Source organism: Polaromonas sp. (assembly GCF_012927415.1).
Taxonomy (GTDB): Bacteria; Pseudomonadota; Gammaproteobacteria; order Burkholderiales; family Burkholderiaceae_C; genus Polaromonas.
In genome coordinates this window covers 1-48712 of record NZ_JABBPF010000030.1, presented here as the reverse complement: position 1 = coordinate 48712, position 48712 = coordinate 1, and the positions used below count along the sequence as shown (strand labels likewise).

At 58.4% G+C, this 48712-nt stretch carries 42 protein-coding genes and 1 tRNA gene; 19 read left to right on the top strand and 24 right to left on the bottom strand.

The annotated features are described in order from the left end of the window. Positions 1 to 95: 95 nt before the first annotated feature. Entirely contained in the window at positions 96 to 1565 is a 1470-nt protein-coding gene (gene guaB / locus HHJ19_RS03325) for an IMP dehydrogenase (protein WP_296904027.1), read from the bottom strand. 146 nt (positions 1566 to 1711) lie between these two features. On the opposite strand from guaB, the gene HHJ19_RS03320 reads away from it, so the two are divergent. Then, positions 1712 to 2248 carry a DUF4124 domain-containing protein gene (locus HHJ19_RS03320; RefSeq protein WP_296904025.1) on the top strand — a complete coding sequence of 179 codons (537 nt, stop codon included), beginning with the start codon at positions 1712 to 1714 and terminating at the stop codon, positions 2246 to 2248. 39 nt (positions 2249 to 2287) lie between these two features. Here the strand turns inward: HHJ19_RS03320 and HHJ19_RS03315 are convergent, their stop codons facing one another. Beyond that, positions 2288 to 2653 (bottom strand): RnfH family protein, encoded by a 366-nt coding sequence (locus HHJ19_RS03315; RefSeq protein WP_296904036.1) that lies wholly within the window; start codon positions 2651 to 2653, stop codon positions 2288 to 2290. Beyond that, the gene (locus HHJ19_RS03310; RefSeq protein ID WP_296904024.1) at positions 2640 to 3086 is read right to left on the bottom strand and encodes a type II toxin-antitoxin system RatA family toxin; all 447 of its coding nucleotides are present in this window, start codon (positions 3084 to 3086) and stop codon (positions 2640 to 2642) included. The genes HHJ19_RS03315 and HHJ19_RS03310 overlap by 14 nt, the downstream gene beginning before the upstream one ends. A gap of 55 nt (positions 3087 to 3141) precedes the next feature. On the opposite strand from HHJ19_RS03310, the gene smpB reads away from it, so the two are divergent. The 5 genes from smpB (at position 3142) to HHJ19_RS03285 (ending at position 6038) form a co-directional block, all read left to right on the top strand. Continuing rightward, positions 3142 to 3699, top strand: a complete 558-nt coding sequence (smpB, locus tag HHJ19_RS03305; protein WP_296904022.1) for an SsrA-binding protein SmpB — start codon at positions 3142 to 3144, stop codon at positions 3697 to 3699. Positions 3700 to 3851: 152 nt separating this feature from the next. Further along, a complete protein-coding gene (locus HHJ19_RS03300; RefSeq protein ID WP_296904021.1) occupies positions 3852 to 4214 on the top strand; it encodes a hypothetical protein in 363 nt (120 codons plus the stop codon). Between the two features lie 11 nt (positions 4215 to 4225). Beyond that, positions 4226 to 4597 (top strand): hypothetical protein, encoded by a 372-nt coding sequence (locus tag HHJ19_RS03295; protein ID WP_296904019.1) that lies wholly within the window; start codon positions 4226 to 4228, stop codon positions 4595 to 4597. Positions 4598 to 4621: 24 nt separating this feature from the next. Next, a complete protein-coding gene (locus HHJ19_RS03290) occupies positions 4622 to 5173 on the top strand; it encodes a sigma-70 family RNA polymerase sigma factor (protein WP_296904018.1) in 552 nt (183 codons plus the stop codon). A gap of 13 nt (positions 5174 to 5186) precedes the next feature. Next, a complete protein-coding gene (locus HHJ19_RS03285) occupies positions 5187 to 6038 on the top strand; it encodes an anti-sigma factor (protein WP_296904016.1) in 852 nt (283 codons plus the stop codon). 5 nt (positions 6039 to 6043) lie between these two features. Here HHJ19_RS03285 and HHJ19_RS03280 read toward each other — a convergent pair whose 3' ends face one another. The 12 genes from HHJ19_RS03280 to HHJ19_RS03225 form a co-directional block, all read right to left on the bottom strand. Further along, positions 6044 to 7201 (bottom strand): enoyl-CoA hydratase/isomerase family protein, encoded by a 1158-nt coding sequence (locus tag HHJ19_RS03280; protein ID WP_296904034.1) that lies wholly within the window; start codon positions 7199 to 7201, stop codon positions 6044 to 6046. A gap of 14 nt (positions 7202 to 7215) precedes the next feature. Further along, positions 7216 to 8091 carry a DMT family transporter gene (locus tag HHJ19_RS03275; protein ID WP_296904014.1) on the bottom strand — a complete coding sequence of 292 codons (876 nt, stop codon included), beginning with the start codon at positions 8089 to 8091 and terminating at the stop codon, positions 7216 to 7218. Between the two features lie 195 nt (positions 8092 to 8286). Beyond that, the gene (gene typA, locus HHJ19_RS03270; protein WP_296904013.1) at positions 8287 to 10110 is read right to left on the bottom strand and encodes a translational GTPase TypA; all 1824 of its coding nucleotides are present in this window, start codon (positions 10108 to 10110) and stop codon (positions 8287 to 8289) included. A gap of 35 nt (positions 10111 to 10145) precedes the next feature. Further along, positions 10146 to 11180 (bottom strand): tRNA pseudouridine(55) synthase TruB, encoded by a 1035-nt coding sequence (gene truB / locus HHJ19_RS03265; RefSeq protein ID WP_296904011.1) that lies wholly within the window; start codon positions 11178 to 11180, stop codon positions 10146 to 10148. Positions 11181 to 11267: 87 nt separating this feature from the next. Further along, positions 11268 to 11636 (bottom strand): 30S ribosome-binding factor RbfA, encoded by a 369-nt coding sequence (gene rbfA / locus HHJ19_RS03260; RefSeq protein ID WP_296904010.1) that lies wholly within the window; start codon positions 11634 to 11636, stop codon positions 11268 to 11270. An 83-nt stretch (positions 11637 to 11719) separates the two neighbouring features. Further along, complete coding sequence (gene infB, locus HHJ19_RS03255) at positions 11720 to 14665, bottom strand: translation initiation factor IF-2 (protein ID WP_296904008.1); 2946 nt, start codon at positions 14663 to 14665, stop codon at positions 11720 to 11722. 28 nt (positions 14666 to 14693) lie between these two features. Next, positions 14694 to 16214 carry a transcription termination factor NusA gene (nusA, locus tag HHJ19_RS03250; RefSeq protein WP_296904006.1) on the bottom strand — a complete coding sequence of 507 codons (1521 nt, stop codon included), beginning with the start codon at positions 16212 to 16214 and terminating at the stop codon, positions 14694 to 14696. Positions 16215 to 16236: 22 nt separating this feature from the next. Continuing rightward, complete coding sequence (gene rimP, locus HHJ19_RS03245) at positions 16237 to 16854, bottom strand: ribosome maturation factor RimP (RefSeq protein ID WP_296904005.1); 618 nt, start codon at positions 16852 to 16854, stop codon at positions 16237 to 16239. A gap of 185 nt (positions 16855 to 17039) precedes the next feature. Further along, positions 17040 to 18728, bottom strand: coding sequence for an ABC transporter ATP-binding protein (locus HHJ19_RS03240; protein WP_296904003.1), 1689 nt, complete (start codon positions 18726 to 18728; stop codon positions 17040 to 17042). Positions 18729 to 18810: 82 nt separating this feature from the next. Continuing rightward, positions 18811 to 19884 carry an ABC transporter permease gene (locus HHJ19_RS03235; RefSeq protein ID WP_296904033.1) on the bottom strand — a complete coding sequence of 358 codons (1074 nt, stop codon included), beginning with the start codon at positions 19882 to 19884 and terminating at the stop codon, positions 18811 to 18813. 76 nt (positions 19885 to 19960) lie between these two features. Continuing rightward, the gene (gene yejB / locus HHJ19_RS03230; RefSeq protein WP_296904001.1) at positions 19961 to 20995 is read right to left on the bottom strand and encodes a microcin C ABC transporter permease YejB; all 1035 of its coding nucleotides are present in this window, start codon (positions 20993 to 20995) and stop codon (positions 19961 to 19963) included. Between the two features lie 112 nt (positions 20996 to 21107). Next, positions 21108 to 22934 (bottom strand): extracellular solute-binding protein, encoded by a 1827-nt coding sequence (locus HHJ19_RS03225; RefSeq protein WP_296904000.1) that lies wholly within the window; start codon positions 22932 to 22934, stop codon positions 21108 to 21110. 109 nt (positions 22935 to 23043) lie between these two features. Here HHJ19_RS03225 and fabI point away from each other — a divergent pair, with 109 nt between their 5' ends. Together fabI and HHJ19_RS03215 are read left to right on the top strand one after the other, a co-directional pair. Then, entirely contained in the window at positions 23044 to 23841 is a 798-nt protein-coding gene (gene fabI, locus HHJ19_RS03220) for an enoyl-ACP reductase FabI (protein ID WP_296903998.1), read from the top strand. Between the two features lie 81 nt (positions 23842 to 23922). Beyond that, the gene (locus HHJ19_RS03215) at positions 23923 to 24801 is read left to right on the top strand and encodes a DNA ligase (RefSeq protein WP_296903997.1); all 879 of its coding nucleotides are present in this window, start codon (positions 23923 to 23925) and stop codon (positions 24799 to 24801) included. A gap of 37 nt (positions 24802 to 24838) precedes the next feature. On the opposite strand, the gene HHJ19_RS03210 is transcribed toward HHJ19_RS03215, so the two are convergent. Beyond that, positions 24839 to 27127 (bottom strand): arginine/lysine/ornithine decarboxylase, encoded by a 2289-nt coding sequence (locus HHJ19_RS03210; protein ID WP_296903995.1) that lies wholly within the window; start codon positions 27125 to 27127, stop codon positions 24839 to 24841. A 257-nt stretch (positions 27128 to 27384) separates the two neighbouring features. Between HHJ19_RS03210 and HHJ19_RS03205 the strand changes: the two genes are divergently transcribed. The 4 genes from HHJ19_RS03205 to HHJ19_RS03190 all read left to right on the top strand — a co-directional run bounded on the left by HHJ19_RS03205 (position 27385) and on the right by HHJ19_RS03190 (position 29370). Then, complete coding sequence (locus tag HHJ19_RS03205) at positions 27385 to 27813, top strand: NfeD family protein (protein ID WP_296903994.1); 429 nt, start codon at positions 27385 to 27387, stop codon at positions 27811 to 27813. Between the two features lie 80 nt (positions 27814 to 27893). Beyond that, positions 27894 to 28805, top strand: a complete 912-nt coding sequence (locus tag HHJ19_RS03200; protein ID WP_296903992.1) for a stomatin-like protein — start codon at positions 27894 to 27896, stop codon at positions 28803 to 28805. Positions 28806 to 28841: 36 nt separating this feature from the next. Beyond that, positions 28842 to 29216 (top strand): DUF2237 domain-containing protein, encoded by a 375-nt coding sequence (locus HHJ19_RS03195; protein ID WP_296904031.1) that lies wholly within the window; start codon positions 28842 to 28844, stop codon positions 29214 to 29216. A gap of 64 nt (positions 29217 to 29280) precedes the next feature. Then, positions 29281 to 29370: transfer RNA gene (locus HHJ19_RS03190), tRNA-Ser, on the top strand. 108 nt (positions 29371 to 29478) lie between these two features. Here HHJ19_RS03190 and HHJ19_RS03185 read toward each other — a convergent pair. The 4 genes from HHJ19_RS03185 to HHJ19_RS03170 all read right to left on the bottom strand — a co-directional run bounded on the left by HHJ19_RS03185 (position 29479) and on the right by HHJ19_RS03170 (position 33111). Continuing rightward, positions 29479 to 30609, bottom strand: a complete 1131-nt coding sequence (locus HHJ19_RS03185; protein WP_296903990.1) for a branched-chain amino acid ABC transporter substrate-binding protein — start codon at positions 30607 to 30609, stop codon at positions 29479 to 29481. Positions 30610 to 30842: 233 nt separating this feature from the next. Further along, entirely contained in the window at positions 30843 to 31157 is a 315-nt protein-coding gene (locus tag HHJ19_RS03180; protein WP_296903988.1) for a hypothetical protein, read from the bottom strand. Further along, positions 31154 to 31594, bottom strand: coding sequence for a DNA polymerase III subunit chi (locus HHJ19_RS03175; protein ID WP_296903987.1), 441 nt, complete (start codon positions 31592 to 31594; stop codon positions 31154 to 31156). Before HHJ19_RS03175 ends, HHJ19_RS03180 begins: the two co-directional genes overlap by 4 nt. Then, complete coding sequence (locus tag HHJ19_RS03170) at positions 31591 to 33111, bottom strand: leucyl aminopeptidase (protein WP_296903985.1); 1521 nt, start codon at positions 33109 to 33111, stop codon at positions 31591 to 31593. Before HHJ19_RS03170 ends, HHJ19_RS03175 begins: the two co-directional genes overlap by 4 nt. Before the next feature lie 67 nt (positions 33112 to 33178). Here HHJ19_RS03170 and lptF point away from each other — a divergent pair, with 67 nt between their 5' ends. The 6 genes from lptF to HHJ19_RS03140 all read left to right on the top strand — a co-directional run bounded on the left by lptF (position 33179) and on the right by HHJ19_RS03140 (position 38358). Then, positions 33179 to 34306 carry an LPS export ABC transporter permease LptF gene (gene lptF / locus HHJ19_RS03165; RefSeq protein ID WP_296904030.1) on the top strand — a complete coding sequence of 376 codons (1128 nt, stop codon included), beginning with the start codon at positions 33179 to 33181 and terminating at the stop codon, positions 34304 to 34306. Next, entirely contained in the window at positions 34303 to 35448 is a 1146-nt protein-coding gene (lptG, locus tag HHJ19_RS03160; protein ID WP_296903983.1) for an LPS export ABC transporter permease LptG, read from the top strand. The genes lptF and lptG overlap by 4 nt, the downstream gene beginning before the upstream one ends. A 39-nt stretch (positions 35449 to 35487) precedes the next feature. Beyond that, positions 35488 to 35865, top strand: coding sequence for a CbiX/SirB N-terminal domain-containing protein (locus tag HHJ19_RS03155; protein ID WP_296903981.1), 378 nt, complete (start codon positions 35488 to 35490; stop codon positions 35863 to 35865). A gap of 103 nt (positions 35866 to 35968) precedes the next feature. Continuing rightward, the gene (locus HHJ19_RS03150) at positions 35969 to 36913 is read left to right on the top strand and encodes a CysB family HTH-type transcriptional regulator (protein WP_296903979.1); all 945 of its coding nucleotides are present in this window, start codon (positions 35969 to 35971) and stop codon (positions 36911 to 36913) included. Positions 36914 to 36915: 2 nt separating this feature from the next. Further along, complete coding sequence (locus HHJ19_RS03145) at positions 36916 to 38109, top strand: pyridoxal phosphate-dependent aminotransferase (RefSeq protein ID WP_296903977.1); 1194 nt, start codon at positions 36916 to 36918, stop codon at positions 38107 to 38109. A 90-nt stretch (positions 38110 to 38199) separates the two neighbouring features. Then, positions 38200 to 38358 (top strand): DUF3309 family protein, encoded by a 159-nt coding sequence (locus HHJ19_RS03140; RefSeq protein WP_296903975.1) that lies wholly within the window; start codon positions 38200 to 38202, stop codon positions 38356 to 38358. 60 nt (positions 38359 to 38418) lie between these two features. Here HHJ19_RS03140 and hrpA read toward each other — a convergent pair whose 3' ends face one another. Then, on the bottom strand, positions 38419 to 42339 hold the full coding sequence (hrpA, locus tag HHJ19_RS03135; RefSeq protein WP_296903973.1) for an ATP-dependent RNA helicase HrpA: 3921 nt from the start codon (positions 42337 to 42339) through the stop codon (positions 38419 to 38421). Positions 42340 to 42390: 51 nt separating this feature from the next. Beyond that, positions 42391 to 43614, bottom strand: coding sequence for a GGDEF domain-containing protein (locus tag HHJ19_RS03130; protein ID WP_296903971.1), 1224 nt, complete (start codon positions 43612 to 43614; stop codon positions 42391 to 42393). 189 nt (positions 43615 to 43803) lie between these two features. On the opposite strand from HHJ19_RS03130, the gene argA reads away from it, so the two are divergent. Continuing rightward, positions 43804 to 45153: an amino-acid N-acetyltransferase gene (argA, locus tag HHJ19_RS03125; RefSeq protein ID WP_296903969.1), complete on the top strand. Its 1350-nt coding sequence runs from the start codon at positions 43804 to 43806 to the stop codon at positions 45151 to 45153. 56 nt (positions 45154 to 45209) lie between these two features. Here the strand turns inward: argA and HHJ19_RS03120 are convergent, their stop codons facing one another. Both HHJ19_RS03120 and HHJ19_RS03115 read right to left on the bottom strand, forming a co-directional pair. Then, the gene (locus HHJ19_RS03120) at positions 45210 to 46256 is read right to left on the bottom strand and encodes a cytochrome D1 domain-containing protein (protein ID WP_296903967.1); all 1047 of its coding nucleotides are present in this window, start codon (positions 46254 to 46256) and stop codon (positions 45210 to 45212) included. A gap of 151 nt (positions 46257 to 46407) precedes the next feature. Beyond that, positions 46408 to 48657 carry a heavy metal translocating P-type ATPase gene (locus HHJ19_RS03115; protein ID WP_296904028.1) on the bottom strand — a complete coding sequence of 750 codons (2250 nt, stop codon included), beginning with the start codon at positions 48655 to 48657 and terminating at the stop codon, positions 46408 to 46410. Positions 48658 to 48712: the final 55 nt, after the last annotated feature.

Sequence of the window (48712 nt, the reverse complement as noted above, 5' to 3'; positions counted from 1 at the left end):
AATTTTTTGGTGTTGCATGAAAATAGGGTTTCAGGCTGTATTCAGTCAAAAAAAGAAACGGCGTCCGTAGCCAGACGCCCGCACCCGCAGGACGCTCAGTCAGCGCGATAGTTCGGCGCTTCTTTGGTGATCTGTACGTCATGCACATGGCTCTCGCGGATGCCTGCTGAGGTAATCTCGACAAACTCGGCCTTGTTTTGCATGTCTTCAATCGTGCCGCAGCCGCAGTAACCCATGCTGGCGCGCAAGCCGCCAGCCATCTGGAAAACAATGCCAACCATGGAGCCCTTGTAAGGCACCCTGCCCTCTATGCCCTCGGGCACCAGCTTGTCGGCGTTCGGATTGCCGGTGCTCGACTCCTGGAAATAGCGGTCAGCACTGCCTTGCTGCATGGCACCGATGCTGCCCATACCGCGGTAGCTTTTGTAGCTGCGACCCTGAAACAGGATAACTTCACCGGGTGCTTCTTCAGTGCCGGCAAACATCCCGCCCATCATGACGGTGCTGGCGCCGGCCGCGATGGCCTTGGCGATGTCGCCGCTGTAACGAATGCCGCCGTCAGCAATCAGGGGAACGCCGCTGCCGCGCAAGGCGGTCGCCACGCTGTCGATGGCCATGACTTGCGGTACCCCGACACCCGCGACGATGCGGGTGGTGCAAATGCTGCCTGGGCCGATACCGACTTTCACGGCGTCGGCACCAGCTTCAACCAGCGCCAGCGCCGCTGCTCCAGTGGCAATGTTGCCGCCAATCACGTCGATATGGGGGTAATTCTTTTTGACCCAGCGGACCCGCTCGATCACACCATGGCTGTGGCCATGGGCCGTGTCGACCACTATGGCATCCACGCCGGCTTTGACCAATGCTTCAACCCGCTCTTCAGTACCTTCGCCGACACCGACCGCAGCACCGACCCGAAGGCGGCCCGCAGAATCGCGGGCGGCATTGGGGAAGTTGGTTTGCTTGGTGATGTCCTTGACCGTGATCAGCCCCTTGAGCTCAAAAGCATCGTTGACCACGAGCACGCGTTCAAGTTTGTGCTTGTTGAGCAAGGCCTTGGCTTCGGCGGCAGAGGTGCCCTCCCTGACGGTGATCAACTTTTCACGCGGAGTCATGATCTGGTGGGCCTTGACGTCGTAGCGGGTTTCAAAGCGCAGGTCACGACTGGTCACGATACCCACCACTTTGCCGCCGTCGCACACCGGAAATCCAGAGATGCCGAGCTGTTCGGACAATTCGAGGATCTGCAACACGGTGTGCTCGGGTGTGATAACCACCGGATCGCGCACCACCCCTGATTCGTAGCGCTTGACCTTGACCACATGCGCGGCCTGCTCCTGCGGCGTGAGGTTTTTGTGAACTATGCCAATGCCGCCCTCTTGCGCGATGGCGATCGCCAGCCGTGCTTCAGTAACGGTATCCATGGCCGCAGAGACAAGCGGCAGATTCAGTCGGATGTTTCGGGAAAACTGGGTGGAAAGAATCGCGTCCTTGGGCAGGACTTGGGAGAACGCTGGCACCAACAATACGTCGTCGAAGGTGAGCGCTTTGCCGAGTAGGCGCATATAGAGAGCTCCAAAAAGTCGATTGTACCCGCGTCGTTGAACCTGTCGGTACTAACCCTTGCATGCCGATTTGACTCTTCTCTGCAAATACGTCGCTTCTTGCCAAAGCATGTAAAAAAAACCATACACAAAGCTACACTCGTGAAATGGACTTAAAACTCGTTTCAAAAACCCTCATTCTGGCCATTGTCAGCAGCTCGTTTGCGCTCACAGCCCTGGCGCAATGGCAATGGATAGACAAGGACGGCCATAAAGTGTTTAGTGACCGGGCGCCACCGGGCGACGTTCAGGAAAAGAACATTCTGAAACGACCGGGTGGCTCGAACCAGCCCGCTGCCAAGTCGGTCAGTGAAACCGTGACAGCAGCTCCAGCGTTGGCCGCCTCATCAACCGCTGGCAAAGCCAGTGGCCCCCGGCTGTCGGGCAAGGACGCGCAACTTGAAGCCAAGAAAAAGCAGGCAGAGGAAGAGGAAGACGCCAAAAAGAAGATTGAAGAAGAAAAAGTGGCCAAAGCCAGAACCGACAATTGCGATCGTGCCAAAAGAGGTTTGGCGAACGTTCAGTCAGGCGTCAGGCTTTCTGTCATTAATGCCAAAGGAGAGCGCGAATTCATGGACGAAAACGCTCGTGTTGAAGAAACGAAACGCCTTCAGGGCTTCGTAGAAAGCGACTGCAAGAAATAAATCAGCACGGGCGCAAGGTTCAGCCGCTGGCGGCAGGCTTCAATACCCAGCCTTGGCCCCGGGACGGATTTTGGCGAACAGACCGGCACTTTTTGCACCTTGCCGGTCAAATCGTTCGCGGCGCGCCACTTTAGGGTCTACCCGCAGAGGCCGGTAAATTTCTATCCGGTCCTTGTCTTGAAGCAAATGACCCAAACCGGTTTTCCGGCCCCAGACGCCCATTCTCAGACGATCTGATTGAAGCTCTGGAAATTCTTGCAGAATGCTGCACGCCGAAAGCGCTTTTGCCACGGTCGCGCCAAAATCAAGTTCCATTTTCCACTCGCGCACCTGTCGGGGTGCAGGTGAGTAAACCAGGCAAATTTTCAAACTCGGAGCGCCTGTCACGCCGTCAGGATTCGCCATAGACCCGTGACGCTCTTTTAACAAAAGCATCGACCAGACTGCCCGCTATTTTGTCAAATACCGGGCCAACCAGCGTGGCTAGCGCGCCATTGTCGAAGTCGTAGCACAGTGTGAAGTCGATCTTGCAGGCGCGCTGGCTGCCATCGCCCAAAGGAAGAAAGCGCCAGTCACCTTCGAGGCGGGAAAAAGGGCCATCGACCAGCGTGAGGCTGACCCGCTTGTCTTTTTCATGCACGTTGCGCGTGGTGAAGCTTTGCGTCAGGCCCGCGATGGAAATGCCGATCCTGGCCGTCATGCCTTGCGAGTTTTCTTCGCGCACGGAAGCCTGGTTGCACCAGGGCAAAAACTGCGGGTAGCTTGGAACATCGGTGACTAATGCAAACATTTCAGCTGCGCTGTACCAGATAAGAACGGACTTGTGAACGGTTTTCATACAATCAAGGGCTGGGCATGATTGTATTAGTCGACGCTGTCCCTAACTTTTAAACATGGCAACCAAAGAAGCATCCTCCTCCAAAAAGCCCGCTGCGGCCTCTTCAGGCAAAGCAGCGGAAAAGTCCACCAGCAATTTGTCAGCCAAAGCCGCTGCCGCTGCGATACGCATTGCCGACAACAAAAAGGCTACCTTCAACTACCACATCGAGGAGCGATTTGAAGCCGGCATGGTGCTCGAAGGCTGGGAGGTCAAATCGCTTCGCGAAGGCAAGGTGCAACTCACCGATGGCTATGTGGTTATCCGCAATGGCGAGCTGTTCCTCATCGGTTGCCAGATCAATCCTCTGGGCACGGCATCGACCCATATCCGGCCCGACTCGGTGCGCACCAAGAAGCTGCTCATGCACAAGGAAGAGATCCGGCGGCTGATGGGCAAGGTAGAGCAAAAAGGCTTTACGCTGGTACCCCTAAATATTCACTGGAAAGCTGGCAAGGTGAAATGCGACATCGGTCTGGCCAAGGGCAAGGGCGAACATGACAAGCGCGACACCATCAAGGACCGCGAAGGCAAGCGCGAGGTGGAGCGGGCCATGAAGTCCCGAAACCGCTAAAGCCGCAGCCTGCCGCTTGCGGACTGGACAGCCGGGCGAGGCCGACGAAGCCAGCCGGACGAGTTCAAAAATATTTTTCCCCGATGGAATAAACCCGGTCATGCAAATGTTCACCCGGTTGTAGACATCATCTGCATCCATCGGAGAACACTGTGAAATTGTTAACCGTCGCTTTCCTTACTGCTGCCCCCGAGGAGGACGTGCGTCCCCCCCAGTGCTGCCCACGCCGCAACGATCGCCGACGGCACGCTGGCCGGCCCCAACGGCATGACAGGTATGTGTTTGGCAGTGACAAGGCCAGCAGCGGCAAATCTGCCTGTAATCGCCCCTGCGTCAGCAACTGGCCCCCGCTGATGGTTGCCGAAACCGACCAGCCCATGGGGGCCTGCATGAGCGTGACGCAAAATGAGGGTAAAAAACAGTGGGCCATCAACGGCAAACTGCTTTATTTCTGGTTCAAGGACAGCAAGGCGGGCGACGGCTTCACGAACGTCTGGCACGTCGCCAAACCCTGACGGCCATGCTGATGGACAAAGTTCGCCCAGCTTGCGGCAGCCGCTGGATGGCCAGCCTGCTGCTCGGGGCACCCCACCCTTCGGGCATTGCAACGCCTGATGATATTCGCCAGGCGATGCTGCAGGCGCTGGATTCCATCGTCGGGCCTGAAAGCGCTCGAGCGCCCGACGACCGGCGCATTGACCGGCGCATTGACCAGCGCATCCGTTATTGTCAGGACGCCAACACGCTCTGGCATTTGCGCAGCGAACTGATGCAGGTGCCTTCAGCGCATCATGGCGAACGCGAAGCGCGCTGCCAGCTGGACAGCATCAGCGCGCTGTTCGACGGATTGCTGCCCTTTGGCATGCATTCAAACCGAGCGAACCTGAGGCTACGATAGGGCACATACCCCCTTGGCAGACCCATGACCGACTTCCCGTTGACCGACCACATTCCCAGCCTTCGCCGTTATGCGCGCTTGCTCACCGGCGACGCCTGGATGGCCGACGACCTGGTACAGGACACGCTGGAGCGGGCCTGCTCCAAATGGCGTTTATGGACGGCAGGCAGCGACTTGCGCGCTTGGCTGTTCACGCTGATGCACAACATTTTCGTCAATCAGGTGCGCCGCTCCATCCGGCAGGCTGGCGCCGGAATCACGGTGAATGTGGAGGACGTCGAGCATGAACTGGTGGCGCCAGACGCTGGCAGTTCGCACTCGCTGGACCTGCAACGCTGCCTGCTGCGATTGCCCGAAGACCAGCGCGTGGTGCTGTTGCTGGTCACCTTGGAAGACCTGTCCTATGAAGAGGTAGCCAAAGTCACCGCTGTTCCTGTGGGCACCGTGATGTCGCGTCTGTCGCGCGGCCGAGCACGTCTACGAGAGCTGATGGACAGCGCCCTTCCTGCAGATCCTGCAGTCGCCAGTCAGGCCGCTCCCGCCGTATTCCTCGCCCCGCTCAGGCGACTGAAATAAGGCATAGAAGACCATGGAAAAAATAAACGACGAGCTCATGCAAGACAAGATCAACGCATTGGTCGATGGGCGTCTGCCCGCAGACCAGCAGGCCGATACCCAAGCGCGGCTGGCGCTCAACGCAGACGCACAGGAAACCCTGCATGCATGGCAGGCTCAACGAGAAGCCCTGCGTGCCTTGCATTGCTCATTGCTGGACGAAGCGATCCCTGAAACCCTGCTGGCTGCCGCGCGCCGCGGGCAAAAGAGCCGGCAACAGCTCGACCAGTGGTGGCGTTGGGGCGGCCTGGCTGCAGCGGTGGTGCTGGCTTTTGGCGTGGGCTGGCTGTCGCATGACGAGCTGGGCGGTGCGGCAACGCGAAAGATGGCAGCTGCGGGGCAGACCCGTTCGACCCAGGCATTTGTGCACCAGGCCTCATTGGCCTATGCGGTGTATTCCCCAGAAGTCCGGCACCCGGTTGAAGTGACTGCCGCCCAGCAGGACCACCTGGTGCAATGGCTGTCAAAACGTCTTGACAGACCTCTCAAGGTGCCGGTGCTGGCGACGCGAGGGTATGAACTGGTCGGGGGGCGCCTGCTGCCTGGCGAAGGCGGCGCCCGAGCGCAGTTCATGTTCCAGAACCTGGCTGGCGCGCGTGTCACGCTCTACCTTGGGAGGGTGGATGGCAGCGCACCAACCAACGGTTCGCCCGGGAACGACGCTGCACCCAAAATGTCCGGCACGGAAACCGCTTTCCGTTACAGCGGCGATGGTCCGGTGCCCTCGTTTTACTGGGTAGATCAGGGATTTGGCTATGCCCTGAGTGGCGCGCTGTCCCAGGCTGAGTTGATGCAGCTGGCCGAACTCGTGTACCGGCAGCTGTAAATCAGTCAATCACTCTGCAGCCCCACCATGGCTGCGGATTCCTGAAACTCGCGAAGCGGATGCGCCTGCGGCAGCCACGGGCTGGCAAAAAACGCTTCGGCCATCCCGGGCTTCACGTCCTCGATGCGTGCCGGGTTCCACTTCGGCTGGTAATCCTTGTCGACGGCCAGCGCGCGAATGCCTTCGACCGTCTCGCTCGCTGCACCCGGCCGCAGATGAAAGCAGTGGTGCACCATGTCACGCTCCATGCGCAGATCATCCGCCAGTGTCATGCTGCGGGCCCGGCGGATTTGCTCCAGCGTCACATGCAGCATCAGCGGTGAGCGCTTGCGCAAAGTGGCGGCCGTCTTGATGGCCCAGGAATCCGTCGAGGCCTCCAGTGCATCGACGATGTGTTTTACCCGCAATAACGAGAAATAGGCATCAATTTCGCTTGTCGTCCAGATAGTACGGTTACTGTCAGCTATTAATTCAGTAGCAATCCATTGCTCGACCTGTGCACTGGAGTCAAATGCCTGAGTGGCCAGGGACTCCCAGAGGCTTGGCAACCTGGCCGCGTCAAACTTGACGTCCGCCAGGCCGTAGCCAATCGCTGCATCCGCGCCAATCACGTCACCCGTCAAGGCCAGGTATTCACCGACATGGCCCGGGCAACGACTCAGAAAGTAGCCGCCCCCGACGTCTGGAAACAGGCCGATGTTGGTCTCGGGCATGGCTATTTTGGTGTGTTCGGTGACAATGCGGACGCTTGCACCCTGGCTGATTCCCATGCCGCCGCCCATCACCACGCCGTCCATGAACGCAATATAAGGTTTGGGATAGGTCTGGGCCAGCTGGTTGAGGGTGTATTCCTCGGTAAAAAAATCGTCCAGCGCTGAATCATTGGCCAAAGCCGCCTGATGGAAAAAGCGGATATCGCCACCGGCGCAAAAGCCGCCAAAGAAGCTTTCAGGCGTTCCTGGACGGCCAGTTTTGTTGGTGCCGCGAATAGCCACAGCAAGAACGGCCGGATCATCGCGCCATGCGCGCAGCGTGACCAGCAGCTCACGTACCATCGGCAATGACAGCGCGTTGAGCGCCTTGGGCCGGTTCAGGGTAATCAGCCCGACGTCGCCGCGACACTCCATCAGGATATCGCCGCTCTTCTTTTCAGTTGTAGCCATCGTCATTTCAGTTGTCATGCTCTTTGTTTCCATCCAATCAATTCGTTGACGACCAGCGCACCAATGACCAGCGCACCACCGGCCAGCACGCTGGCGCCAGGCACCTCATTTGCGCCAAACCATGCCAGCAGAATGCCAAAAATCACTTCAAGCAAGGCCAGAAGGGCCACCTCGGGTGCCTTGAGAACACCGGCGCAGCGTACCGCCAGCACACAGGGGATGGCCAGCTGAACCAGCCCGAGCAGGGCCAGCAGGCCCACGTCATGCGGCGTAGCCGAAAAAGGAAAAGCCAGCGGCAAGGTGGCGAGCGAGGAAATCACCGCACCAACCAGTACGGCGGGCACCAGGTCGATGCTTTTGCCATGGCTGCGGCTGTGTTGCACCACTGTCCAGTTGCAGGCGCCTGCGATCGGAACCATCAGCGCCACCAGCGTCCCTTCGAGCTGGCTGCCCAGCTCCATTTGCCCACCATACATCCAGGCGATACCGGCGCTGGCGACCGCAATGGCCAACCAGGTACGTGGCGGAATCCGGTGGCCAATAAAGACATGTGCCAGCAAGGCGGTGACGAAGGGTCCGATCGCCATCGTCACCAGGACATTTGCCACGGTCGTGAGGGTGAGCGCTACCATGAAGGCGGTAAACATCACACTCCAGCAAACGCCTGACAGCCAAAACACAAAGCCGCCTTTGCGAATACCCGAAAAAACCGCCCTGCCCTGAAAAAAAGGCAGGATGAACAACAGAGAAACGACGGTGAAAAAGCTTCTCCAGAACGTCACTTCAAAGCTGCGAGCCACCTCAAGCTGCCGGGTCACGACACCGGCGATCGACCACATCAGGGTAATGAGAACCATCAGTGCAACAGCACGGGAATGCGTGAGCTTCATGAAACCCCCTGTCAATTACAGGCATCTGCAAACGAGAAAAGGGCCACTGGGTTGCAGTGGCCCTTTGGAAAGCCTTTCGGCCTGACGCGCATGGCGTGGGGGCGAGGAAAGGCTACTGCGCCAAGCCACCCCAAGTCATGCCCGCCGCCCTTGGTAAGGCAGCGCAGTAAGCAAAGCGGCGGGCGTGGGGTCAAGTCAGCGGCCAGCGCGCTTGCGCTCGCTTTCCGTCAGGTGGCGCTTGCGCAGACGGATCGATTTAGGCGTGATTTCGACCAGCTCGTCGTCCTCGATGAATTCCACGCCGTATTCCAGCGTCAATTCGATCGGTGGGGTAATCTTGATCGCGTCTTCCTTGCCGCTGACGCGAAAGTTGGTCAGTTGCTTGGTGCGGGTGGCGTTGACCACCAGATCGTTGTCACGGCTGTGGATGCCGACAATCATGCCTTCGGACACCGGGTCGTTGGCCCTGACGAACATGCGGCCGCGGTCGTCCAGCTTGCCAAGCGCGTAGGTGAAAATTTCACCCGCGTCCATGGAAACCAGTACGCCGTTTTTACGGCCACCGATGTCGCCTTTGTGCGGCTCGTAACTGTCGAAGATGTTGGAGATCAGACCTGAACCGCGCGTCAGGTTCAGGAATTCATTGGTAAAACCGATCAGGCCACGCGCCGGGATGCGGTACTCCAGGCGCACGCGGCCGCGTCCGTCCGGGTCCATGCTGCTCAGGTCGCCCTTGCGTTCGCCCAAAGCCTGCATCACGCCGCCCTGGTGCTGTTCCTCGATATCGACGGTAACGAGTTCGATCGGTTCGTGACGCACGCCGTCTACATCTTTCATGACGACGCGTGGCTTGGACACTGCCAGTTCGTAGCCTTCGCGACGCATGTTTTCCAGCAAAATCGTCAGGTGCAGTTCGCCGCGGCCCATGACCTCGAAGATACCCTCTTCAGCGGTTTCCTTGACGCGCAGGGCCACGTTGTGTTGCAGTTCCTTTTGCAGGCGGTCCCAGATCTGGCGGCTGGTGACGTACTTGCCCTCACGGCCGGCCAGCGGGCTGGTGTTCACGCAGAAATTCATCGTCAGGGTCGGCTCATCGACTTTGAGCATGGGCAGCGGTGCCGGATTGACCGGGTCGGTGATCGTCACGCCAATGCCGATGTCAGTCAGGCCGTTGATCAGGACAATCTCGCCCGGACCCGCTTCCGTGGTCTGCACGCGTTCCAGTCCCTGGAAGGTCAACACCTGGTTGATACGCCCTTTGACGGCCTTGCCGTCGGGGCCCTCCATCACTACCACGTCCATCATCGGCCTGATGGTTCCGGCGCTGATGCGGCCGACGCCAATTTTCCCCACGAAGGTCGAAAAGTCCAGCGCCGAAATCTGCAGTTGCAGCGGCGCTGCCGGATCGCCCTTTTGGGCCGGCACATGCTGGAGCACGGTATTGAACAGGGCCGACATGTCGGGGCCCCACTGTTCATTCGGCGCGCCCTCTTCCATGGATGTCCAGCCGTTGATGCCGGAGGCGTAAACCACAGGAAAATCGAGCTGTTCATCAGTGGCGCCAAGCTTGTCGAACAGGTCGAAAGCCGCGTTGACCACCCAATCGGGCCGCGCACCGGGCTTGTCCACCTTGTTTACCACCAGGATCGGCTTGAGGCCCAGGGCCAGCGCCTTCTTGGTCACAAAGCGCGTCTGTGGCATGGGGCCTTCCTGCGCGTCGATCAGCAGCACCACGCCGTCGACCATGGACAGGGCGCGTTCCACTTCGCCACCGAAGTCGGCGTGGCCGGGCGTGTCAACGATGTTGATGTGCGTGCCTTCCCAGGTCACGGCGCAGTTCTTGGCCAGAATCGTAATGCCACGCTCTTTTTCAATGGCGTTGTTGTCCATCACCGTGTCGACAACTTTCTCGTGCTCGGCAAAGGTGCCGGACTGACGCAGCAATTGGTCGACCATGGTGGTCTTGCCATGATCGACGTGGGCGATGATGGCGATGTTACGGATCTGTTTTTGACTCATGGTTCGCTTTCTGGAGACTTGAAACGGGTACGGGGTTAGTGTTGAAAAGAGACAGCTCCGTTGCCCGATGGCATGACTGCGGAACTTGGCGTAGAAATCTGGGCCGCTTGCAGGATGTCCTGTATTTCAAGAGGACTGAGCAAGCGCTGGGGAATCAATTCGTCTGCAGTGACGTGGGCCGAGCCCAGGAACGCAACGGGTGCCGTGCCGTAAACCTGCACCATCGGCGCATCGGCGCCCCACTGGCCAGCATGGCCCCGACGTCGCAGACCGCTCAAAAAACGTCCTGCATTATCGGCGTCCAATGTGACAGAGGGACAGGCTGCCACCAGCGATTGCGGCGGTAGCAGGCAGGCTTCACGTTCGGCTTCGGTCATTGCCTCCAGCGCCGACAGCGTCACACATTGCGCAGCCACAAAACCGCCGGTTTCGATTCGGCGCAAAGAACCCAGGTGCGCACCGCAACCCAGGGCCTCGCCGATGTCTTCGCCCAACGTCCTGATGTAGGTGCCCTTGCTGCAGCTCACTATGATTTTAATAGCTGCCTGTGTCCGTGACACATGGACCAGAAGCATATCCAGCTTGAAAATGGTGATGCGGCGCGCTTCCCGCTCGACTTCCTGGCCCTTGCGCGCGTATTCGTAAAGCGCCTTACCATTTTTTTTAAGCGCCGAGTACATGGGCGGTATTTGCGCCAGCGGGCCGGTGAAGCGCAGCGTCATGGCCTGCAGGAGTTCGGGCGTGATTTCGGGCACGGGTCGCGTTTCGATCACCTCACCTTCAGCGTCAGCGGTCGTGGTTTTCTGGCCCAGCAGCAGCACCGCCTCATAGGTCTTGTCCGCTTCCAGCTGAAGCTGGCTGAATTTGGTTGCTGCGCCAAAGCACAGCGGCAAAATGCCAGTGGCCAGCGGGTCGAGCGTGCCGGTATGTCCGGCCTTGTCAGCGCGCAGCAGCCATTTGGCTTTTTGCAAGGCCTGATTACTCGACAGACCCAGCGGCTTGTCAAGCAGCAGCACGCCATGCACGGGACGTCGCTGAATCTTTTGGCGATGAAGAATTGGTTGCGTCATAAATTCCGACAGGCTCAGCGCGCGGGCTGGCCCGGCGCTTCGTTGGCACCGTTGTCCCTGAACCTGTCAAAGGGAAACGGTGCGAACTCAGTCGTCCTGCGCGCGCGAAGAAACCGCCTTGGCAATCAAGGCATTCAAATCAGCTGCGCGTTCGGTGGTGCGGTCGAAGTGAAAATGCAGTGTTGGCACGGTATGCGTCATCAGGCGCTTGAACAGGCCGTTGCGCAAAAAGCCGGCAGCCTGATTGAGCGCCTCTTCACACTCTTTCGGATCACCAACCAATACGCTGAAAAAAACCTTGGCATGCGCATAGTCAGGCGTGACTTCAACCGCCTGCACCGTCACCATGCCGACACGCGGGTCTTTCAGCTCGCGGGCAATCAGATCCGTCAGATCCCGCTGGATCTGGTCGGCAACCCGAAAGGCGCGATTGGGAGTGGATGATTTTTTACGCATGAAATAAAAGGGGCTGAAATGGCGGTCCGGCGTTGAAATGGGCAGTTTGCCAGGCTGAAGGGTCTGGCAAACCGCCGCTTTCTTTACAAGGTCCGTGCAACTTCCTTGATTTCGAAGAATTCGAGAATATCGCCCACCTGGATGTCGTTGTAGTTCTTGATGTTCAAGCCGCAATCAAAACCTTCCTTGACTTCCCGCGCATCGTCCTTGAAACGCTTGAGCGAGTCGAGTTCACCGGTAAAGATAACCACGTTTTCGCGCAGCAGACGGAGTTTGGCGGTGCGGCGGACCACACCTGCGGTAACCATACAGCCGGCAATCGAGCCGATCTTGCTGACCTTGAAGACCTGGCGAATCTCGGCATTGCCGATGATTTCTTCCTTCTTGTCTGGCGTGAGCATGCCGGACATGGCGGCCTTGAGTTCGTCCACCGCGTCATAAATGATGTTGTAGTAACGAATGTCGATGCCGTTGTTCTCGGCCTGCTTGCGCGCCTGGGCATCAGCACGGGTGTTGAACCCGATCAGCACCGCCTTGGAGGCAATCGCCAGATTCACGTCGGACTCGGAAATGCCACCCACACCAGAGTACACCAGCTGAACCTTGACTTCGTCGGTCGAAAGCTTGAGCAGCGACTGCGCCAGCGCTTCCTGTGAACCCTGCACGTCGGCCTTGATGATGATGGGCAACATCTTGACTTCGCCGGCGGACAGGTCGGAAAACATGTTCTCCAGTTTGGACGCCTGCTGCTTGGCCAGCTTGGTATTGCGAAACTTGCCGGCGCGGTAGGTGGCGATTTCACGGACGCGACGTTCGTCGGTCATCACCATGAATTCGTCACCGGCTTGCGGAACTTCCGTCAGACCCTGGATTTCCACCGGAATCGAAGGCCCCGCGGTCTTGATGGTCTTGCCGTTTTCATCGAGCATTGCGCGAACGCGGCCATAGGTCGAACCGGCCAGCACCACGTCGCCGGCTTTCAGCGTACCGGACTGCACCAGCACCGTAGCCACCGGACCGCGGCCCTTGTCCAGGCGGGCTTCAATCACCAAGCCCTTGGCCATGGCATCAACCGGCGCCTTCAGCTCCAGAACTTCGGCTTGCAGCAGCACTTGCTCAAGCAGATCGTCAATACCTGCACCGGTGCGCGCCGAGACGGGGACGAACGGTGAATCACCGCCGAATTCTTCCGGCACAACGCCTTCAGTGACCAGCTCACCCTTGACTCGTTCGAGGTTCGCATCGGGCTTGTCGATTTTATTGATCGCCACGACGATGGGAACGCCGGCCGCGCGGGCATGCTTGATCGCCTCCTTCGTCTGCGGCATCACGCCGTCATCGGCCGCCACGACCAGAACCACGATGTCGGTGGCCTGGGCGCCTCGGGCACGCATGGCGGTAAACGCCTCGTGGCCCGGAGTATCGAGAAACGAGACCATGCCGCGCGGGGTTTGCACATGGTAGGCACCAATGTGCTGGGTAATGCCGCCAGCTTCACCGGAGGCCACCTTGGCACGACGAATGTAGTCGAGGAGCGAGGTTTTACCGTGGTCGACGTGACCCATGACCGTCACCACAGGCGCACGGGACAGGGACTCGGCCTGCTGGCCTTGTTCATCATCGTCAGTGAACGCTTCCGGATCGTCGAGCGCCGCAGTCAGCGCCGTATGGCCCATTTCCTCCACCACAATCATGGCGGTATCCTGGTCCAGCGGCTGGTTGATGGTGACCATCTGGCCGAGCTTCATCAAATGCTTGATGACCTCGGACGACTTGATGCTCATCTTGTGGGCCAGTTCGGAAACCGTGATGGTTTCAGGTACATGGACCTCAATCATCTTGAATTCAGTGGGTGCGACGAAATTTGACTCGGGACGTGCTTCGCGACCGGAACTGCGGCGGCCGCGTGGGCCGCTACGGAAATTGCCACGGCCAGGAACCACCGGAGCACCACGGCTCGGGATGCCCTTTTTCTTGGCTGCGTCGTCCTTCCAGGTGGAAGACAGGTTTTCTGACTTGACTTCCTTTTTGCCTGCAGCGCCGGCCACCGTCGCGGCAACCGGGGCGCCAGCTTTGGCCGCACCCGGGACAACGGCCGGCTTGTGCAACGTACCCTTCATGGCGACCTTCGGATCAACATGAGGTACCAGCACCCGTTTTGGCGCGGACAACATGGCACGAATGCCGGCGGCTTCTGCTTCCGCTCTGCGGCGGCGGTCCTGCAGATCCTGTGCCTTGGCGGCATCCGCCTGGAATTCAGCCGTTGCCTTGGCTTTGGCCGCAGCCTGTGCAGTGGCCGCCTCGGCGGCCTTCGCTGCCTGCATCGTGGCTGCCTCAGCCGCCTTGCTGGTTTGTTCCGCAGCAACCGTCTCAGCAGCCTTGCTGGCCTGGGCAGTCACGGTCGCGGCAGGCTTGATGATTTTGCCAATGCTCGGCTTGACTTTTTTCGCGGCCTCCGCGGCCAGAGCAGCAGCATCGGCCTCGGCCTTCTGGGCAGCAGCTTCGCGGTCGCGCTCAAGCGCTGCTTCCCTGGCGTCCTGCTCCTCACGCAAGCGGCGCTTTTCGGCCAGCTCTTCTTCCTGGCGGCGCAGCAGTTCAGCGTGACGGTTGGCCTCTTCTTCCCGGCGCACCAGTTCGGCGTCTTCGGCTGCCTGAGCTTGAGCCTGAGCTTGGGGCGCAGCGACCAGTTCTGGCTGAACTTCTTCCGCAGGCACGTCAGACCCGTCTTCGCGCCTGACAAAAGTACGCTTTTTACGAACCTCGACCTGGATGGTGCGGGCCTTGCCCGTGGCGTCGGCCTGTTTGATCTCGGTGGTGGATTTCTTCACCAGCGTGATTTTTTTACGCTCAGCCGCGACAGTGCCATGGCTGGCATGCAGATAGCCAAGCAACTTTTGCTTGTCGGCCTCTGACAGAGGATCACCGGCCTGCGTCTTGACAACGCCTGCGCTGGTCAATTGCTCGATCAGGGTAGCGGGTGATTTATTCAATTCAGCTGCGAATTCAGCGACGGTAGTAATACTGGACATATTTGGTTTTCCTGACTGGCCTCCATGATCACTGCTCGGGAACCGCTGCAGGTGCAGCGGTCTCGCCAGCGTCATTGGCAAACCAATGGGCGCGGGCAGTCATGATCAGGGCTTTGGCTTCGTCCGCAGACTGGCCGGTGATTTCGGTAAGTTCATCCACGGCCAGATCGGCCAGATCGTCACGGGTTTTGATACCCGATTCAAGGAGTTTGGCAGCCAGCTCGGGGCTGAGGCCTTCAACGTCGCGCAGGTTTTGCGAAACGCCGCCGGCATTTTCTTCCCTGGCAATTTCCATCGTCAGGAGAGCATCTTTGGCGCGTGTCCGCAGCTCATTGACGGTGTCTTCATCAAAGGTCTCAATTTCCAGCATTTCCTGCAGCGGCACATAAGCCACTTCTTCCAGGCTGGTAAAGCCTTCGGAAATAAGGATATCGGCAATTTCCTCGTCCACATCGAGCTTTTCCATGAAAAGCTTGCGGCTGGCATCGGTTTCCGTCGCCTGTTTCTCGGCCGATTCATTGGCATCCATGATGTTGATCTTCCAGCCGGTCAGCTCGGACGCCAGGCGTACGTTCTGGCCTCCACGGCCAATTGCAATGGCAAGGTTTTCCTCATCCACCACCACGTCCATGGCGTGACGCTCTTCGTCCACCACGATGGACGAGACGTTGGCAGGCGCCAGCGCACCAATCACAAATTGCGCCGGGTCTTCGCTCCAGAGCACGATATCGACACGTTCGCCAGCCAGTTCGTTGGTCACGCCGTTGACGCGGGTGCCGCGAACGCCGACACAAGTGCCGATCGGATCCACGCGCTTGTCATGCGACAGCACCGCAATCTTGGCGCGCGAGCCGGCGTCACGGGCGCAGGATTTGATTTCCAGCAGGCCCTGTTCGATCTCGGGGACTTCCTGGCGGAACAGCTCGATCATATATTCGGGCGCGGTACGCGAGAGGATGATGGGAGCGCCACGCAGTGTGGTGTCCACTTCCATGATCATGGCCCGGACGCGGTCGCCAGAGCGCAGGTTTTCCTTCGGAATCATGTCGCCGCGACGCAGACGCCCCTCGACGCGGCCGGACTCAACAATCAGGTCGCCTTTGTCCATGCGTTTGACGGTACCGACAAAAATTTTGTCGCCGCGAGACATGAAGTCGTTGAGCAGCATCTCGCGCTCGGCGTCGCGAATTTTTTGCAAAATGACCTGCTTGGCTGCTTGCGCGCCAATCCGGCCAATCGGCAGGCTTTCGACCGGCTTTTCAATAAAGTCGCCTTCTTCGATGTCGGAGATTTCGTCCCTGGCGTCGCTTACCAGCTCTTCACCTTCGGGGTTTTGCAGGCCTGCCTCGTCAGCAACCACCAGCCAGCGACGGAAGGTTTCGTAATTGCCGCTGTCACGGTCCACCGCAACACGAATGTCCACGCCGTCCGCATACACCTTCTTAGTGGCCGAGGCGAGCGCGAGCTCCACAGCGCCAAAGACGACGTCACGTTCAACGTTTTTTTCACGCGAGATGGCATCAACCAACATCAACAGTTCGCGATTCATTTCACAAGCCTGCCTTTCTAATTTATTTCTCTATCGGTCTATCGACAACAGATTTGGGTTTACGCCCCTTGAAATCAACCACAGGCGCCAGACGCGCCTGGTGAATCTCATCCAGCGTAAAGCCCAACGCCTGAAGCGGTGCAGGGATTTTGTTTTTGCTGACTTTCTGACCGGGCTTGATCGCAGGCTCATCGCTCCACACAATTTGCCACCCCGCCTTGCCATCCAAGGGCTCGGCCCGCTCCAGCGTGCCACGAAATTTCTTGCGGCTGGCCGACACCGTCGAACCGGCGCTGGCCGCCACACCAATCGGTGCCTTGAGCGTGATGTCAATCAGCTCGCCGGAAAACCGCTCAAAATCTTTTTCACTGCGCAAAGGCCGGTCAATGCCCGGAGAACTGACTTCAAGCCGCGCGTATTCGGCGCCTTCGACTTCGAGCACAAACTGCAATTGTCGCGTGACTTTTTCACAGTCTTCCGCATTGATGAACTGCTCTCCGCCCGCAACCGCCCCGGCCAGTGCAGTCACGCAGGGCATGTCGATCGTGACACGCAGCAACCCGCCAGCGGTGCGTTCAACGTCCACGAGGTCGTAACCCAGCCCGGTTACTGTTTGCTCAATCGTCTCTTGCAAAGCCATTCAGTCTTTTATTCCTTGTTTTTTTGCCCGTCTGCAAAAACAAACGCCCAAAAAAAATGGGCGGTGCAAACCCGCCCATTTGGTCGTGAAGCTAGCATTGTAACGCGCCGTGTGCCGCATTGCAAAAATTTCGGTGCCCGACAGACCTGTATCCCCTGGTAAATTGATTTTAAATCTGTAAAAACTCAGTTGCAAGCCACCAGAATTTTTGTGTAGGGATGGCGCGGCGAGTCCAGCACCTCGGCCACCGTGCCCGACTCCACAATTTCGCCGTCCTTCATCACCATGACATCGTGGGCCATGGCACGAATCACATCCATGTCATGCGTGATCAAAAGATAACTCAAGCCGCGTTCGCGCTGGAGCCGCTGCAGCAGCGCCAACACCTGCTTTTGAATGGTCACGTCAAGCGCGCTGGTGGGCTCGTCCAGCACCAGCAGGCCTGGATTAATGATGAGAACGCGCGCAATCGCCAGGCGCTGTCGCTGCCCGCCCGAAAACTCATGTGGATAGCGCTGCAGCAGGCCCGGAAACTGGGCTTCGCTCATGCCGACATCGGCCAGCGATTGTTCGACGCGTAGCCTTCTTTCGCCCTGATTCAACGCGGGCTCATGCACCAACAAGCCTTCCTCCACCATTGCTTCGACCGTCATGCGGGGCGACAGCGAGGAAAACGGGTCCTGAAACACCACCTGCACGGCACGGCGCATGCCTATGTTGCGGCTGGCCTGCCTGCTCCAGGATTGGCCGGCCGCCTGCAATTGTCCGGAAAAGGGGATCAGCCCCAAACTGGCGAGCGCCAGCGTTGTTTTGCCCGAACCCGATTCGCCGACAACCCCCAATGTCCTGGCCGGTTCAATCGCAAAGCTGGCGTCCCTGACGGCGACAAACTCGGCACTTTTAAACCAGCCAGCCAGGCCGGGAATGGCCACAGGATAGGCTACGCGCAGATGACTGGCCCGCATCAGTGATGCTGCGCCGGCAGCGCCAGCCGCGGTCTCGACCACGTCGCGCGCGGGCTTGCTGTCAATCAATTTGCGGGTGTAGGGGTGTTGCGGCCGGGCAAACACATCCGCGACCGCGCCCTGCTCGACGATATGGCCGTTTTCCATGACGGCAACCCGGTCGGCAAAGCGGCGCACCAGGTTGAGGTCGTGCGTGATGAGGATCACGGCCATACCGTTGCGCCGCTGCAAATCGCTGAGCAAATCCAGAATCTGCACGCGCAGCGTCACGTCCAGCGCGGTGGTCGGCTCGTCAGCCAGCAGGAGCTTGGGCTGGCAGGCCAGCGCCATGGCAATCATGGCCCGCTGGCGCTGCCCGCCTGACAGCTGATGGGGAAAGGACTTCGCCCGCCGCTCAGGCTCGGCAATGCCGGTACTTGCTAGCAATTGAATAGCTGCTTGTACCGATTCTTGCTGGACTACACCCTGTTTTAGCTGCAAAACTTCGGCAATTTGCTCGCCCACACTGAACAAGGGGTTCAGCGCGGTCATGGGCTCCTGAAAAATCATGGCGATGTCCCGGCCCCGGATACCGCGCAATGTGCTTTCGGGCATGGACAGCAGATCGCCTGCGCCGCCCGGGGCATCAAACAACGCCTGGCCGCCAATCTCGGCGTTTTGAACCAGCCGCAGCAAACTCAGTGCGGTCACCGTCTTGCCCGATCCGGACTCGCCCACCAGAGCCAGCTTTTCTCCGGGTGCAATGGAAAAGTTAATGCCGCGGACGACTACTTTGCCGCCAAAAGACACCCGCAGGTTCTTCACCGCCAGCAGCGACAAAGATGCGGGTTCCGCAGGCAGGCCACCGGCGGGTGGAACGACCACGCTTGGAGGCAGCGCGGTTTGCGAAGCGACAAGTACAGGCGTCATACAAGTTCCGCCACCAGGTCGCCCGCAAGCGGTGCAGCCCTTTTGCGGGGCAGCGTAGCAGGAGAAGCGACAAGCGTGGGGGTCATGTCTCCAACTTTCGGGGATCCAGCGCATCGCGCAACGCGTCGCCCATGAAAGTCAGCAGCAGCAAGGTGGTGACCAGCACGGCAAAGGTTGACAGTGAAATCCACCAGGCGTCGATATTGGCTTTGCCCTGACTCAGCAACTCGCCCAGGGACGGCGTTCCAGGCGGCACGCCCAGGCCGAGAAAATCGAGCGAGGTCAGCGCCAGAATCGCCGCGCTCATGCGAAACGGCAAAAAAGTCACTACGGGTGTCAGGCTGTTGGGCAAAATATGCCGCCACATGATCTGCAGATTGCTCACCCCCAGCGCTTTGGCGGCCCGCACATAGTCCATCTGGCGGTTGCGCAAAAACTCGGCACGCACATAGTCCGAAAGCCCCATCCAGCCAAACAGGCTGAGCAGCAGCAGCAGCAGCGCCACGCTCGGCGCGAAAATGGCGCTGAAAATAATCAGCAGATACAGCTCGGGCATGGAGCCCCAGATTTCCATGAAACGCTGCGCGATCAAATCGGTTTTTCCGCCCGCGTAGCCTTGAATGGCACCGGCAATCACCCCCATCACCACGCCCAGCACCGTCAGCGCCAGGCCGAACAGCACACTCAGGCGAAAGCCGTAAATCAGTTGCGCCAGCAAGTCACGCCCCCGATCGTCGGTGCCAAACAGGTTGTCACGGGAAGGCGCCGACGGATTCGGGTCTTTGGCGAAATAGTTGATGGTGCGCGGGCCATACGGATTGGGCGGATAGACCGCCCAGTTGCCGTTCAAGTTGAGTTTGCCCCTGATGAAAGGATCGAGGTAGTCGGTGGGCGTGTCAAAGTCGCCGTCAAAAGTTTTTTCGGAGTAGTCTTTCAGTAACGGAAAGTAAAGCTCGCCCCTGTAGCTCACGACCAGCGGCTTGTCGTTTGACAGCAGCTCGGCAAAGAGGCTTAACACCACCAACAGACAAAATAGCACCAGGCTGAAAAATCCCAGCTTGTTACGCCTGAAACGCTGCCACGCCCGTTTTGACGGTGATAGAGACCGGAGTGCTGTAGGGGCTGGGTGAGAGGCGGTGGCTTGTACCGCCCGCATAGGGTCAGCCAAGGCCTGGCCAGCCCCCCCGCGGGGCAGCGAGGTTTCGTCCGTGCGAAGGGCGGCGGTCTCGTCTTTAATCGAATTTGACACGCGGATCGACCCATACATAACAAAGATCGCTGATCAGCTTGGTCAACAAGCCAATCAGCGTAAATAAATAAAGCGTTCCCAGCACCACCGGATAATCGCGCCGGATCACGCTTTCATAACTGAGCAAACCCAGGCCGTCGAGCGAAAAGAGGGTTTCTATCAGCAGCGAGCCGGTAAAAAATGCGCCGATAAACGCCGCCGGAAATCCAGTGATGATGGGAATCAGTGCATTGCGAAACACATGCTTCCAAAGCACCTGCCGCTCGCTTAAGCCCTTGGCGCGGGCTGTCAGCACATACTGCTTGCGAATTTCCTCGAGAAACGAGTTCTTGGTCAGCACGGCTGTGACGGCAAAACTGCCCAGCACCATGGCAATGATGGGCAACGTTATGTGCCAGAGGTAGTCGGTGATGCGCGCCCCCCAGCCCAGCGCTTCCCAGTTGGCCGAGGTCAGTCCGCGCAGCGGAAACCATTGCAACTGCCCGCCAAACACCACCAGCAGCGCCACGCCCAGCACAAAGCCCGGAATCGCATAGCCCGCCAGCACGACCAGCGTGGTGACAAAGTCAAAGCGCGATCCGGCCCGGACCGCCTTGGCCACGCCCAGCGGCACGGCAATCAGGTAACTGATGAAAAAAGTCCAGAGCCCGAGACTGACCGAAACCGGCAGCTTTTCCTTGACCAGTTGCCAGACATCCTTGTGCTGATAAAAGCTGTTGCCCAGATCAAAGCGAGCGAAGCGCCCCAGCATCTGGAAAAACCGCTCATGCACCGGTTTGTCAAAACCATAAAGCACCTTGATTTCTTCGATGCGTTCGGCATCCACGCCCTGCCGTCCCCGGTAACCCGCCCCGGCTGATGCAGACCGCTCACCGCCCGAATCGCGCCCCTGCAGCTGTGCCACCATCTGCTCCACCGGTCCGCCAGGCACGAACTGCACCATGGCAAAGGTCAACAGCAGCACCCCAAGCAAGGTTGGAATCATCAGCAGAAGGCGCTTGAGAATGTAGCTGGCCATGGTCAAACCTTCCGTTTCGATAATAGGGAGGCAGGCCGCAGCGCAGGGCCGTCCCAAGCAAGGCCCGCCCCCTCGTGAGGCAGCGCAGGACACGAAGTGACAAGCGTGGAGGTCATTTGCTCCACCAAGTGCTCATGGCCCAAGTGTCTGGCTGGTAATACGGGGGAATGGTGGCCGGCAGAACGAAACGGCTTGGCCGGTAGCCAATAAAAAATTCGTCGCCGTAATACTGGGGCACCGAGTAATAACCGTTGGTCAGCACCCGGTCGAGCGCCCGCATGGCTGCACTGAGCTCGGGCCGGGTTCTGGCAGTCACGATCTTTTGCAGCAACGCGTCGACCGCCGGATCGGCAAGCCCCCAGACATTGGAGGAACCCGGCGTTGCCGCGGCTCTGGAGCCAAACAATTCCAACAGTTCTCCACCCGGTGCCGTGGAACCGGGCAGACGCAGGGTCGTGACATCAAAATCAAAGGCGTCCAACTTCTGCTTGCTCAATGAGAAATCGACAATGCGGTAAGTCATGGTGATGCCCAGCTTTTCCAATGCCTTCTGGAACGGCCCGACGATTCGCACCAGCGAGGGCTGATCGTTCAAAAACTCCATTGTGAAAGCTTCGCCCTGGGCATTGCGCAGCGCGCCGTCGCGGTATGTCCAGCCAGCCTCACGCAGCAATGCCTGGGCCTGCCGCAGATTGGCGCGCAGACTGCCGGGTGGTGTCGTGCTCGGCGACAGCGGTACGGGACCGAACACGGCGGATTTCAGCTTGCCGCGCAGGGGTTCGAGCAGTGCCATTTCATCTGGCTTGGGCAAGCCCTCGGCATGAAACTCGCTATTGGGAAAATAACCATTGACGCGCTTGTAAAGGCCGTAAAACAGTTGACGGTTCATCCACTCGAAATCCAGCGCCAGGCCAATTGCCTGGCGTACCCGCGCATCCTGAAATTTGGCGCGGCGCAGGTTAAATACATAGCCCTGAAAGTCGCCAGGGTTGCGGTTTTCGAACGCGCGCTTGAGCAGCTCGCCCGAGCTGAACTGTTTGCCGGTGTACTGGCGCGCCCAGTTGCGCGATATGAACTCGCGCAGGAAGTCATACTCTCCCGCTTTCAGCCCCTCGAAGCGCGAGGTTTCATCGAGATAAATCTTGAAGCTGATGCGGTCAAAATTGAACTGCCCCCTGCGGCTGGGCAGCGCGGCGGCCCAATAGTCCGGGTCACGCGCATAGGTGATGTCGCGTCCCATCGCCGGACTGGCCACCTTGTACGGTCCCGAACCTACGGGAATTTCAGACACGATCTTGTCAAAGGACTTGACTTGGCCGTCGGCTTTACCCCCTTCCCTCCCCCAGGCCCGGCTGAACACCGGCATGCCGCCGACAACCAGCGGCAGTTCGGGGTTGGGCGTCAGAAAATCAAAGCGCACCACCCGCTCGGACAACACGGTGACGGCTTTTACCTCGGCGTAAATTGTGCGGTATTGCGGCGCGGCGAATTTGCTGGTGAGTTGGCTGTAGGAATGCAGCACATCGGCCGCCAGCACAGGCGCACCATTGTGGAAACGCGCCTTGTCGTTGAGGTGAAAAGTCGCCGAGAGCCTGTCGGCAGCGACGGTGACATCGTCGGCCAGCAGTCCGTAGGCGGTGGTCGGCTCTTCCAGGTTCCCGGTCAGCAGGCTTTCAATCAACAAAATGCCCAAGCCATAAGGCGCAGTCCCGCGCAGGGTAAAGGGATTGAACTTGTCAAAATTGGTGGGCCGGGTCGGCGGCACCATGCGGATCTCGCCGCCTTTGGGGGCAGCTGGGTTCACATACTCGAAATGCGTAAAGCCGGCCGGATATTTGATATCACCAAACTGGGCATAAGCATGAGCGGCCCAGCTTGCCGGGGTAAAACACGCCCACCAGACCATCATCAAAGCTCGAAAAAAAGGCAAATCCCGCATGCGACAATTCTGCACTACTTAAACTGGCAAATTTTTGCGCTTAACGGATTAAGCCGCAAGCCGCTGCAAGGCTGCTTGCCGGATCACACGCACACACTGGAGCACATAAATGGGTTTTCTCGCTGGCAAAAAATTGTTGATCACGGGCGTTTTGTCCAAGCGGTCCATTGCCTACGGCATTGCCGAGGCCTGCCATGCACAGGGTGCCGAACTGGCCTTCAGCTACGTGGGTGAACGTTTCAGGGACCGGATCACCGAATTCGCCGCGGACTTCAACTCCAGCCTGATTTTTGACTGCGACGTCGGCTCCGACGAGCAGATTGACAAGCTGTTTGCCGACTTGGCGCAAACCTGGCCGACATTCGACGGTTTTGTCCACAGCATCGGTTACGCGCCGCGCGAGGCGATTGCCGGCGACTTTCTGGATGGCTTGTCGCGCGAAAACTTCAGGATTGCCCATGAGATCAGCGCTTACAGCTTTCCGGCCATGACCAAGGCCGCCCTGCCCTACCTCAATCCCAAGTCAGCCGTGTTGACGCTCACTTACCTGGGCGCCGAGCGTATCATTCCACACTACAACACCATGGGCCTAGCCAAGGCCAGCCTGGAATCGTCGGTGCGCTACCTCGCGGAATCACTGGGGCCCAGAGGCATGCGCGTTAACGGTCTGAGCGCTGGTCCGATCAAAACGCTGGCGGCCAGTGGCATCAAGGATTTTGGCAAGCTGCTGGGCATGGTGGCAGCGGCCTCGCCCATGCGCCGCAATGTGACGATTGAAGATGTAGGCAATGTGGCTGCATTTTTGTTGAGCGATCTGGCTTCGGGCGTGACGGCTGAAATCACTTTTGTGGACTGCGGCTTCAACAGCACGGCCGGCGCCAGCCGCGACAGCGAATCAGTCGCCTGATTTGAGGCTGAAAGCGCCTCAGGTCCAGGCTTTACGGCTATAGTTCGCTATATTTATAATAGCATAAAGAAATAATCCAAGATGCTCCGACGTTCATTTCTGTCCCTGATCGGCCTGGGTCTTGCAGGGTCGCCGCTGCTCGCAGTGGCCGCCGCGCCGGTGGCGCTTTCACGCACACCGCCCTCGTTGATGCTGGCTAATGTGTATCGCCCTGGCATCGGTCTTGCAGACTACTGGGTCAGTGAAAAATACGATGGTGTGCGCGGCTACTGGGACGGCGAGGCGCTATGGACCCGTGGTGGTGAGCGCGTAGCGGCGCCCGCCTGGTTCACGGCAGCCTTGCCCAAAGTGCCGATGGATGGCGAGCTTTGGGCCGGCCGCGGCCAGTTCGCCAAGGCTGTTTCCACTGTGCGCCAGCAAACGCCCGACGATGCAGCCTGGCGAGCCATGCGCTTCATGGTTTTTGACCTGCCCGCACAAGGCGGACCCTTCACCGAGCGGATTCCGGTGCTGAATGGCCTGGTAAGCCAGATTGACCAGCCCTGGGTGCAAGCGGTGACGCAATCTAAGCTGGCCAGCCATCAGGCTCTGCAGGCCATGCTGGCTAAAACTGTAAAAAATGGTGGCGAGGGCTTGATGCTGCATCGGGGTGCTTCCCTGTACAAGGGGCAGCGCACGGACGACTTGCTCAAGTTCAAAACCCATGAGGACGCCGAGGCCCGGGTCATCGCGCAACTTCCGGGCAAGGGCAAATACGAGGGCAAGCTGGGCGCGTTGCTGGTTGAAATGCCTGCGCTTGAGGGCATGCCAGCCCAGCGTTTCAAACTGGGTACCGGTTTCACTGACGCCCAGCGGCAAAATCCACCAATCGTGGGAACCACTGTTACTTACCGGTTCAGAGGCTTGAATGACAGCGGCATCCCGCGCTTTGCCAGCTTCATGCGGGTACGCGAAGATTAAGCTTCTCGACGGCCGGCCCTGACACCCGGCCTGCCTGCTATTTCCTGACGCAGTCCGCGTAGTAACGGATTTTCCCTTTGGCATCCTCCTGTGCCACGAGGCCGTGGATGTCCGTCTCGAATCCCGGGCACTGCGAGTTGAATTCGCGCGAAAACTTAAGGTAATCGACGATCTTCCGATTAAAGACCTCGCCCGGAATCAGCAATGGAATACCCGGCGGGTAAGGCGTCACCAGTCCAACCGTAATCCGGCCTTCCAGATGATCGATTTCAACCCGCTCCGTCGTGCGGTGGGCAATATGCGCAAACGCATCGCTGGGCTTCATGGCCGGTGTCAGGTCGCTCAAATACACGTCGGTCGTCAAGCGGGCAATATCGTACTTCGCATAGAGGGCGTGAATGTGCTGGCACAAATCGGCCAGGCCCATGCGCTCATATTTCGGAAACTTCTGGCAAAACTCAGGCAGGATGCGCCACATGGGCTGGTTTTTGTCGTAATCGTCCTTGAATTGCTGCAGCGCCGTCAGCAGCGTGTTCCAGCGGCCCTTGGTAATACCGATGGTGAACAGGATAAAAAAGCTGTAAAGGCCGGTTTTTTCGACAATCACGCCATGCTCGGCCAGAAATTTGGTCACGATGCTGGCCGGAATGCCGGTTTTGGCGAACTTGCCGTTCAGGTCCAGACCCGGCGTGACGTTGGTCGACTTGATTGGGTCCAGCATGTTGAAGCCGGTTGCCATCTGGCCAAATCCATGCCAGTTGTTGGCACCGTTTTTTGCTGTTTTGGCGCTGCGCGACTCGCCCTTGATAATCCAGTCCTTGGCAAGACCAATGCCCTCTTCCACCAGCTTTTCCGGTCCCCAGACCTTGAACCACCAGTCGGTTTCGTATTCTTCGGCAATCTTGCGCATGGCGCGACGAAAATCGAGCGACTCGACAATGCTTTCCTCGACTAGCGCCGTGCCGCCAGGCGGCTCCATCATGGCGGCGGCTACGTCACAGCTGGCAATGATGCTGTATTGCGGCGAGGTTGACGTGTGCATCAGGTAGGCCTCGTTAAAGAGATGCCTGTCAAGCTTGGTATTTTGCGAATCCTGCACCAGCACTTGGCTGGCCTGGCTGATACCGGCCAGCAGTTTGTGAATCGACTGCGTGGCATACACCACCGCATGCTTGGGGCGGATGCGGTTCTTGCCCATCGAGTGGTAAGTGCCGTAAAACGGATGAAAGGCCGCGTGCGGCAGCCAGGCTTCATCAAAATGCAGGTTATCGATGTAGCCGTCCAGCATGCCCTTGATGGTTTCGGTGTTGTACATGACGCCGTCGTAAGTGGACTGCGTGAGCGTCAGCACCCGGGGTTTGACCGTGGCGGCATCCACATCTTTGAGCAGCGGATTTGCCGCGATTTTGGCGCGTATGGTGTCAGGTTCGAATTCGCTTTGCGGAATCGGACCGATGATGCCGAAATGGTTGCGCGTCGGCTTGAGAAACACCGGAATCGAGCCGGTCATGATGATCGCATGCAGGATGGATTTATGGCAGTTGCGGTCAACCACCACCACATCGCCCGGCGCCACGGTGTGGTGCCACACCATCTTGTTGCTGGTCGATGTGCCGTTGGTGACGAAAAAACAATGATCTGCATTGAAGATGCGCGCGGCGTTGCGCTCGGACGCCGCCACCGGTCCGGTGTGGTCCAGCAACTGGCCGAGTTCTTCCACCGCATTGCAGACGTCGGCACGCAGCATGTTCTCGCCGTAGAACTGGTGGTACATCTGGCCCACAGGGCTTTTCAGGAAGGCGACGCCGCCCGAGTGACCCGGGCAGTGCCATGAGTAAGAACCGTCTTCTGCGTAGTCGAGCAGCGCCTTGAAAAACGGCGGCTGTACGCCTTCGAGGTAGCTTTTGGCCTCGCGAATGATGTGCCGGGCCACAAACTCGGGGGTGTCTTCAAACATGTGAATGAAGCCATGGAGCTCGCGCAGGATATCGTTGGGAATATGGCGCGAGGTCTTGGTTTCCCCATAAACATAAATCGGTACGTCAAGATTCTTGCGACGCACTTCTTCGATGAAGTTGCGCAGATTCAAAACCGCCGGGTCCAGATCGGGACCCGGCGTGAATTCTTCATCGTCAATCGACAAAATAAAGGCGCTGGCGCGGCTTTGCTGTTGCGCAAACTGCGACAGATCGTTATAGCCGGTGACGCCCAACACCTCAAATCCTTCGCTTTCTATGGCTTGCGCCAGCGCGCGAATACCCAGTCCCGAAGTATTTTCAGAGCGGAAGTCTTCATCAATGATGACGATTGGAAAACGGAATTTCATGGCGTGTGCAGATGTTCATGGGTGCCCTGAACCTGTCGGAGGGCATGGAAAAACGCGCATTGGGCATAGACAGGTTGAGCCCGAACGGTTGGAGTGAGGAAAACTTGGTATCAGCCGGATCGGGTCACGCCGCCGCCGGAATCGATGAATGCAAGCGTCCTTTAAACTGCGAAGTGTAGGGACGTATTGTGTCCACTCGCTTGCACAAGGGTCTATTAGCCCCAAAATGTGGCGCATCACCGACAAAAGGAAGAATCATGAGCGAATCAAGTATCTGGTGGCTGCTCGCAGGCGCCGCCGTTGCGGTTGAACTGATGACCGGCACCTGTTATCTGCTGATGCTGGCCGTCGGGCTGGTTGCAGGGGCTTTAGCGGCCCATCTCGGACTGGCGCCGATTGGACAAATGGTGATCGCGGCAGCTGTCGGCGGCGGTTCGGTCGCGGCTTGGCACTGGTATCGGGGCAAAAGTCCTGCTCCGCTGCCAGCCAATGCCAACCGGGATGTCCATCTGGATATTGGCGAGGAGGTTCATGTCGCCAAGTGGAATACCGACGGCACCGCTACCGTCAAATTTCGCGGTGTCCATTGGACAGCCATTGCGGCAGACCCGGGCGAGTCGGCGAGCCCCGGTAATTTTAGGATCAAGGAAATGCTGGGTAACCGTTTGGTGATCGAAAAGCTGTAGGCTTAGCGAGCTGACGTGAACGGTCGACAGATCCGAAGCACTTCACCCGGCATTACTCAAGTTCAATCAATGGAGATTTCATGGAAATAGCACTCGTCATTCTTGTCCTCGCCGCAATTTTTGTCGTACGAAGTATCAAGGTGGTGCCCCAGCAAAACGCCTGGGTGATAGAGCGTCTGGGGAAATACCACGGTAGCCTCACGCCCGGGCTGAATTTTTTGGTGCCCTTCATCGACAGGGTGGCCTACAAGCACAGCCTGAAGGAAATTCCGCTGGATGTCCCCAGCCAGGTTTGCATTACCCGCGACAACACGCAGTTGCAGGTCGACGGCATCCTGTATTTTCAGGTGACCGACCCGATGCGTGCAAGCTACGGCTCGTCTAATTACATCGTAGCGGTCACGCAGCTGGCCCAGACCTCGCTGCGCTCCGTAATCGGCAAGCTGGAACTGGACAAGACCTTTGAAGAGCGTGACATCATCAATGCCCAAGTCGTTTCGGCGATCGACGAGGCGGCGCTGAACTGGGGCGTTAAAGTCCTGCGCTACGAAATCAAGGACCTGACGCCACCGAAGGAAATTCTGCATGCCATGCAGTCGCAAATTACCGCCGAGCGCGAAAAACGAGCACTGATCGCCGCCTCCGAGGGCCGCCGCCAGGAACAGATCAATATTGCTACCGGCGAGCGTGAGGCATTCATCGCCAGATCAGAAGGTGAAAAACTCGCGGCCATCAACAATGCGCAGGGTGAGGCGGCCGCCATCATGACCGTGGCCGATGCGAATGCAAAAGCGATTGAACTGGTGGCCGCTGCAATTCGCCAGCCGGGCGGCGAACAGGCAGTGCAACTCAAAGTCGCCGAAAAGGCGGTTGAAGCTTATTCCCGCGTGGCGAGCGACGCCACGACGACGCTGATCGTGCCGAGCAACATGACAGAAGTGTCAGCCCTGATCGCATCGGTCATGAAAATGGTGCAGTCGAACAGGACATGACCGCACTTTTACCCGAGTCAAAAAATGAGCAAAGCGATGAATGCAAAAAATGTTCTTGGCACCGAATTGATCCCGTGCTCATACGATCCGCTAACCGGGTATTTTCGCGACGGCTGCTGCAACACCGACGAATCTGATCGGGGTTTGCATCTGGTATGTGTACGGGTCACAAAGGAGTTCCTGACGTTTTCCTGCGCTAGCGGTAATGACCTTGTTACACCGCTGCCCCAACACCGTTTTGCGGGGCTCAAACCCGGAGACCGCTGGTGCCTCTGCGCGCGCCGATGGCTGGAGGCGATGGACGCCGGTTTTGCCCCCCCAGTCATCCTCGAGTCGACGCATGCTGGCGCGCTGGGATTTGTCACCATGGCGCAGCTGCAAGCGCACCGATTTCAGGGCGCTGTTCTCTAGTAAGGCATTTGTCGCTCATCTGGCTTCGGCCGGTTCCCGGCACTGCTACAATAAAGAGCTGAGCGGAAGGGTGGATGAGCGGTTTAAGTCACACGCCTGGAAAGCGTGCGTAGGGTTAAACCTACCGCGGGTTCGAATCCCGCCTCTTCCGCCAAAATTAGTCAGATGATTTTCCAAAGTCTGACAGGTCTTTCTACTTTTCAAGTTGATAGGCCCGTAAAAAAGCCACCTTGCGGTGGCTTTTTTTGGTTCTGCAGAGTGCTTAGTTCAGTGCAGACTTTTTGCCGTCTTTGTAGACGTACAAAGTGATTGCCGGATTTTTCAACTCGCCATTGGGTTCGAATGCGATAGTGGTGGTCACACCCTTGAAGTTGGATTTGATCAATTCGGCGTTGTAAACCTTTGGGTCCGTCGAGTTGGCGCGTTTCATCGCATCGACCAACAGGAAAGTGGCATCGTAGGTGTACGGGCTGTAAACTTGAAACTGGGCAGGGTACTTGGCGTCATAGCGCTTTTTCCAGGCTTCACCGCCAGGCATTTTGGCCAGCGACGCGCCGCCTTCGGCACACACCACATTACCGATAGTTTTGGCGCCGGCTGCCAGTTTGGCCAGTTCCGCGGTGCAAATGCCATCCCCTCCGAAGTACTTGACGTTGCTCATGCCAAGTTGCTCCATCTGGCGCAACATCGGGCCACCTTGGGCATCCATGCCGCCGAAGAAAATTGCATCCGGATTTTTTGCCTTGACCGCAGTGAGAATGGCCATGAAATCGGTGGCCTTGTCGGTCGTAAATTGCTCATCAACGACTGTCATGCCTTTTGCTGAAGCCGTTTTCTTGAACACTTCAGCAACACCCTGGCCGTAGGCCGTGCGGTCGTCAATGATGGCAACGCGCTTGAGCTTCAAGGCGTCAGCAGCATAAAAGGCCAGACCTGCCCCCAGTGCATTGTCGTTGGCGATAATGCGATAGGTGGTTTTGTAACCGGGTTTGGTCAGGTTGGGGTTGGTCGCAGCACCAGTCACCATCGGAATGCCGCAGTCGTTGTACACCTTCGAGGCCGGAATGGTGGTACCGGAATTCAAGTGACCAACCACACCGGCGACCTTGGAGTCGCACAATTTTTGTGCTGCGGCGGTGCCCTGTTTTGGATCAGCTGCATCGTCTTCTGCAACCAGTTCAAATTTAATTTTTTTGCCGCCGATCACAACGTTTTGCGTATTTAATTCTTCAACAGCCATGCGGGCACCGTTTTCGTTGTCTTTGCCGTAGTGCGCTTGTGAGCCGGACATCGGTGCGACGTGCCCGATTTTGACGACGGTATCCTGCGCGGAAGCAAAGCCCGCGACCATAGCGAGAGTAGCCACTACTGTCAGTTTCAATTTCATTCGCATAAAAATACTCCGATTTGGAAATTACCGTTAAAGGTTGAGAACAATTTTTTTAACTCAACGGGGCCGAACATAACGCAATTTTCGGGCCCGCACCATAGCAACGTCCCTAGGTTATCCCCGATAAGGGGGTTTACCCGGTGAACAATTTATCTTATGTAAGTTTGCGTTTCTTCTCTGCTTCCCGCATCTAGCAGCTGCTTGAGTCAACGGAAATGGCCCGCTCCGTTCCAGGCTCACAAATGGGACTGCGATGGGCTCGCTTCCTGCTCAAATGCCTGAGTCACGGATTGACGCACCACCAGCTCTATTTCTTCCCGCAGCCGGGGGATCAGGGTTTGCGTGTGCTCCAGGATCAATTGTCCGACAGCCTCTCGCAAACGCCGCTCAAGAACCAGATCAACACGCTGCATCACGCGCTGCAGCATCAGTTCGGCAGGAAGTGCGACAGGCGCGACAATTTCAGCCGCAAATGGGGTTTGTGACGGCAGGTACTGGACCACTTCTGTCAACGTCGGAACGAATCGAGAGGGAGCGGACGAGCGGCTCATGGAGTACTCCCGGCCTTGGCGCGGTCATGCTTTTTTAGCGCATAGCCTCTTTTTGCGTAGTGCTTCCACCGCTTGCGCCCGGCAAGCACATCATCATTATCTTGCCCGACCAATTCAATAAAGCGCTCGAATCCTTCAAATTCACCCGGTATGTCCTGCCCCAGATTGACCAGCACGTCATGATGCGTGCACGCCGTAAGTGATTCGGCCAGTAGCATCGGCGTCAGCGCCAGAGCGCTTGCCGACGCACCAGCGGTAAGGCAATGAGGCAAAAATTCCGGCGGTGAGAAGCTCCAGAGCAATTGGTCCAGTTCGGTAAGCACCTGCGGTTCAGCTGTCACCGCTACCCGGGCACCGCTAAGGTAAGCCTTGCGCAGCAACCGGCAACTGTAAGCCAGCTTGTCGGGCACATTGACATGAAAAATGATTTCCGTCATGCCGGGACTTTGGGAACAGACGTGCTTTTCCTGACGGCTCGGGCTTTCGTCGGCGTCTTGCCGGTGCTGGCCGGCGAAACTTGGCCGAGTAAATAGTCCAGCAGCAAAGGGACGGGGCGACCGGTAGCGCCTTTGGCTGCACCGCCTTTCCAGGCTGTGCCGGCAATGTCCAGGTGCGCCCAGGAAAAGTTGGCGGCGAAACGCTGGAGGAACTTGGCGGCGGTCACCGAGCCACCGGCCCGCCCCGCCACGTTGGCCACATCGGCAAAATTGGTTTTCAGCCCTTCGGCATAGTCGTCGTCCAGAGGCATCCTCCAACATGGATCCATGGAGGCATCGCCCGCCGCAGCCAGCGATCCGGCCAGGACTTCGTCATTTGAAAAGAGACCGCTTCGCACGCCTCCGAGCGCAATCACGCATGCACCTGTCAGCGTGGCGATGTCAATTACCGCCCTGGGCTTGAAGCGCTCGGCATAGGTCAGGGCATCACACAGAACCAGTCGCCCTTCTGCATCGGTATTCAGGATTTCGATGGTTTGGCCGCTCATGCTGGTCACCACATCGCCCGGCTTGATGGCGCGCTCACCAGGCATGTTTTCGCACGCAGGAATCAATCCGATCACATTCAATGCCGGCTGTAGTTCGGCAAGAGCCCTGAATGTTCCCAGCACGCTGGCGGCACCGCACATGTCGAACTTCATCTCGTCCATTTCAGCGGCGGGCTTGATCGAGATGCCGCCCGTGTCAAAAGTAATACCCTTGCCAATCAGCACAAAGGGCGCCTCCGCTGTGGCAGCGCCGTTGTAGCGCAGGACAATAAAACGTAAAGGCTCTGCAGTGCCCTGAGCCACGGCCATGAACGAACCCATGCCGAGCTTGGCCACCTCCTTCGGCCCCAGCACTTCCACCTTGATGCCGGGCAGCTTTGCAAGCTCCCTGGCAGCTCCCGCGAGAAGGGTGGGCGTTGCGTGGTTGGCTGGCCGGTTGCCCCACTCCTTCGCAAATTCAATGCCTTTGACCAGTCCCAGGCCTTTTTCGAAGCCTGGTCTGGCGCTGGCAACATTATTCACCGCGATCATCACACGCTGGAGTTTTGCCGGGCTCGGCTTGGATTTTGTCGTGCTGTAAACGTAAGCCATCTCACTGCATGCCACGACAGCGGCGCGCACGATTTCGGGCGATGACTTCTCCAGCGCACCGATGTAAAGCACCGCCCGCTGCGCATTGCTGCCCTTCAGCGCTCCCATGGCGGCATTGACCGCAGTACGCACATTTTTGGCGCTTCCGTCTCCTGCGGCTACCAATACGAGCCGTGTGGCCGCGATGCCCGCAGTACGATAGATGTTCAGCAATTTTCCGGGCTTGGACTCAAAGTCACCGGATTTGATCGCCAATGCGGCCAGTGTGGAGAGCGGATCATCTGCTGCGCCCAAACCCTCTGAGATCAGCACAATCAGCGCATCGGTTTTTTCGCTGCAAATACGGGCACGGGTCAGTGTTTTGAGTTCAAAGTTCATAATTCAGGGTCTAGTGGATAAACCAACGTACAACAAAATAAAGCAAAGTAGAAGCGGCTATTCGGCAATGTTATTCCAATCTTCGATTCGCAAAGAGTTGGCTCGCAGTTTTGGGGCAACCCTGGTGGTGCTCGTGACCATCGTGATGACCATCGTGCTGATCCGCACCCTCGGTCAGGCCTCGCGCGGTTTCATAAATCCGCAGGATGTGATGCTTTTCATGGCGTACTCGGCGCTGGGCCGTCTCCCGACAATTCTCACCCTTTCGCTCTTCATTGCGATGGTCAGCACCTTGTCCCGCATGTACCGTGACAGTGAAATGGTCGTCTGGTTCACCAGCGGAAAAGGACTGGCGGCCTTCTTGCAGCCGCTGTTTCACTTTTCCTGGCCGGTTTTGCTCGTGATCAGCCTAATGGCGCTTTTCGTCTGGCCATGGACCAACCAGCAAACCAGGGACATGCAAAGCCGTTATGAACAACGAGGTGATCTGGACCGCATTGCGCCCGGCCAGTTTCAGGAATCGTCCAGCGGTAACCGGGTATTTTTTATTGACCGCGATCTGGCCGGCGATCAGGCCAGCAACAATGTTTTCATCGCCGCTACCGAGAAAGGGAAAAACTCCGTCACAACGGCGCGCTCAGGTCGGATTGAACGTCTGGGTGATGCCCAATTCCTGATGCTCTCGAACGGGCAGCGTCTTGAAAATATGATTGGGCAAACTGCCCTGAAAATCAGCGACTTCGAAGAATACGGCGCCAAAACAGGTAATTCGGGCTTTTTCAACAACAGCGCGCCGGAAGCCAAGCTCTTGTCAACCCGATCCTTGGCAAATGCACCAACCCGCGGCAATCTGAGCGAACTGGCCTGGCGCCTTGGGCTGGTTCTAGCGGCCATCAATTGTGTTGTCCTCGCGCTCGCACTTGCCAGCGTGAATCCGCGTGGCGGCCGCAGTTGGAACATGATTCTTGTTCTGCTGACTTTTGTGGTTTACAACAATCTGGTGAATTTGGGACAAAGCTGGATTCTGGTGGGCTTGATCAGCTTCGCAAACTTTCTTCTGGTGTTGCACGGCGGAGTTTTGCTGCTCGGCCTGGCATGGCTGGCCAAACGGCATACCCACTGGGTGTTCAGGTTGGCACCGAAGCGGCAATATACGCCGTCCGTCGTCCGTGCCATTGAAAGCCGCCAGCAATGAAAACCATACGGAAATTGATTTATGGCGAAGTGCTGGCCGCCATTGCGCTCGTAGCCCTCGGATTTTTGTCCCTGTTCTTCTTTTTTGATTTGGTTGATGAGCTGCAGTACCTGGGGAAAAACAACGGCCTCAACGGCAGTGAAAGCACTTACCAGATCAGGCATGCCATGCTGTATGTAGCCTTGCTCATCCCCAACCACTTGTATGAACTGCTGCCCATTTCAGTGCTGATTGGAACCATCTTCGTCATGGCACGTCTGGCCCAAAGCTCGGAGTACACCATTTTGCGCACCAGTGGACTGGGCCCCTGGCGCGCGCTAAAGCTTCTGCTCGGACTCGGGGCCTTTTTCGTGGTTTTCAGTTTTTTCGTGGGCGACTACGTGGCGCCAGCCAGCGAACGGGCCGCGCAATTGCTCAAGGCTCGCTACCAAAACAAGATCACTGTCGGCCAAACGGGAGCCTGGCTGAAAGAAAAACAGTCCTACAACAGTTTCGTTGTGAACGTTAAAGAACTGTCGCCCAACAACGATATGCGCGGCGTGCAGATATTTGAATTCAACAGCAAAGGCCTCATCGTGTCGACTACGCAGGCACCGGTCGCAAAATTTTCGCTTGATGACGCCTGGTTGCTTGAGCAAGCCACGCGGGCGGAGTTTGAAGCAAGTGCCGGATTGACCAGTACGAACCAGTCACAGCCGATGGCCAAGGTCAGCCGAGCTTTCCTTGCAAGCTATCGATGGCCGACAGAAATCAGCGCGGAGATGGTGTCGGTCGCACTGCTCAAGCCCGAGCGCATGGCCACGCTTGATCTATTTAGTTACATCCGCCATCTGGATGCCAATGGACAGACCGCCCAGCGCTACGAAATTGAATTTTGGAAAAAGGTTTTCTACCCGCTTAGTTGCCTGGTCATGGTCATGCTGGCTTTGCCGTTTGCCTACCTCCATTTCCGCTCAGGCGGCATCACAGGTTATGTTTTTGCCGGGGTCATGATTGGCATCAGTTTTTTTCTGCTCAACAACGTGTTTGGCTACATCGGAAACCTGCGCAACTGGCAGCCCTGGCTGGCGGCTGCGACACCCGGCCTGCTTTACATGGTGGTTTCTCTGGGGGCGTTTGGTTGGCTGGTGTTCAGACGCTGACCTGGACCCCCGAACCACACGACACCCGAGATAACCTCCATGACCTGCACCTCCCTATCTCATCGCGGCATTGTGCTGTTTGCCCACGGCTCGCGTGATCCGCAATGGCGGTTGCCCATTGAAGCGGTTGCCGCCCAGATCCGCGCTCGCCAGCCAAATACTGCCGTGTGCTGCGCCTATCTGGAGATTTGCACCCCTTCGCTGCCCGATGCTGCCAGCTTGCTCATAGCGGAAGGCGCCAGTGAAATAAGGGTTTTTCCGCTTTTTCTTGGTGTGGGAAAGCATGCACGCGAAGATTTGCCATTGTTGCTTGAATCTATCAGGGTGGAGCACCCGGGCGTGGTAGTCGAGCTACTGCCCACCGCCGGAGAGCATGAGCAGCTGACTGCGCTGATGGCGGAGATTGCACTGTCCTAAACCCCTCTGATGGGTTGAAAAAAGAGTCGGCAGGAGTGGAGCTAAGCACGATTCTTTAGGCTATTAAAGGCATAATGAAAATAATAATCAGCCTGAATTAGATATGAACCTTCACCAATTCCGATTTGTCCAGGAGGCCGTCAGGCGCAACCTGAACCTTACAGAAACCGCCCGCGCCCTGCATACGTCGCAGCCCGGCGTTTCCAAGGCCATCATCGAACTCGAAGAAGAACTGGGCGTTGAAATCTTTGCCCGCCATGGCAAACGGCTCAAGCGCGTGACAGAGCCGGGCGAACATGTGCTCAAAAGCATAGAGTTGATCATGCGCGAAGTCGGCAATCTGCGGCGCATTGGCGAACAATATTCTGCTCAGGACAGCGGCACTCTGTCCATCGCCACCACCCATACCCAGGCCCGGTATGTGTTGCCGCAACCGGTCGCCAGACTGCGTGAAGCTTTTCCCAAAGTCAACGTCAGCCTGCATCAGGGCTCACCCGACCAAGTGGCCCGCATGCTACTCGATGAAGTCGCCGAAATCGGCATTGCCACCGAGTCACTCAGCCACTATGACGACCTGGTCACCCTGCCCTGCTATGAATGGCAACACATGCTGGTCATGCCGGTGGACCATCCTCTGACAAAAAATGAGCACATCACTCTGGAAGATCTGGCGCTGGAGCCGCTGATCACCTACCACCCTTCGTTTACCGGGCGTACCAAGGTAGACCAGGCTTTTGCCGCCAAGCACCTGCACCCCCGAATTGCCCTCGAAGCGATTGACTCGGACGTGATCAAAACCTATGTGCGCCTGGGTTTAGGCGTGGGAATTGTGGCGGAGATGGCACTCAAGGACGACGGCACCAACAGCGACCTGGTGGCCATGCCGGCAGGCGCGCTTTTCGGCGTCAACGTGGCCCGAGTGGCTTTCAAGCGCAGCGCCTATTTGCGCAATTTTGTCTACAAGTTTGCCGAGTTGCTGAGCGACAAACTGACACGTGACCTGATTACCAAGGCCATGACAGGCCGCAGCAACGATTACGAAACATGATCATGCCGAACAACCAAATGCTTTCCCCACAGGAAGCCCGCTCGCCGGTACTGGTGAGCAAACTACCGGCGGTCGGTACCACCATTTTTACGATCATGTCCGCGCTGGCCGCGGAAACAGCGGCCGTCAATCTCGGTCAGGGGTTTCCTGATTTTGACTGCGACCCGCAACTGGTCAACGCCGTCACCGACGCGATGCAACGCGGCCTCAACCAGTACCCGCCTATGGCGGGCGTTCCGGTATTGCGCGAGGCGGTTGCCGCCAAGCTGACCAGGCTGTACGGCCGTAGTTACGACGCCGGCAGTGAAATCACCATCACGGCGGGTGCCACGCAGGCCATCATTACCATCATCTTGGCAGTAGTGCACGCCGGCGACGAAGTGATCGTACTGGAGCCCTGCTACGACAGCTATGTGCCCAATATCGAACTGGCCGGCGGCACTGCGGTGCGCGTGCCCCTAACGCACGGCAGCTTTCGTCCCGACTTCGAGAAAATTGCAGCGGCCATCAGTCCGAAGACCCGCGCCATCGTTGTCAACTCGCCGCACAACCCGAGCGCCACGGTCTGGAGCAAAGCCGAGATGCTCAGACTGCAGGAAATTCTGGCGCCCACGGATGTTCTTCTGATCAGTGACGAGGTCTACGAACACATGGTGTTTGACGCGACCAACGGGCAACTCCATCACAGCGCCGCGCGCTTTCCCGGACTGGCTGCGCGCGCCTTCATTGTTAGCAGTTTTGGCAAGACCTACCATGTCACGGGCTGGAAGGTCGGCTATGTGGCGGCGCCTGCCGCCTTGACCGCCGAGTTCCGCAAGGTGCACCAGTTCAACGTGTTCACTGTCAACACGCCGATGCAATATGGGCTGGCAGCGTATATGGCTGACGACCGACCTTATCTTGACCTGCCGGCGTTTTACGGCGCCAAGCGCGACCTGTTTCGCAGCGGCCTGACCAGCACCCGCTTCAAGCTGCTGCCCAGCGAAGGCGGTTACTTCCAGTGCGCTGATATTTCAGAGGTCAGCGACCTGGGTGAAGCAGACTTCTGCAAGTGGCTGACCACCGAGATTGGCGTGGCGGCAATTCCGCTGTCGGCGTTTTATGGCAGTGGCTTCGATCAGCGCGTGGTGCGCTTTTGCTTTGCCAAGAAAGACGAGACGCTGAATCTCGCGCTGGAACGGCTGTCCAAACTGTAGGTGCCTCCTGACGACTGGACAGGCTTCCTTCCTGCTTGATTCCGCCCGCGCCCGAATAAAAATCTAAGCAACCATAACAAGGAGTTTTCAATGTCCCTCTCGCTCATACTGCTCATCGTCCTCATACTGATTCTGGTTGGTGCCCTGCCAACCTGGGGACACAGCCGCAGCTGGGGTTACGGTCCCAGTGGTGGCATTGGCCTGGTGGTCATCATTCTGGTCGTGTTGCTGCTAATGGGCCGAATCTAGTTTTTATTTCACTTGCTGAAAAGGGACCTTGCATCGCAAAGTCCCTTTTTTTGTTTGTATTCAGCTATTGAGTTGCGTCCAGAGCTTTTCCAGCCGCTTGATGCTCACCGGCTGGGGTGTTCGTAGTTCCTGGGCAAAGAAACTTACTCGCAACTCTTCCAGCAACCAGCGGCATTCCTGCATTCGCGCATCCATCGCGCCCTTGCGTTCAGCGACCAAACGCCAGTAACGCTGCTCCTGCGGCCGCAATTCAGCCATACGGGCTGCATCCCGGGCCGGATCGGTGCGCCACTTTTCCAGTCGCAAGGTGATGGCTTTAAGGTAGCGCGTGAAGTGCTGCAATTGTGCGTAGGGCGTGGCGGTTAAAAACTTCTTGGGCACCAGGCGCTGCAACTGCTGCGCGGCATCCAGCGCGGCCTCAGTCGCATTTTTAGTGTCCTTGATTTTTCGTTGCGCGACGGCAAACTCGATCAGGATACCGCCAGCCAGCCGCGCCACCTCACTGGCAATCAATGTCAGGCGCCCGCGTCCGTCGTCAACGCGCTTTTTGAAATCAGCCTCGTTCGTCGGCAAGCGCTCCAGCAAAAAGGCCCGGTCCAGCGCGACTTCAATAATCTGCTGGCGCAACTCCTCCATCGTGCCGCCGCCCGAGTTGTCAGCAGCACGGCCCACCAGCATATAGGCGGTAGCTGTTTTTTGCAGCTCGGGCAGATTTTTTTCCAGGTACTTCAGCGCATCCCTGATCTGCAGTGAAAACAGTCGCCGCAATCCCGCTCGGTGTCTGGCGGCGGCGGCATCGGGCTCGTCAAAAACCTCGATCGTCACCGCATCGCCCAAGTCGATCAAGGCCGGGAAACCGATCAGCGTTTGCGAGCCTTTGCCAATTTCCATCAGCTCTGGCAATTCACCGAAACTCCAGCTCGTATAGCGCTCCGCCTGCTTGGGTGGCGTTTTCTGCGCAGCCAAATTTGCTATGTTTTCAGGAGCGCCTGGTAGCCGTACTATATGGACGTTAGGGCTATTTGACTGTGAAACGGGGGAAATGCCCGGGTTTTCCGGGGCTGAGCGCGTCTTGAGTCCGGCCAGCGCCTGAAAAGCTCCGCGCGCCTGCGAACCGAGCTCGCCTTTGAGTGCGCCCAAATTGCGCCCGGTGCCCAGTTGGCGTCCATGTTCATCGACCACGCGAAAGTTCATGAATAAGTGCGGCGCCAGCATGTCCAGCTTCAGGTCGGCGCGCTTGATATCCAGCGAGGTGGCATCGCGCACCCATTTCAGCACCGCGTCGGTCAGCGAACCGCTGCCAGATTTTTCCGGCTGCATGAGCTCGCCGGCTATGCGCGCGGCGGTGTCGGGCAGCGGCACCAGCCGCGAACGCGGGCGCTGGTGCAAGGTTTTGATCAAGGCCTGGATCTTGTCTTTCAGCATGCCGGGCACCAGCCACTCGCAGCGCTCTTCATTGACCTGATTCAACGCAAACAGAGGCACGTCAACCGTCACGCCGTCGCGCGTGTCGCCGGGTTCATGCAGATAGGTCGCCAGGCAATCGACACCGCCCAACCGCAGTGTCTTGGGAAAAGCCTGCGTCGTGATGCCGGCTGCTTCGTGGCGCATCAGCTCGTCCTGGCTTAGGAGCAGCAGCTTCGGCTGCTTTTTGACCTCAAGCTTGTACCAGCTCTCGCAACTGGCGCCGCTGCACACGTCGGCCGGCAACTGTTGGTCGTAAAAAGCGTAAATCAGCTCTTCATCAACCAGCACGTCCTGCCGGCGCGCCTTGTGTTCCAGTTCCAGGACATGGGCAATCAGCTTCTCGTTGGCGGCCATAAATGGCAGCTTGGTGTCCCAGTTGCCGGCAACCATCGCCTCGCGAATAAAAACCTCGCGCGCCGCCACCGGGTCAAGCCGGCCAAAGTTGACGCGCCTGCCGTTATAGACCACCAGGCCGTAAAGCGTGGCGCGTTCCAGCGCAGTAACCTGCGCTGCTTTTTTCTCCCAATGCGGGTCGAGTAGTTGCTTCTTCAAAAGATGACCGCCGACCTGCTCTATCCACTGCGGATCGATATTCGCAATGCCCCGGCCAAAAAGCCGCGTGGTTTCCACCAGTTCCGCCGCCACAATCCAGCGGCCAGGCTTTTTGCTGAGCCGTGCGCCGGGATGGCGGTAAAAACGGATGCCTCGCGCGCCCAGGTAACTTTCGTCCTCTTCGTTTTTGTAGCCAATATTGCCCAGCAGGCCGCAAAGCATGGACAGGTGCAGCTGCTCGTAGCTGGCTGGCCGCTCATTCAAATGCCAGCCCTGGTCGCCCACCACAGTATGCAGTTGCGAATGGATGTCGCGCCATTCGCGCACCCGGCGGATGTTGACGAAGTTTTCGCGCAGCAGGCTTTCGTACTGGCGGTTCGTCAGTTTATGAACCGCATCGTGGCCTCCGCGCGCGTCACCCAGCCATTTCCACAGCCGCAAATAGCCACTGAATTCGCTCTTTTCGTCGTCGAATTTGGCATGCGCCTGATCGGCTTGCGCCTGCCGGTCCATTGGACGGTCGCGCACGTCCTGTACGCTGAGCGCGCTGGCAATCACCAGCACTTCATCGAGCGCCTGCCGGTCTTTAGCCTCCAGAATCATGCGGCCGACGCGCGGGTCTAAAGGCAGCTTGGCCAGCGTGCGGCCCATCGGTGTCAGTTCATTGTCATCATCGACCGCGCCCAGCTCGGCCAGCAGCTGATAGCCGTCGGCAATCGCACGGCGTTGCGGCGGCTCGATGAAGGCAAAGTCCTCAATTGTTCCCAAGTGCAGCGCTTTCATGCGCAGGATCACCGAGGCTAGCGAACTGCGCAGGATTTCGGGGTCGGAAAAGCGCGGTCGACCCAAAAAATCCTGCTCGTCATAAAGACGTATGCAGATGCCATCAGCGACGCGGCCGCAACGACCGGCACGCTGGTTGGCCGATGACTGCGACACCGGCTCGACCATCAGCTGCTCTACTTTGCTCCTGAAACTGTAGCGCTTGACGCGTGCTGTTCCTGCGTCAATCACATATCGGATACCCGGCACCGTGAGCGATGTCTCGGCTACGTTGGTGGCCAGCACAATACGACGCCCGCTATGGCTGTCGAAAATGCGATCCTGCTCGGCTTGGCTCAGGCGCGCAAACAGCGGTAACACTTCGGCGTTGCGCGTCAAAGGCTGGTGCGCCAGATGGTTGCGCAAGTGGTCGGCGGCCTCGCGAATCTCGCGCTCGCCCGGCAGGAAAATCAGGATGTCGCCGGCGCTGTGCGGACTAAGCCATAGCTCATCGACCGCATCGGCAAGCGCATCATTCAGGTTGTAATCACGCGACTCTTCAAACGGCCGGTAGCGCTGCTCGACCGGGAACATCCGGCCCGACACCATGATTACGGGTGCAGGTCCTTTGCTGGAGGAAAAATAATCAGCAAAACGCTGCGCATCAATGGTGGCCGAGGTGATCACCACCTTCAGGTCAGGACGGCGCGGCAACAGCTGGCGCAGATAACCAAGCAAAAAGTCTATGTTCAGGCTGCGCTCATGGGCCTCGTCAATGATGATGGTGTCGTAGGCCCTGAGCAGCGGGTCGGTCTGGGTTTCGGCCAGCAAGATGCCGTCAGTCATCAGTTTGACAGAGGCATCACGGCTCAGCCGGTCTTGAAAACGTACCTTGTAGCCGACAACATCGCCCAGCGGGGTTTTCAGCTCTTCGGCTATCCGCTTGGCGACACTCGAGGCGGCAATTCGGCGCGGCTGGGTGTGACCGATCAGCTTGCCCTGGCCAGCTGGGTAATTGAGCTTGCCGCGCCCCATGGCCAAGGCAATTTTCGGCAGTTGTGTGGTTTTTCCCGAACCGGTTTCGCCGCAAACGATGATGACCTGATGCGCCGCCAGCGCAGTCGTGATGTCCTCGCGTTTGCCTGAAACAGGCAGCGAATCGGGAAAGGTGATGGCCAGGGGAGGCAGGGAAGAAGCCAAGGGGAAACCAGCAGTCAAAACTGGTGATTATCGGTGTTCTTGCAGGCTTGCCTAGCGCGACTCCACCACGGGCATGCCGACAATATCGCCACTTTTTTCGTCCAGCCAGCCAACCCGGCTGGGGTAGCTCCAGGCCGTGCGCGAAATACCCCGCGCCATGGCGACGGCTGTGGCAGCGCGCGCGTCGACGGTTGACGCCCGAAGCACGCCTGCCCCCACCTCGGCGGCCCATCGGGTTTGCCGCTTACCCGGCATCCCGACTTCCGCACGCATATTGAGAACCACCGATCTGGACAACCGGGCCTGAACCGTGCGCGCCAGCTGAATCAGCCCGCCGCTGTCCTTGCAGTTGTGCACCAGCAGTAAAAAACTGTCATCCGCCAGTCGTCCGATTTCCACATGGGCGGGCACGGCCCGACGCAACCGTGCGGCACAGACAAAAAGGGCATGGTTCACGGCCGCCAGTCCATAAAGCTTTTCCAGCACGTACAAATTCGCAAGGGAAACCACGATCACACCCAGCGGTACCGGTTCGTCCCGGTAACGCCGGAACGCAGCCCCTACCATCTGCCCGGTTCCGGCAAGGGAACGCATTCGCGTGACCGGATCGTAACTGGGGCCGTATTCCATCACCTGGTACAACTCAATAAGATAGGCATAACGTGACCACAGCACCAGGGCCATGGTGATCATGTACACCGTGCCAGCCATTGCGCTCGCAACATGGACCGGCCAGGGCACATGGGCCCGATCAAGCGCAATCCAGCTCAGCCCCGCCAGTGCGACCAGCATGAAAAATAACCCCAGCATTGTCACCGGGGCCAGCCTGTCGCCCCGCAATGCGCTGCGCACGCTGAGGGCCAACGCCACCACGCCCAGCAACCAGGACTGGGCCATTGCCAGCGCGAGCGCCTGGAGCGGTGGCAGCAACCAGCCGGCAGCCAGCACGGCAGCGGCAAGCACGGCCAGCGCCGCTTCAGCTTTGCGCCGAATTTTGGTCTGGCGAAACAAGCCGAGCATGGAAAAAAGAAGATATGCGAGCAGGGTGGAGACCCCGCAGGCCACATGCGCGAGAAAGCGCGCCAGCTTGCCAGCGTCCTCGAACGGCAACCCTCCCAGAAAAGCGAGCACAAAAAAGGCCGAGACGAGCGCCGACGTGGCCGCATTGAACCCGACCTTGTGCAGCGAACGTATGAAGGCAAATACCGAGCCGGCCAACATCAAACCGGTCGTACCAAAATAGAAGCCCCAAAAACCTGTGACAAATTGTTCCATGGCGCAAACAATACCTGCCCTGCCGTCATAACGCAATCGGGGTTGGCATGCTTCAAGTGAGCCTGCAATCTACCGCATCCTTCCCTTACACTCATTTCAATTTTTTCGTTTTTCGGGAAAGAGCTCACCAGTCCGTTTCAGCGACTCAGAGGCAGCTTTTCCGCACTCCCCAGCTCCGAAAGCGCGCCCATGTCTGCCGTCTTCAATTTCACTTTCGTGCCCTGGTTTCGGTCTGTGGCGCCCTATATCCACAAGTTCCGCAACCAGACTTTTGTGGTGGCGATCTGCGGCGAAGCGATTGCTGCGGGCAAGCTGACCCATCTGGCGCAGGATCTGGCCATGATCCAGAGCATGGGCGTGAAGATCGTGCTGGTGCATGGTTTTCGCCCGCAGGTTAATGAACAGCTGAAGGTCAAAGGCCATTCCGCCAAGTATTCGCATGGCATGCGCATCACTGACGAGGTGGCGCTGGACTCCGCCCAAGAGGCCGCCGGCCAATTGCGCTATGAAATCGAGGCTGCGTTTAGCCAGGGCCTGCCCAACACGCCCATGGCAGGCTCCACCGTGCGCGTCATCTCTGGCAACTTCATCACTGCGCGGCCGGTAGGCATCCTGGATGGCATTGATTTCCAGCACTCGGGCCTGGTGCGCAAGGTGGACGTTAGCGCGATTTCGCGTACGCTGGATTTTGGCGCGATGGTGCTGCTCTCGCCGTTTGGCTTTTCCCCCACCGGCGAGGCATTCAACCTCACGATGGAAGAAGTGGCCACCAGCGTGGCCATCGCGCTGCAGGCCGACAAGCTGATTTTTGTCACCGAAATACCCGGCATACGCATCAAGCCGGACGAGCCCGCCAGCGAAGACAATCCCATAGATACCGAGCTGCCATTGGCCGCGGCCGAGGAGATTCTCGCCCGGGTACCGACCGCGCAGCACCCTACAGACACGGCCTTTTACCTCCAGCATTGCGTGAAAGCCTGCAAGGCCGGCGTGGAGCGCAGCCACATCATCCCGTTTGCGGTTGACGGCGCACTACTGCTGGAGATTTACGTCCATGACGGCATAGGCACCATGCTGGTGGACGAAAAACTCGAAGAACTGCGCGAAGCCACAGGCGACGATGTCGGCGGCATCCTGCAACTTATAGAGCCGTTCGAAAGGGACGGCACGCTGGTCAGGCGCAGCCGCACGGAAATTGAGCGCGATGCCGACCACTACACGATCGTCGAGCATGACGGAGTGATTTTTGCCTGTGCTGCGCTTTACCCTTATCCCGAAGCCAAAACCGGTGAAATGGCCGCGCTCACGGTCTCGCCGCAAAGCCAGGGCCAGGGTGACGGCGAAAAAGTCCTCAAGCGCATCGAACAGCGGGCCCGCGCCGCCGGCCTGCAAAGCATTTTTGTGCTGACCACGCGGACCATGCACTGGTTTATCAAGCGCGGCTTTGTGCTGGTCGACCCGGACTGGCTGCCAGAGGCCCGCAAACGAAAATACAATTGGGACCGCAAAAGCCAGGTTTTGGTGAAAAAACTGAGTTAACGCTGCGTTTGTTCCACTGTTGACGGATTATTTTCTTTGACTTAAGGAAAATGTCGTCACGGCGTCACGCTGATGCCGTTGGGTCCCTTTCCCACGCCAACGGTCGCAACGACCTTGCTCTCCCTGATGTCGAGCACCGACACAGAGTTGGCATAGCTGTTCGTGACGAAGGCATACCGGCCATCACGATCTACGGCCACGCCATGGGCGCCGGCGCCGGTTGCCACTGTCTTTGTAATCTTGAAACTCTCAAGGTCTATCATGCTGACGGTTTTGCCAGGCTTCCTTGGCGTGCCCTGGTTGGCCACCAGCAGCGTGCGGGAATCCGGCGTGACATACAACTGGATGGGGATCGTTCCGACGGCAACCTTGCGAATCACCTTGCGCATGGTCGGGTCGATCACGGCGACTGCGTTTTCCTGCGACAGCGACACCAAGACAAGGCGACCGTCCGGTGTGAAACCGACTTGAGCCGGACCCTTGCCTGCAGGAAACTGCGCGACCTCCTTCCGGCTGGCGGTATCAATCACCGACACCGATCCGCCCTTGAGGTTGGCGACGTAGGCCTGTTTGCCGTCCGGACTGATGCGAATACCGTGGGGAAACTTGCCGACCGGAATTGTGACGACAACACGCTGCAGCGATGTGTCGATCACACTCACCGTGTCATCACCACCATTGGTGACATAGGCAAAGCCCCCGTCCGGCGACACCACCACATGGGCAGGGTGCATGCCAACCGGCACCTTTGCGATCACCGCGTTAGTTGCCGCGTCGATGACCCAAACAGCCCCTGGTTTTGCCATCGCATCATGATCGCCTTTGGCCGTATCCCTGTGCGAAGAAGCATTGCCCGCCTGGACGGCTTCACCGTTGTTGGTCACCCATACAAGCTTGCCGTCGGGCGATACCTGCACGTTGTGCGGCATTTTGCCGACGCGCACGCTCGCCAGCGCCTTGAACGACGCGGCATCGAGCACGCTGACTGTGTCAGCGCCTTCATTGGCCACATACACCTTGTCAGTGGCCCATGCGACGCCAGACCAAGCCAGCAGGCCGACTTGTATCGTCGTGAACAGCCACTTATTTTTACTTGCGATCATCAATTCATCCTTGTTGGGAACAAAAAACTTTCGTCGGCCTTGACCCTGAACTGATGCGTTCTGGATGCCATCGCCAGGCACGCCATCTTTCGTGAGCCGTCAAGTTTCTGACGATGGCAATCGTTGCCGGCGATACGACCAAAAAAAGGACTCATACACGCCTGTTTCGCAGCCGCAAAGCGTTACCGATCACCGATGCCGAACTGAAGCTCATGGCGAGCGCGGCAATCATGGGTGACAGCAGCCAGCCGGTCACAGGATAGAGCACACCAGCCGCAATCGGGATGCCCAGCGAGTTGTACAAAAAGGCAAACATCAGGTTTTGCTTCATGTTGCTTACGGTCGCTTCGGATAGCGCGCGCGCAATCGCAATCCCGCGAAGATCGCCCTTGACCAGCGTGATTTGAGCACTGTTCATGGCCACGTCAGTTCCCGTGCCCATGGCCACGCCAACATCTGCCTTGGCCAGCGCCGGGGCGTCATTAATGCCGTCGCCCGCCATTGCCACGACGCGGCCTTCCTTCTGCAGCTTTTCCACCAGCAACAGCTTGTCGGCTGGCTTGACCTCGCCATGCACCTCGGCGATGCCCAGGCGGGTCGCAACAGCTTTTGCCGTGGTCAGACCGTCGCCAGTCGCCATCACGATGCGTAACCCGGCAGCTTTCAGTGTAGCCAGCGCCTCGGGCGTGCTGGGCTTGATCGGGTCAGACACGGCCAGCAGGCCCATCAGCTGACCATCAACGGCCAGGTGCATCACGCTGGCTCCTTCTGCGCGCAAAGCCTCGGCCTGCGGCATCAGGACGTCGACTGAGACACTGATCTGCGCCATCAGCGCGGTATTGCCAAGCGTCATCTGACGGCCCGTAATCTGCCCGCGCACGCCGATGCCGGAGGCGGAATCAAAATTTTCCGGTTTATCGAGCAGCATGCCGCGCTCGCGGGCTGCACGCACAATGGTCTGGGCCAGTGGGTGCTCGCTGCCCTGGTCCAGACTGGCGGCGAGGCGCAGTACCTCGTCGGCGTCAAAGCCAGGTGCAGGAATGGCGCGTTCAAACATCGGTCGGCCTTCAGTCAGGGTGCCGGTCTTGTCGATGATGAGGGTGTCGACCTTGCGCAGGTTCTCGATGGCCGCTGCATCGCGGAACAGCACGCCTTGCGTTGCGCCACGACCGGTAGCCACCATGATTGACATCGGTGTGGCCAAGCCCAGGGCGCACGGGCAGGCGATGATCAGGACCGATACGGCATTGATCAGGCCAAACACCCAGCTCGGCTCAGGCCCGAAAAATCCCCAAACCAAAAAAGTGAGCGAGGCAATGGAGACGACGGTGACGACAAAATAGCCCGCCACCACGTCGGCCATGCGCTGCATGGGCGCCCTGGAGCGTTGGGCCTGGGCGACCATTTGCACGATTTGCGCCAGCATCGTGGCCGTGCCGACGTGTTCAGACTGCATCACAAGCGCGCCACTGGTGTTGAGCGTGGCGCCGATCACCTTGTCGCCCACCCGTTTGGCGACCGGCATCGGCTCGCCGGTGAGCATCGATTCATCCACCGAGCTGCCGCCTTCAGTCACGACTCCGTCCACTGGCACCTTCTCTCCGGGGCGCACACGCAGCAGATCGCCCACATGCACATGGGCCAGCGGAACATCCTCTTCCGTGCCATCGTCCCGGATGCGCCGGGCGGTCTTGGGCGCCAGGCCGAGCAGCGACTTGATCGCCGCAGAGGTCTGCGATCTGGCCTTGAGTTCGAGCATTTGGCCCAGCAGGGTAAGCGAAATGATCACCGCGGCGGCTTCAAAGTACACGGCGACGCGGCCCATGGAGATGAACGAAGCCGGGAAAACTTGCGGTGCTACCGTCGCGATCACGCTGTAAACGAAGGCAGCGCCGGTGCCCAGACTGATCAGCGTCCACATGTTGGGACTGCGATTCACCACCGATCGCCAGCCGCGCGAGAAGAACGGCCAGCCGGCCCAGAGGACGATGGGTATTGCCAGCACCAGTTCCACCCAGCTCTGCACGGCCATGTCCATCCATTGCAAACGGTGACCAACCATGGCGAGCACAAACACGATGGATGTCAGTGGCAAGGTCCACCAGAACCGGTGCTGAAAGTCTCGCAGTTCGGGGTTTTCATCGTCGCCGAGGTCCGGCAACAGCGGCTCTAGCGTCATGCCGCACTTGGGGCAATTGCCAGGATGGTCCTGACGTATTTCCGGGTGCATCGGGCAGGTGTAGATCGTACCGGTGATTGCAGGTGGCGCGTCAACAGGTGGCGCGGGCGCAAGGTATTGCAGCGGGTTCGCCGAAAACTTGGCTTGACACTTCAAGCTGCAGAAATAGTAGGACCGGCGTTCGTGCGCCAGCTTGTGCGGCGACTGGTCGGTGACGGTCATGCCGCACACCGGGTCTTTCAATGGCTGCGATTCAGCCGGCAAAGCGTCATGCGCA

What these genes read in the sequence shown, in the direction of transcription:
- guaB (WP_296904027.1), bottom strand. Translation starts at nt 1,565, where the DNA reads ATGCGCCTACTCGGCAAAGCGCTCACCTTCGACGACGTATTGTTGGTG.
- HHJ19_RS03320 (WP_296904025.1), top strand. Translation starts at nt 1,712, where the DNA reads ATGGACTTAAAACTCGTTTCAAAAACCCTCATTCTGGCCATTGTCAGC.
- HHJ19_RS03315 (WP_296904036.1), bottom strand. Translation starts at nt 2,653, where the DNA reads ATGGCGAATCCTGACGGCGTGACAGGCGCTCCGAGTTTGAAAATTTGC.
- HHJ19_RS03310 (WP_296904024.1), bottom strand. Translation starts at nt 3,086, where the DNA reads ATGAAAACCGTTCACAAGTCCGTTCTTATCTGGTACAGCGCAGCTGAA.
- smpB (WP_296904022.1), top strand. Translation starts at nt 3,142, where the DNA reads ATGGCAACCAAAGAAGCATCCTCCTCCAAAAAGCCCGCTGCGGCCTCT.
- HHJ19_RS03295 (WP_296904019.1), top strand. Translation starts at nt 4,226, where the DNA reads ATGGACAAAGTTCGCCCAGCTTGCGGCAGCCGCTGGATGGCCAGCCTG.
- HHJ19_RS03290 (WP_296904018.1), top strand. Translation starts at nt 4,622, where the DNA reads ATGACCGACTTCCCGTTGACCGACCACATTCCCAGCCTTCGCCGTTAT.
- HHJ19_RS03285 (WP_296904016.1), top strand. Translation starts at nt 5,187, where the DNA reads ATGGAAAAAATAAACGACGAGCTCATGCAAGACAAGATCAACGCATTG.
- HHJ19_RS03280 (WP_296904034.1), bottom strand. Translation starts at nt 7,201, where the DNA reads ATGGCTACAACTGAAAAGAAGAGCGGCGATATCCTGATGGAGTGTCGC.
- HHJ19_RS03275 (WP_296904014.1), bottom strand. Translation starts at nt 8,091, where the DNA reads ATGAAGCTCACGCATTCCCGTGCTGTTGCACTGATGGTTCTCATTACC.
- typA (WP_296904013.1), bottom strand. Translation starts at nt 10,110, where the DNA reads ATGAGTCAAAAACAGATCCGTAACATCGCCATCATCGCCCACGTCGAT.
- truB (WP_296904011.1), bottom strand. Translation starts at nt 11,180, where the DNA reads ATGACGCAACCAATTCTTCATCGCCAAAAGATTCAGCGACGTCCCGTG.
- rbfA (WP_296904010.1), bottom strand. Translation starts at nt 11,636, where the DNA reads ATGCGTAAAAAATCATCCACTCCCAATCGCGCCTTTCGGGTTGCCGAC.
- infB (WP_296904008.1), bottom strand. Translation starts at nt 14,665, where the DNA reads ATGTCCAGTATTACTACCGTCGCTGAATTCGCAGCTGAATTGAATAAA.
- nusA (WP_296904006.1), bottom strand. Translation starts at nt 16,214, where the DNA reads ATGAATCGCGAACTGTTGATGTTGGTTGATGCCATCTCGCGTGAAAAA.
- rimP (WP_296904005.1), bottom strand. Translation starts at nt 16,854, where the DNA reads ATGGCTTTGCAAGAGACGATTGAGCAAACAGTAACCGGGCTGGGTTAC.
- HHJ19_RS03240 (WP_296904003.1), bottom strand. Translation starts at nt 18,728, where the DNA reads ATGACGCCTGTACTTGTCGCTTCGCAAACCGCGCTGCCTCCAAGCGTG.
- HHJ19_RS03235 (WP_296904033.1), bottom strand. Translation starts at nt 19,884, where the DNA reads ATGCGGGCGGTACAAGCCACCGCCTCTCACCCAGCCCCTACAGCACTC.
- yejB (WP_296904001.1), bottom strand. Translation starts at nt 20,995, where the DNA reads ATGGCCAGCTACATTCTCAAGCGCCTTCTGCTGATGATTCCAACCTTG.
- HHJ19_RS03225 (WP_296904000.1), bottom strand. Translation starts at nt 22,934, where the DNA reads ATGCGGGATTTGCCTTTTTTTCGAGCTTTGATGATGGTCTGGTGGGCG.
- fabI (WP_296903998.1), top strand. Translation starts at nt 23,044, where the DNA reads ATGGGTTTTCTCGCTGGCAAAAAATTGTTGATCACGGGCGTTTTGTCC.
- HHJ19_RS03215 (WP_296903997.1), top strand. Translation starts at nt 23,923, where the DNA reads ATGCTCCGACGTTCATTTCTGTCCCTGATCGGCCTGGGTCTTGCAGGG.
- HHJ19_RS03210 (WP_296903995.1), bottom strand. Translation starts at nt 27,127, where the DNA reads ATGAAATTCCGTTTTCCAATCGTCATCATTGATGAAGACTTCCGCTCT.
- HHJ19_RS03205 (WP_296903994.1), top strand. Translation starts at nt 27,385, where the DNA reads ATGAGCGAATCAAGTATCTGGTGGCTGCTCGCAGGCGCCGCCGTTGCG.
- HHJ19_RS03200 (WP_296903992.1), top strand. Translation starts at nt 27,894, where the DNA reads ATGGAAATAGCACTCGTCATTCTTGTCCTCGCCGCAATTTTTGTCGTA.
- HHJ19_RS03195 (WP_296904031.1), top strand. Translation starts at nt 28,842, where the DNA reads ATGAATGCAAAAAATGTTCTTGGCACCGAATTGATCCCGTGCTCATAC.
- HHJ19_RS03185 (WP_296903990.1), bottom strand. Translation starts at nt 30,609, where the DNA reads ATGCGAATGAAATTGAAACTGACAGTAGTGGCTACTCTCGCTATGGTC.
- HHJ19_RS03180 (WP_296903988.1), bottom strand. Translation starts at nt 31,157, where the DNA reads ATGAGCCGCTCGTCCGCTCCCTCTCGATTCGTTCCGACGTTGACAGAA.
- HHJ19_RS03175 (WP_296903987.1), bottom strand. Translation starts at nt 31,594, where the DNA reads ATGACGGAAATCATTTTTCATGTCAATGTGCCCGACAAGCTGGCTTAC.
- HHJ19_RS03170 (WP_296903985.1), bottom strand. Translation starts at nt 33,111, where the DNA reads ATGAACTTTGAACTCAAAACACTGACCCGTGCCCGTATTTGCAGCGAA.
- lptF (WP_296904030.1), top strand. Translation starts at nt 33,179, where the DNA reads ATGTTATTCCAATCTTCGATTCGCAAAGAGTTGGCTCGCAGTTTTGGG.
- lptG (WP_296903983.1), top strand. Translation starts at nt 34,303, where the DNA reads ATGAAAACCATACGGAAATTGATTTATGGCGAAGTGCTGGCCGCCATT.
- HHJ19_RS03155 (WP_296903981.1), top strand. Translation starts at nt 35,488, where the DNA reads ATGACCTGCACCTCCCTATCTCATCGCGGCATTGTGCTGTTTGCCCAC.
- HHJ19_RS03150 (WP_296903979.1), top strand. Translation starts at nt 35,969, where the DNA reads ATGAACCTTCACCAATTCCGATTTGTCCAGGAGGCCGTCAGGCGCAAC.
- HHJ19_RS03145 (WP_296903977.1), top strand. Translation starts at nt 36,916, where the DNA reads ATGCCGAACAACCAAATGCTTTCCCCACAGGAAGCCCGCTCGCCGGTA.
- HHJ19_RS03140 (WP_296903975.1), top strand. Translation starts at nt 38,200, where the DNA reads ATGTCCCTCTCGCTCATACTGCTCATCGTCCTCATACTGATTCTGGTT.
- HHJ19_RS03130 (WP_296903971.1), bottom strand. Translation starts at nt 43,614, where the DNA reads ATGGAACAATTTGTCACAGGTTTTTGGGGCTTCTATTTTGGTACGACC.
- argA (WP_296903969.1), top strand. Translation starts at nt 43,804, where the DNA reads ATGTCTGCCGTCTTCAATTTCACTTTCGTGCCCTGGTTTCGGTCTGTG.
- HHJ19_RS03120 (WP_296903967.1), bottom strand. Translation starts at nt 46,256, where the DNA reads ATGATCGCAAGTAAAAATAAGTGGCTGTTCACGACGATACAAGTCGGC.
- HHJ19_RS03115 (WP_296904028.1), bottom strand. Translation starts at nt 48,657, where the DNA reads ATGACCGTCACCGACCAGTCGCCGCACAAGCTGGCGCACGAACGCCGG.